This window comes from Microbulbifer sp. ABE4_465 (genome assembly GCF_056160765.1).
Genome location: NZ_JBSWXV010000014.1, coordinates 1 through 57,032, shown reverse-complemented (window position 1 = coordinate 57,032; position 57,032 = coordinate 1). Strand labels below are relative to the sequence as shown.

Annotated in this window: 54 protein-coding genes and 1 tRNA gene; 39 read left to right on the top strand and 16 right to left on the bottom strand. The window is 55.8% G+C overall.

Annotated features, from left to right (window positions below; all coding sequences use genetic code 11):
* Window positions 1–574 precede the first annotated feature (574 nt).
* A tRNA-Leu gene (locus ACXAG1_RS16755) sits at window positions 575–661 on the bottom strand.
* A 174-nt stretch (window positions 662–835) separates the two neighbouring features.
* Here ACXAG1_RS16755 and queA point away from each other — a divergent pair.
* The 4 genes from queA to secF all read left to right on the top strand — a co-directional run bounded on the left by queA (window position 836) and on the right by secF (window position 6,139).
* Window positions 836–1,891, top strand: coding sequence for a tRNA preQ1(34) S-adenosylmethionine ribosyltransferase-isomerase QueA (gene queA, locus ACXAG1_RS16750; RefSeq protein WP_475092316.1), 1,056 nt, complete (start codon window positions 836–838; stop codon window positions 1,889–1,891).
* Between the two features lie 74 nt (window positions 1,892–1,965).
* Window positions 1,966–3,081, top strand: a complete 1,116-nt coding sequence (gene tgt / locus ACXAG1_RS16745; protein WP_475093935.1) for a tRNA guanosine(34) transglycosylase Tgt — start codon at window positions 1,966–1,968, stop codon at window positions 3,079–3,081.
* 174 nt (window positions 3,082–3,255) lie between these two features.
* Window positions 3,256–5,124, top strand: a complete 1,869-nt coding sequence (gene secD, locus ACXAG1_RS16740; RefSeq protein ID WP_475092317.1) for a protein translocase subunit SecD — start codon at window positions 3,256–3,258, stop codon at window positions 5,122–5,124.
* Between the two features lie 10 nt (window positions 5,125–5,134).
* Complete coding sequence (secF, locus tag ACXAG1_RS16735) at window positions 5,135–6,139, top strand: protein translocase subunit SecF (RefSeq protein ID WP_475092318.1); 1,005 nt, start codon at window positions 5,135–5,137, stop codon at window positions 6,137–6,139.
* A gap of 190 nt (window positions 6,140–6,329) precedes the next feature.
* Here secF and ACXAG1_RS16730 read toward each other — a convergent pair whose 3' ends face one another.
* The 4 genes from ACXAG1_RS16730 to pyrC all read right to left on the bottom strand — a co-directional run bounded on the left by ACXAG1_RS16730 (window position 6,330) and on the right by pyrC (window position 10,553).
* Window positions 6,330–6,527 carry a hypothetical protein gene (locus ACXAG1_RS16730; protein WP_043321079.1) on the bottom strand — a complete coding sequence of 66 codons (198 nt, stop codon included), beginning with the start codon at window positions 6,525–6,527 and terminating at the stop codon, window positions 6,330–6,332.
* A 193-nt stretch (window positions 6,528–6,720) separates the two neighbouring features.
* A complete protein-coding gene (locus tag ACXAG1_RS16725; RefSeq protein ID WP_475092319.1) occupies window positions 6,721–8,685 on the bottom strand; it encodes an extracellular catalytic domain type 1 short-chain-length polyhydroxyalkanoate depolymerase in 1,965 nt (654 codons plus the stop codon).
* Between the two features lie 93 nt (window positions 8,686–8,778).
* Window positions 8,779–9,465, bottom strand: a complete 687-nt coding sequence (gene rnt / locus ACXAG1_RS16720) for a ribonuclease T (RefSeq protein ID WP_475092320.1) — start codon at window positions 9,463–9,465, stop codon at window positions 8,779–8,781.
* Between the two features lie 50 nt (window positions 9,466–9,515).
* A complete protein-coding gene (gene pyrC, locus ACXAG1_RS16715) occupies window positions 9,516–10,553 on the bottom strand; it encodes a dihydroorotase (RefSeq protein WP_475092321.1) in 1,038 nt (345 codons plus the stop codon).
* A gap of 354 nt (window positions 10,554–10,907) precedes the next feature.
* On the opposite strand from pyrC, the gene ACXAG1_RS16710 reads away from it, so the two are divergent.
* The 13 genes from ACXAG1_RS16710 to ACXAG1_RS16650 all read left to right on the top strand — a co-directional run bounded on the left by ACXAG1_RS16710 (window position 10,908) and on the right by ACXAG1_RS16650 (window position 24,839).
* Window positions 10,908–12,128 carry an argininosuccinate synthase gene (locus ACXAG1_RS16710; RefSeq protein WP_475092322.1) on the top strand — a complete coding sequence of 407 codons (1,221 nt, stop codon included), beginning with the start codon at window positions 10,908–10,910 and terminating at the stop codon, window positions 12,126–12,128.
* Between the two features lie 150 nt (window positions 12,129–12,278).
* Window positions 12,279–13,739, top strand: coding sequence for a cytochrome-c oxidase, cbb3-type subunit I (gene ccoN / locus ACXAG1_RS16705; protein WP_475092323.1), 1,461 nt, complete (start codon window positions 12,279–12,281; stop codon window positions 13,737–13,739).
* Window positions 13,740–13,751: 12 nt separating this feature from the next.
* Window positions 13,752–14,369: a cytochrome-c oxidase, cbb3-type subunit II gene (gene ccoO / locus ACXAG1_RS16700; RefSeq protein WP_475092325.1), complete on the top strand. Its 618-nt coding sequence runs from the start codon at window positions 13,752–13,754 to the stop codon at window positions 14,367–14,369.
* A gap of 12 nt (window positions 14,370–14,381) precedes the next feature.
* On the top strand, window positions 14,382–14,606 hold the full coding sequence (locus ACXAG1_RS16695; RefSeq protein WP_475092326.1) for a cbb3-type cytochrome oxidase subunit 3: 225 nt from the start codon (window positions 14,382–14,384) through the stop codon (window positions 14,604–14,606).
* Window positions 14,603–15,511, top strand: a complete 909-nt coding sequence (gene ccoP / locus ACXAG1_RS16690; RefSeq protein ID WP_475120320.1) for a cytochrome-c oxidase, cbb3-type subunit III — start codon at window positions 14,603–14,605, stop codon at window positions 15,509–15,511. Before ACXAG1_RS16695 ends, ccoP begins: the two co-directional genes overlap by 4 nt.
* 155 nt (window positions 15,512–15,666) lie before the next feature.
* Complete coding sequence (ccoG, locus tag ACXAG1_RS16685) at window positions 15,667–17,082, top strand: cytochrome c oxidase accessory protein CcoG (protein ID WP_475120319.1); 1,416 nt, start codon at window positions 15,667–15,669, stop codon at window positions 17,080–17,082.
* 79 nt (window positions 17,083–17,161) lie between these two features.
* Window positions 17,162–17,701 (top strand): FixH family protein, encoded by a 540-nt coding sequence (locus ACXAG1_RS16680; RefSeq protein WP_475092329.1) that lies wholly within the window; start codon window positions 17,162–17,164, stop codon window positions 17,699–17,701.
* Between the two features lie 4 nt (window positions 17,702–17,705).
* Window positions 17,706–20,237 (top strand): heavy metal translocating P-type ATPase, encoded by a 2,532-nt coding sequence (locus tag ACXAG1_RS16675; RefSeq protein ID WP_475092330.1) that lies wholly within the window; start codon window positions 17,706–17,708, stop codon window positions 20,235–20,237.
* A gap of 50 nt (window positions 20,238–20,287) precedes the next feature.
* The gene (gene ccoS, locus ACXAG1_RS16670; RefSeq protein WP_475120318.1) at window positions 20,288–20,497 is read left to right on the top strand and encodes a cbb3-type cytochrome oxidase assembly protein CcoS; all 210 of its coding nucleotides are present in this window, start codon (window positions 20,288–20,290) and stop codon (window positions 20,495–20,497) included.
* Window positions 20,497–21,345, top strand: coding sequence for a sulfite exporter TauE/SafE family protein (locus ACXAG1_RS16665; RefSeq protein WP_475120317.1), 849 nt, complete (start codon window positions 20,497–20,499; stop codon window positions 21,343–21,345). The genes ccoS and ACXAG1_RS16665 overlap by 1 nt, the downstream gene beginning before the upstream one ends.
* Before the next feature lie 159 nt (window positions 21,346–21,504).
* Window positions 21,505–22,938, top strand: a complete 1,434-nt coding sequence (locus tag ACXAG1_RS16660; protein ID WP_475092333.1) for an isoprenylcysteine carboxylmethyltransferase family protein — start codon at window positions 21,505–21,507, stop codon at window positions 22,936–22,938.
* Between the two features lie 19 nt (window positions 22,939–22,957).
* Window positions 22,958–24,406: a hypothetical protein gene (locus ACXAG1_RS16655; RefSeq protein WP_475092334.1), complete on the top strand. Its 1,449-nt coding sequence runs from the start codon at window positions 22,958–22,960 to the stop codon at window positions 24,404–24,406.
* Window positions 24,407–24,497: 91 nt separating this feature from the next.
* On the top strand, window positions 24,498–24,839 hold the full coding sequence (locus tag ACXAG1_RS16650; RefSeq protein WP_475092335.1) for a GtrA family protein: 342 nt from the start codon (window positions 24,498–24,500) through the stop codon (window positions 24,837–24,839).
* A 9-nt stretch (window positions 24,840–24,848) separates the two neighbouring features.
* On the opposite strand, the gene nadC is transcribed toward ACXAG1_RS16650, so the two are convergent.
* Window positions 24,849–25,727, bottom strand: coding sequence for a carboxylating nicotinate-nucleotide diphosphorylase (gene nadC, locus ACXAG1_RS16645; protein WP_475092336.1), 879 nt, complete (start codon window positions 25,725–25,727; stop codon window positions 24,849–24,851).
* A 413-nt stretch (window positions 25,728–26,140) separates the two neighbouring features.
* Between nadC and ACXAG1_RS16640 the strand changes: the two genes are divergently transcribed.
* The 7 genes from ACXAG1_RS16640 (at window position 26,141) to ACXAG1_RS16610 (ending at window position 36,257) form a co-directional block, all read left to right on the top strand.
* Complete coding sequence (locus tag ACXAG1_RS16640; RefSeq protein ID WP_475092337.1) at window positions 26,141–28,444, top strand: DUF1631 domain-containing protein; 2,304 nt, start codon at window positions 26,141–26,143, stop codon at window positions 28,442–28,444.
* A gap of 519 nt (window positions 28,445–28,963) precedes the next feature.
* On the top strand, window positions 28,964–31,492 hold the full coding sequence (locus tag ACXAG1_RS16635; RefSeq protein ID WP_475120316.1) for a DUF1631 domain-containing protein: 2,529 nt from the start codon (window positions 28,964–28,966) through the stop codon (window positions 31,490–31,492).
* Between the two features lie 126 nt (window positions 31,493–31,618).
* A complete protein-coding gene (gene ampD / locus ACXAG1_RS16630; RefSeq protein WP_475092339.1) occupies window positions 31,619–32,191 on the top strand; it encodes a 1,6-anhydro-N-acetylmuramyl-L-alanine amidase AmpD in 573 nt (190 codons plus the stop codon).
* Window positions 32,192–32,234: 43 nt separating this feature from the next.
* The gene (gene ampE / locus ACXAG1_RS16625) at window positions 32,235–33,155 is read left to right on the top strand and encodes a regulatory signaling modulator protein AmpE (RefSeq protein WP_475092340.1); all 921 of its coding nucleotides are present in this window, start codon (window positions 32,235–32,237) and stop codon (window positions 33,153–33,155) included.
* Between the two features lie 27 nt (window positions 33,156–33,182).
* Complete coding sequence (locus ACXAG1_RS16620) at window positions 33,183–34,187, top strand: threonine ammonia-lyase (protein WP_475120315.1); 1,005 nt, start codon at window positions 33,183–33,185, stop codon at window positions 34,185–34,187.
* A gap of 34 nt (window positions 34,188–34,221) precedes the next feature.
* Window positions 34,222–34,830 (top strand): YbhB/YbcL family Raf kinase inhibitor-like protein, encoded by a 609-nt coding sequence (locus ACXAG1_RS16615; RefSeq protein WP_475120314.1) that lies wholly within the window; start codon window positions 34,222–34,224, stop codon window positions 34,828–34,830.
* A 68-nt stretch (window positions 34,831–34,898) separates the two neighbouring features.
* A complete protein-coding gene (locus tag ACXAG1_RS16610) occupies window positions 34,899–36,257 on the top strand; it encodes an AmpG family muropeptide MFS transporter (protein WP_475092343.1) in 1,359 nt (452 codons plus the stop codon).
* Window positions 36,258–36,327: 70 nt separating this feature from the next.
* Here ACXAG1_RS16610 and ACXAG1_RS16605 read toward each other — a convergent pair whose 3' ends face one another.
* Window positions 36,328–36,663, bottom strand: coding sequence for an MGMT family protein (locus ACXAG1_RS16605; RefSeq protein WP_475092344.1), 336 nt, complete (start codon window positions 36,661–36,663; stop codon window positions 36,328–36,330).
* A 218-nt stretch (window positions 36,664–36,881) separates the two neighbouring features.
* Here ACXAG1_RS16605 and ACXAG1_RS16600 point away from each other — a divergent pair, with 218 nt between their 5' ends.
* The 5 genes from ACXAG1_RS16600 (at window position 36,882) to groL (ending at window position 41,547) form a co-directional block, all read left to right on the top strand.
* A complete protein-coding gene (locus tag ACXAG1_RS16600; protein ID WP_475092345.1) occupies window positions 36,882–37,835 on the top strand; it encodes a DUF481 domain-containing protein in 954 nt (317 codons plus the stop codon).
* Window positions 37,836–37,893: 58 nt separating this feature from the next.
* A complete protein-coding gene (locus ACXAG1_RS16595) occupies window positions 37,894–38,655 on the top strand; it encodes an SDR family oxidoreductase (RefSeq protein ID WP_475092346.1) in 762 nt (253 codons plus the stop codon).
* A gap of 76 nt (window positions 38,656–38,731) precedes the next feature.
* Window positions 38,732–39,244 (top strand): FxsA family protein, encoded by a 513-nt coding sequence (locus tag ACXAG1_RS16590; RefSeq protein ID WP_475092347.1) that lies wholly within the window; start codon window positions 38,732–38,734, stop codon window positions 39,242–39,244.
* 309 nt (window positions 39,245–39,553) lie between these two features.
* A complete protein-coding gene (locus ACXAG1_RS16585; protein ID WP_043321025.1) occupies window positions 39,554–39,847 on the top strand; it encodes a co-chaperone GroES in 294 nt (97 codons plus the stop codon).
* 59 nt (window positions 39,848–39,906) lie between these two features.
* Complete coding sequence (gene groL, locus ACXAG1_RS16580; RefSeq protein ID WP_475092348.1) at window positions 39,907–41,547, top strand: chaperonin GroEL; 1,641 nt, start codon at window positions 39,907–39,909, stop codon at window positions 41,545–41,547.
* A 95-nt stretch (window positions 41,548–41,642) separates the two neighbouring features.
* Here groL and ACXAG1_RS16575 read toward each other — a convergent pair whose 3' ends face one another.
* Complete coding sequence (locus tag ACXAG1_RS16575; protein ID WP_475120313.1) at window positions 41,643–42,938, bottom strand: integron integrase; 1,296 nt, start codon at window positions 42,936–42,938, stop codon at window positions 41,643–41,645.
* A gap of 135 nt (window positions 42,939–43,073) precedes the next feature.
* On the opposite strand from ACXAG1_RS16575, the gene ACXAG1_RS16570 reads away from it, so the two are divergent.
* From ACXAG1_RS16570 to ACXAG1_RS16530, 9 genes are all read left to right on the top strand, one after another.
* Window positions 43,074–43,616, top strand: a complete 543-nt coding sequence (locus ACXAG1_RS16570; protein ID WP_475120312.1) for a hypothetical protein — start codon at window positions 43,074–43,076, stop codon at window positions 43,614–43,616.
* 125 nt (window positions 43,617–43,741) lie between these two features.
* On the top strand, window positions 43,742–44,173 hold the full coding sequence (locus tag ACXAG1_RS16565) for a hypothetical protein (protein ID WP_475120128.1): 432 nt from the start codon (window positions 43,742–43,744) through the stop codon (window positions 44,171–44,173).
* 68 nt (window positions 44,174–44,241) lie between these two features.
* Window positions 44,242–44,682: a GNAT family N-acetyltransferase gene (locus ACXAG1_RS16560; protein ID WP_475120311.1), complete on the top strand. Its 441-nt coding sequence runs from the start codon at window positions 44,242–44,244 to the stop codon at window positions 44,680–44,682.
* A 148-nt stretch (window positions 44,683–44,830) separates the two neighbouring features.
* Entirely contained in the window at window positions 44,831–45,169 is a 339-nt protein-coding gene (locus tag ACXAG1_RS16555) for a hypothetical protein (RefSeq protein WP_475120310.1), read from the top strand.
* A gap of 123 nt (window positions 45,170–45,292) precedes the next feature.
* Window positions 45,293–45,661: a hypothetical protein gene (locus ACXAG1_RS16550; protein WP_475120309.1), complete on the top strand. Its 369-nt coding sequence runs from the start codon at window positions 45,293–45,295 to the stop codon at window positions 45,659–45,661.
* Window positions 45,662–46,287: 626 nt separating this feature from the next.
* Entirely contained in the window at window positions 46,288–46,662 is a 375-nt protein-coding gene (locus tag ACXAG1_RS16545; RefSeq protein WP_475120308.1) for a hypothetical protein, read from the top strand.
* Between the two features lie 537 nt (window positions 46,663–47,199).
* Window positions 47,200–47,646: a hypothetical protein gene (locus ACXAG1_RS16540; RefSeq protein ID WP_475120307.1), complete on the top strand. Its 447-nt coding sequence runs from the start codon at window positions 47,200–47,202 to the stop codon at window positions 47,644–47,646.
* Between the two features lie 183 nt (window positions 47,647–47,829).
* Complete coding sequence (locus tag ACXAG1_RS16535) at window positions 47,830–48,213, top strand: hypothetical protein (protein WP_475120306.1); 384 nt, start codon at window positions 47,830–47,832, stop codon at window positions 48,211–48,213.
* 160 nt (window positions 48,214–48,373) lie between these two features.
* A complete protein-coding gene (locus ACXAG1_RS16530) occupies window positions 48,374–48,817 on the top strand; it encodes a hypothetical protein (RefSeq protein ID WP_475120305.1) in 444 nt (147 codons plus the stop codon).
* A gap of 132 nt (window positions 48,818–48,949) precedes the next feature.
* On the opposite strand, the gene ACXAG1_RS16525 is transcribed toward ACXAG1_RS16530, so the two are convergent.
* From ACXAG1_RS16525 to ACXAG1_RS16510, 4 genes are all read right to left on the bottom strand, one after another.
* Window positions 48,950–49,252: a type II toxin-antitoxin system RelE/ParE family toxin gene (locus ACXAG1_RS16525; protein WP_475120304.1), complete on the bottom strand. Its 303-nt coding sequence runs from the start codon at window positions 49,250–49,252 to the stop codon at window positions 48,950–48,952.
* A complete protein-coding gene (locus ACXAG1_RS16520; protein WP_475092367.1) occupies window positions 49,249–49,491 on the bottom strand; it encodes a type II toxin-antitoxin system ParD family antitoxin in 243 nt (80 codons plus the stop codon). Before ACXAG1_RS16520 ends, ACXAG1_RS16525 begins: the two co-directional genes overlap by 4 nt.
* Before the next feature lie 196 nt (window positions 49,492–49,687).
* Window positions 49,688–51,076, bottom strand: coding sequence for a hypothetical protein (locus ACXAG1_RS16515; RefSeq protein ID WP_475120303.1), 1,389 nt, complete (start codon window positions 51,074–51,076; stop codon window positions 49,688–49,690).
* Between the two features lie 28 nt (window positions 51,077–51,104).
* Window positions 51,105–52,013, bottom strand: a complete 909-nt coding sequence (locus ACXAG1_RS16510; RefSeq protein ID WP_475120302.1) for a LysR family transcriptional regulator — start codon at window positions 52,011–52,013, stop codon at window positions 51,105–51,107.
* A 123-nt stretch (window positions 52,014–52,136) separates the two neighbouring features.
* Between ACXAG1_RS16510 and ACXAG1_RS16505 the strand changes: the two genes are divergently transcribed.
* Window positions 52,137–52,892 carry an SDR family NAD(P)-dependent oxidoreductase gene (locus ACXAG1_RS16505; RefSeq protein WP_475092370.1) on the top strand — a complete coding sequence of 252 codons (756 nt, stop codon included), beginning with the start codon at window positions 52,137–52,139 and terminating at the stop codon, window positions 52,890–52,892.
* A gap of 14 nt (window positions 52,893–52,906) precedes the next feature.
* On the opposite strand, the gene ACXAG1_RS16500 is transcribed toward ACXAG1_RS16505, so the two are convergent.
* The 4 genes from ACXAG1_RS16500 to ACXAG1_RS16485 all read right to left on the bottom strand — a co-directional run bounded on the left by ACXAG1_RS16500 (window position 52,907) and on the right by ACXAG1_RS16485 (window position 56,776).
* Window positions 52,907–54,022, bottom strand: a complete 1,116-nt coding sequence (locus ACXAG1_RS16500; RefSeq protein WP_475120301.1) for a linear amide C-N hydrolase — start codon at window positions 54,020–54,022, stop codon at window positions 52,907–52,909.
* Between the two features lie 61 nt (window positions 54,023–54,083).
* On the bottom strand, window positions 54,084–54,764 hold the full coding sequence (locus tag ACXAG1_RS16495; RefSeq protein WP_475092372.1) for a zinc metallopeptidase: 681 nt from the start codon (window positions 54,762–54,764) through the stop codon (window positions 54,084–54,086).
* A gap of 94 nt (window positions 54,765–54,858) precedes the next feature.
* Window positions 54,859–55,335 (bottom strand): YcxB family protein, encoded by a 477-nt coding sequence (locus tag ACXAG1_RS16490; protein ID WP_475120300.1) that lies wholly within the window; start codon window positions 55,333–55,335, stop codon window positions 54,859–54,861.
* Between the two features lie 151 nt (window positions 55,336–55,486).
* The gene (locus ACXAG1_RS16485) at window positions 55,487–56,776 is read right to left on the bottom strand and encodes a ribonucleotide-diphosphate reductase subunit beta (protein WP_475092405.1); all 1,290 of its coding nucleotides are present in this window, start codon (window positions 56,774–56,776) and stop codon (window positions 55,487–55,489) included.
* Window positions 56,777–57,032: the final 256 nt, after the last annotated feature.

Here is a 57,032-nt window from a genome sequence, read left to right as displayed (position 1 = left end):
AGTGAAACGCAACATCGCCGATGGTAGTGTGGGGATTCCCCATGTGAGAGTAGGTCATCGTCAGGCTTCTAAATACAAAAAAGGCCACCCCATTTGGGGTGGCCTTTTTTGTATTTAGGATACGATGAATTACTGCCACTACCTCGCAGCGCAAAGCGCTGCCATGTGACCGCCCATGCACCGAAGGTGCGAAGGCAGGGGCGCCCTACGGGCGTCGCGCAGCGATGGCGAGCGCAGCTCGACACCCAGTGTAGGTCATCGTTGCTCAGGTTCACTGCTCCACCTGACCGAACGCTACTGCCTACCGATGACCTGCTCTCTTATGTCGGAGCCTGTTTGATGTCGTGCAAGCATTTCGAAAATGTACGGGGATTGGAATGGCGGGTCTAACTAGCTCCGCTGCCACCTGCCCGAGGCCGGACTGATCACATCGGCTGCGCCGATGTGCCCCTGCGGGCGCCTGGCGGCGTCCCAACTGCTGGTGCAGTTGGTCGAACCGAGTGCCGTTTCTCAACCAGCCCCCAGTACCAAACAAAAAAGCCCTGATTGCGCGAGCAATCAGGGCTTTTTTGTTTGGTACCAGAGGCCGGACTCGAACCGGCACGCTTTTAAGGGCGGGGGATTTTGAATCCCCTGTGTCTACCAATTTCACCACTCTGGCAGATCCATCCACCGACGTCAGTGTCGGCTGGAAAGGACGATGATTATAGCGATGGGCGTTGTTGGGTCAACCAGATTTGGCTGCAGAATTGGCGGCAGGGCGCTTTCAGAAGTGCTTTCAGAAGTGCTTTCCGTTACTCTTCGCGACCGATTCATTAATGCCTAGACTGATGTGATGCAACGCCAGGACTTTTACTTTGATTTACCGGAATCGCTGATTGCCAAGGCACCCACCGCAGAGCGCCGTGGCAGCCGTTTGTTGTGCCTGGACGGGGTGACCGGCAACGTGGAGCACCGTCAATTTGTCGATATCCTGGACCTGATCGAGCCCGGTGATCTACTGGTGTTCAATGACACCCGGGTTATCCCTGCACGCCTGTTTGGGCGTAAAGCGAGTGGTGGGAAGCTGGAGATACTGATCGAGCGGGTGCTGGATGAGCGTCGCGCTCTGGCGCATATTCGTTCCAGTAAATCACCCAAGCCTGGCAGTGAAATCCTGCTGGAAGACGATACGGCCCTGTTGATGGTTGAGCGTCACGATGCGCTGTTTGAGCTTGAATTCCCGGCCGAGGGAGTGCTACCGGTACTGGAGCGGCAGGGTCATATGCCGTTGCCACCCTATATTGATCGTGCCGATACGGATGCAGATAAAGAGCGCTATCAGACCGTATATAACCGCAATGCAGGCGCCGTAGCCGCGCCCACCGCGGGCCTGCATTTTGACGATGAGATGATTCAGTCCCTGCGGGACAAGGGTGTGGAAACTGCGTTTGTTACGTTGCATGTGGGCGCCGGCACTTTCCAGCCAGTGCGTGTGGACGACATCAACACACACAAAATGCACAGCGAAATTCTCGATGTCTCTGGGGAAGTTTGCGATGCGGTAGCAGCCTGTCGCGCCCGCGGGGGCAGGGTCGTTGCGGTGGGAACGACCAGTGTTCGTGCGCTGGAAAGTGCCGCGGCAACAGGAACCCTGAAGCCAACCCAGGGTGAGACGGAAATTTTCATTTATCCGGGCTATGAGTACCGGGTAGTGGATCGCCTGATTACCAATTTCCACTTGCCGGAATCCACTCTACTGATGCTGGTAAGCGCATTTGCAGGGTATCGCAATGCCATGAACGCCTATGCAGAGGCTGTGCAACAGAAATACCGCTTTTTCAGCTACGGTGATGCGATGTTGATTGAGCGCAACCCTTCGGTAGATCCCGCAGAAGTTGGCAATCGATAAATAGCCACCCCAATTAGAGATAGAAAAGCGAATCCGTTTTGAGCGAGGAGAAGACCTTGAGCCGCGAATGTTTTATGAAGTTTGAGCTGGATACCACCGATGGCAAAGCCCGTCGTGGACGGCTGCATTTCCCTCGCGGCGTGGTGGAAACACCGGCGTTTATGCCCGTAGGTACATACGGGACGGTCAAAGGAATGCTGCCGCGCGATGTGGAGGGGATCGGTGCCCATATTATTCTCGGTAACACCTTCCATCTGATGTTGCGCCCGGGTACTGAAGTGATCAAGGCCCACGGCACGCTGCACGACTTCATGCAGTGGCAGGGGCCGATTCTCACGGATTCCGGCGGCTTTCAGGTGTTCAGCCTGGGGCAGATGCGAAAAATCAGCGAGGAGGGGGTTTCTTTCAAATCCCCGGTCGATGGTAGCCCCGTTTTTGTCGGCCCTGAGGAGTCGATGCAGGTACAGCGGGACCTGGGTTCCGACGTGGTGATGATTTTTGACGAGTGCACGCCTTATCCGGCGACGCCCGACGAAGCGCGGAAGTCCATGGAGCTCTCCCTTCGCTGGGCCAAGCGCTCGAAAGATGCGCACGGGGACAACCCCTCTGCGTTGTTTGGCATTGTGCAGGGCGGGATGTATCCCGAGTTGCGTGATGTATCCCTGGCCGGGCTTACCGACATTGGCTTTGACGGCTATGCAATTGGTGGTCTTTCTGTTGGTGAGCCGAAGGAGGAGATGATCAAGGTGCTGGATCATCTCGCGCACCAGATGCCAGCGGACAAGCCTCGCTACCTGATGGGTGTGGGTAAGCCGGAAGATCTGGTGGAAGGCGTGCGCCGTGGTGTGGATATGTTTGACTGTGTCATGCCTACCCGCAATGCCCGCAATGGCCACCTGTTTACGTTTGCCGGTGTGGTGAAAATTCGCAATGCCAAACACCGCCATGACACCGGACCTCTGGAAGAGGGGTGCGATTGTTACACCTGTGAGAACTTCTCCCGCAGTTACCTGCACCATCTGGACAAATGTGGGGAAATCCTCGGCTCACAGCTGAACACCATCCACAACCTGCGTCACTATCAGCGCTTGATGCAACGACTGCGGGACGCCATTGCCGAAGGGGCTCTGGAAGACTATGTGGCGACTTTTTACGAGGGTTTGGGACGTGAGGTTCCCCCACTGAGCTGAGCCGTCGGGTGGTGATTTGTGCCACCTGTCTATCCCCGTATAATCAGCTCCCAATTCTGATCGGTACGCCTCGCGGCTTGTAATCGGGCCGTGGCGTCCGCATATCGTCAGTTACCAAAAAAATGTGCCCGTACTGCGCCTGTACAAACGGGCCAGCCCAACAATGAGAACAGCATGAATCGCTTCCCTATCTGGAAATATCTCCTGATTCTGATCGTCGTCGGATTGGGGCTGTTGTATGCAGCGCCGAATTTGTATCCACCTGATCCTGCCGTACAGGTATCCGGCCAATCCAGCGCTCTGAAAATTGATCAAAATGTGCTCAATGAGGCGCAAAAGGCTCTGGATGAAGCGGGTATCGAATACTTCGGGGGCGAAGTACAGGACAAATCGATTCTGTTGCGCCTCAAATCGAATGAAGAACAGCTGCCCGCCAAGCGCGCGATTCAGGAAGCCCTCGGCCACAGCGAATACGTGGTAGCCCTGAACCTGGCGCCCACCACACCGGAGTGGCTGATGAATATGGGCGCAAGCCCGATGAAGCTCGGTCTCGACCTGGCGGGCGGTGTGCACTTTCTGATGGAAGTGGACACCAACTCCATCGTCAAAACCAATATGGAAGGCTACGTCTCCGACGTGAAGTCCAAACTGCGCGCGGCCAAGGCGCGCTACCGCAGTGTTGAGCTGGAAGACGATCGTGAAATCGTGGCCAAATTCCGCAGTGAAGACCTGCGCACCCTGGGCATGCGTACCCTGCGCAGTGAATTTCCGACATTGCAGCTGACCGAGAGCGGTGGCGGCAGCAATCTGGAAATTCGTGCAACCCTCGCTGACCAGGAAATCAAACAGCTGGAAGACTATGCGGTTACCCAGAACCTGACCACGCTGCGCAACCGGGTGAATGAGCTGGGTGTTGCCGAGCCCATCGTGCAGCGCCAGGGGCGCAATCGCATTGTGGTGGAGCTGCCGGGTGTTCAGGACACCGCGGAAGCCAAGCGGATCATCGGTAAAACCGCAAACCTGGAATACCGTATGGAAGCCAAGCAGGATGCTCTGGTGACCACTAAAGAGTATTTCGAGTACCGCAACGAGCAGGAGCGTGCCGCCTACGGCGGAGCCTGGCTGGAACGTAAAATCATCATTTCCGGTGAGCGCGTGACCGATGCGCGTGTCGGCTACGACGAGAGCGGTTTCCCGCAGGTAAACATCACCCTGGATTCCCGCGGTGGTGAACTGATGCACCGTGCGACCTGGAAAAATGTTGGTCGTCGTATGGGTACCCTATTTGTGGAGAGCCGGTTCACGCCGGAGACCCAGATTGACGCAGACGGCAACGAAATCGTTGTGCAAAAGCGCACCGATGACAAAAAGATCATTAGCCTGGCCACGGTTCAGAGCCCTCTCGGTCGCCAGTTCCGTACCACTGGTCTGGGCAGCCCGGCAGAAGCCCAGGAACTCGCGCTGCTGCTGCGCTCCGGTGCATTGGCGGCTCCCATGTATTTCGTGGAAGAGCGCGTGATCGGCCCGTCTTTGGGTGCGGATAACATCAAGGTGGGTCTGACCTCGGTACAGATCGGCCTGTTGGCGGTTGTTATCTGTATGCTGCTTTTCTACCGGGTGTTTGGCCTGGCGGCGAACATTGCGCTGGCGGCCAACCTGGTTCTGCTGGTTGCCGTCATGTCCATTCTCGGCGCGACACTTACCCTGCCGGGTATTGCGGGTATGGTATTGACCATCGGTATGGCGGTGGATGCGAACGTTCTGATCTTCTCGCGAATACGGGAGGAGTTGCGCAATGGCTTGCCGCCGCAATCTGCAATCAATGCGGGCTTCGACAACGCCTATAGTGCCATTGTCGACGCCAACATCACCACCCTGATTGTGGCGGTAATCCTGTACGCCATTGGCTCCGGCCCGGTACAGGGCTTCGCGGTCACCCTGTCTATCGGCATCCTGACGTCCATGTTCAGCGCCATCATGGGCACCCGTGCATTGATCAACCTGTTCTACGGCGGCCGCCGTGTTCAGAAACTCTGGATTTGAGGGAAGGGTGATGAGTAGTAATACCAAAGAAGAAAACGGCAAGATCACCGAATATATGGGCAAGCGTGTGTACGACTTTATGCGCTGGCGTAAAGTTGCCGCTGCATTCTCGCTCGCCCTGGTTGCCGCCTCGATTATCGCGCTGGCAATGAACGGCCTGAAACTGGGCCTGGATTTTACCGGTGGTACCCAGATCGAAGTGGGCTATGAAAAAGCTCCGAAAATTGAAGATGTGCGCAGCCAGCTGGAGCAGGCTGGTTTTGAGGGCGCCGCGGTTGTGAACTTCGGTTCCGACAGTGAACTGCTGATCAAGCTGCCGCCGGAAGTTGCGGAGCAGCAGGCTCAGCAGAACGCTCGCGACGCAGAAGCGACCAACTCCATTGGCGATAAGGTTGTCGGTGCATTGCGCCAGCACAGTGATGGCCGTATTGACCTGCGCCGGGTGGAAATGGTCGGCCCGCAGATCGGTGAGGAGCTGCGTGACGACGGTGGTCTGGGCATGCTGTTCGCCCTGGCCGTAGTGATGGGCTATGTAGCCCTGCGTTTTCAGTACAAGTTTGCCGTGGGTGCGGTAGTGGCCTTGATTCACGACGTGATCATCGTGCTGGGTTTCTTTGCCATCCTGCGCCTGGATTTCGATCTGACGGTGCTCGCCGCGGTGCTCGCGGTGATCGGTTATTCCATTAACGACACCATCGTGGTGTACGACCGGGTGCGGGAGAATTTCCGCAAGGTGCGCCAGGCGGATCCGGCGGAGGTGATTAATATCTCCATGAGCCAGACCCTGAGCCGTACCTTTATGACCTCTTTCACCACCTTGCTGGTGCTATGGGCACTGCAATTCTTCGGTGGCGAGCTGATTCACAACTTCTCCCTGGCGCTGATTGTGGGTGTGGTGATCGGTACCTTCTCTTCCGTATACGTGGCCGCCAATATCCTGATGGCGATGAATACCACCAAGGAAGACCTGATGCCGCCGGTGAAGGAAGGGGCAGAGCTGGACGAAATGCCCTGATCTATTGGGCAAATCTATTTGGTAAGTAGCCGTAGCCAAACGGCAGGCACAAAAAAGGCGGGAATTTCCCGCCTTTTTATATCTGGTCTTGCTGTGACTGAAGGGGTTTCAGGCTATCTCGATGAGGCTACCTGGCCGGCTTGTCAGTCACTATCTGTAGTACAGCAGTACTACAGCCGCGCTTGAGGAATCAGGCGCGGGGCTTTTTGCCCAGGGTGATGTGTTTGGGGCCAGATGTATTGGTTTGGCCGCTGACACCCTTGGGTACTTGCTCGATCTCTCCGCCACTGGCGAGGAACGCCTGAATCTGAGCTTCGATGGCTTCGCGCGATTCTGTAGAAACAGTTTCCTTACCGCGTTTGCTGGCGCTGGATGCTTTTTTAGCCACAATTCTGTCCACTTTTATGCATGAACGGCAGATAATACCGCATTTTGTGCAAAAAATCACCCGCCACGCTATGCGCGCACTTGCCTGGTGCCGGGGGGCAGTATTTCGACAGGGCAACTTTTACTGGCTGAAACGGAAAAGGCCTGATTTTTCAGGCCTTTTCCGTTTTTAAAGGTAGGAAATGCAGGGCGTGTCAGGGGCAGGCGCCAACAGACCAATTGCTGCCGTCATTGCTGTGAAGGGTATTCAGGCCCCAGGTAGAGCCTGTCATTGGCTCATCGGTCCCCTGGGCAAAGTAGTTCGGGGCCATGGGGTTGCCGGTACTGTAGGCGCGGCCGGCGGTCTTCTGGTAGTAGTTGTAAGTGGCGTGTTCGGTACAGGTCTCGCCGCCACCGCTGCTTCCGCCCGAGCTGCTGCCACCCGAGCTACTGCTCGAGCTGCTGGAGCTACTGCCACCGGAACTACCTCCGCTGGAGCTTCCGCCACCGGAACAGGCGACCTGTGGACCGGTACATGACGCATCGGTATCACGCCACTGGCACTGGCCGCCCCCGACTGAAAATTCGTCCAGACGGAAACTGGCAGTGCTGTACTCCAGGTAGCAATTGGCGTAGTTGGTGTAGTCGAGGCGACCTGCGGCAATGTGCTGGTCCAGAGTTGCTGTGACCCCGGCATCAGCAACGAAACTCACGCTGGCGCTACTGCTCAAACCTGTCATATCCGTCGCAGTGACAGACGCGGAGCCGGAGCCGCCCGGTAAATTACATTTCTCTCCGCTGAACTCGGTCCCGACAACAGTGGCGGTAACACTGCCATTGCTGAATGCAATGGTGACACTCTCCAGGTCCTGGTTCTGGTCTACCACGGTACCGCTTACGGAAACGCATTGGCCGGCCACCTCGGCGCTGAGGTTGCTGAGCTCCGGTGCGGTCGCTGGCGGTTCCGGTCCCACGCGCACGGTCGATACATAGGGCTCCCCGATGGCACCTTCATTGTCTGTAGCGGTTACGGTTATTTCGTAGAGACCGTCCGCCAGTGCCGGGCTGGTCAGCGAAAAAAAACCGCTGGCGTCGGTGCCTCCACTCACTGAACTGCTGGTGCCGCCAACAAAAGTGGCGTCAACGCTTTGCACGCTGCCTTCCGCATCGGTCGCGGTGCCACTGACCAGTACCTGGCCGCCACTGGTGCTGACATTGATGTCACTGATTACCGGGCCGCTGTTGCGGTCTACGCGCTTGTTATGGTCTGCGAAGTACTGACCCAGGTAGCTGGCGTAGTTAATGCCCGCACCGCTGATGTAGCTGCCGCTCGCGCCCTGGCCGCCGGACCAGGAGTGGTCCACGCCGTTCAGCCACAGCATGGACACGCGTCCATCCTGCCAAAGAGTCTCGGTCGCGCTTCGATTGCCTTCACTGTAGGTATTGGTACCCGGGAGCTGACCCACCTCGTAGACGCCAGCCATGCCCTCGGCGTTTTGTGTGTTGTAGCAGTCGTCCACGGTCGTGTCGTTGGTACCGTGAGCGATAGACGCGATCTGTGTGCCGAAATGGCTGGCATAGCTACCGGCGTAGGAATTACAACGGCTGGTCACGTTGGCGGTTTCACAGCTGCCAATGGCGCCGCTGGAGCTGGTGCCTATGCTTGGCCCGGCACTGATCCCCATGCCTGCAAACACGTCCGGTGCGATACACGCGGTGGTGTTGGCAAACGCTGCGCCGGAGGAGAGGCCGGCGATATACACCTGATTGGGGTCGATATTGCGGTTGGCGTCGCCACTCATGGTATTTGCCAGGTTGACCAGGTTTTTGTAGTCACCGGCGGTACGTGAGCGGGTGCCCTGCCAGTAGGACCAGCAGCTGAAACCGGCCTTGTTCATGGCATCGGGTACCGCCACTACCATGCCGTATTCTTCTGCGGCCTGTTCCAGATTTGCACTCAGGTAGGCATCGATGGATTGGGTACACCCGTGCAGTACCACCAGTAACGACTTGCCATCGCCAATGGGGGAGGTGGAATCCGGGGTGTAAATATGGACCTTGTTGAAGCCGCCGATGGCGACGTTCTGTTGCCAGCTGCCGGCGTCTGCCGCTGCCGCACCCAGCAATATAGATAGACCCAGGCCTGCGCCCAGGAGCTTGCGCTGCTCGAAAAGTTTCATCGCTTTCACCGTTATTTTTATTGGAAGCAACCCCAGCCTAGCGAGGGGCCGAAACGGTGAATATGCGACCTAAGTCGTATGCAGGGAGGTAGGTTATTCCGCGTCTTCGTCTTCTGCCTGCGAGTCGTCCGCAGCGGATGCCAGCGGCCAGCCGCCCAGGTCACGCCAGCGATTGACGATGCCGCAGAACAGCTCGGCGGTTTTCTCCGCATCGTATTCGGCGGAGTGGGCCGCGCTGTTATCAAAGGCCATGCCGGCGGTCTGGCAGGCTTTGGCCAGGACGGTCTGACCGTAGGCCAGCCCCGCCAGGGTGGCGGTGTCCATACAGGAGAAGGGGTGAAATGGGTTTCGCTTCAGGCCGCAGCGGGCCACGGCGGCATTGATGAAGCCCAGGTCAAAATGCGCATTGTGCGCCACCATAATGGCGCGGGTACAGCTGTGATTTTTGATGGCGCGGCGGATCTGGCGAAACAGCTCCGGCAGGGCTATCTCCTCTGGCCAGGCATCGCGATCCGGGGAGTCCAGGTCCACGCCGATAAAATCCAGGGCGGACTGCTCAATATTGGCCCCTTCAAACGGTTCGATATGAAAGCTGTGGGTTTCCTCGGGGTAGAGGGTGCCCTCCTCATCCATATTCAGGATCACCGCCGACACTTCCAGCAGGGCGTCGGTGCGGGCGTTGAAGCCCGCGGTTTCCAGATCCAGCACCACCGGCAGAAAGCCGCGGAAGCGCTGGGCCAGAAGACTTTTGGGGCCGTTCGGCGTTTCTGCTGGGGTCACGGGAATCCTGAAATCTCAATCAATTCAAAGGCGGCTGGCCGATGCGGGGATTATACCCGACGCCAGTTCAAAGTTTCGCCGGCGGCCAGCGGGATCAGGGCGTCGTCGCCCATCTGCAATCCGGTCGGCAGGGTCCAGGGCTCGCGCACCAGGGTAATGGTATCGGTATTGCGCGGCAGGCCGTAGAAGTCCGGGCCGAAGTCACTGGCGAAGCCCTCGAGCTTGTCCAGTTTACCCGCGCGCTCGAAGGCTTCCGCGTAGAGCTCGATGGCGCTGAAGGCGGTATAGCAACCGGCGCAGCCACAGGACGTCTCCTTCTTCCCCTGGATATGTGGGGCGGAATCTGTGCCGAGGAAAAACTTGGGGTCGCCGCTGGTGGCCGCCTCAATCAGCGCTGTCTGATGTGAGTTGCGCTTGAGAATGGGCAGGCAGTAGTAATGAGGGCGAATGCCACCCACCAGCATATGGTTGCGATTGTACAGCAGGTGGTGCGCGGTAATCGTCGCGGCGATCCCTTCGCGGGCCTGGCTGACAAACTCGACGGCGTGGGATGTGGTGATATGTTCGAGTACGATTTTCAGGGTAGGGAAGTCGTCGACAACCGGGCCCAGAATATTCTCGATAAACACTCGCTCGCGGTCGAAAATATCGATGTCACTGGTGGTGACTTCTCCGTGCAGCAGCAATTTCATGCCGCAGGACTGCATGGCTTCCAGTGCCGGGTAGATATTGGCGATATCGGTGACGCCGGAATCGGAGTTGGTAGTGGCGCCGGCCGGGTAGAGCTTGGCGGCAACTACGCCTGCTGCATGGGCCTGCTGCACCACTTCCGGGGTCGTGTTGTCCGTCAGGTAGATCACCATCAGCGGGGTAAACGGATTGCCTTCCGGGATGGCAGCTTCGATGCGCCCTTTATACGCGAGGGCATCATCGGCGGTGATGACTGGCGGTACCAGGTTGGGCATGATGATTGCCCGTTGAAACTGGTCTGCGGCATCGCCCACCGTGCGTGTCAGTGCTGCGCCATCGCGCAAATGGATGTGCCAGTCGTCTGGTTTACGCAGCGTAATTTGTGGTTTGGGCTCCACCGAATATCTCCTCCCGGATTGATCGCGGCGCCGATGCTACCCGAAGCGCCAAAAAATTGCGAAAACTGCCGCGAATGTCTCATTTCTCACCAGATTGAATGTAAAGTAGACAGGTTGGCGGGCTGCTTTTTGCGCAATCATTCGGCTGGCCGTCTGGTGCTAGTCGTATGCCGTTCTAGGCGCTACAATCGCGCCCCGAAAAAAGGCGGCCTACCCGCAGTTCCTGGGCACACATCCAAAAATAATCCCCCCCAGTTTGAAACAATTCACAGGTGCAACGCCCCGGTAAGGCGGCGGTGTACCTGTAGTGAAGGCACAGCCCGAAAGCACGGGCCCACTATACAGAGGATAGTAATGAGCAAGATCGATAAGGTGGTATTGGCATATTCCGGCGGGCTCGATACTTCAGTGATCGTACGCTGGTTGCAGGATACCTATGGGTGTGAGGTTGTGACCTTTACCGCCGATATCGGTCAGGGTGAGGAAGTGGAGCCTGCACGCGCCAAAGCGGAGGCCCTGGGCGTAAAAGAGATCTACATCGACGATCTGCGCGAAGAGTTCGTGCGCGATTTTGTCTTCCCCATGTTCCGCGCCAACACCATATACGAAGGTGAGTACCTGCTGGGTACTTCTATCGCGCGTCCTCTGATTGCCAAACGCCTGATCGAAATCGCCAATGAAACCGGGGCGGATGCCATCTCGCACGGTGCCACCGGCAAGGGTAATGACCAGGTGCGTTTCGAGCTGGGCGCCTACGCGCTGAAACCGGGTATCCAGGTCATCGCCCCCTGGCGAGAGTGGGACCTGAACTCCCGCGAAAAACTGATGGAATACTGCGAACAGCACAAGATTCCTGTGGACTTTTCCAACAAGAAGAAAAAGTCACCGTACTCCATGGATGCCAACCTGCTGCATATCTCCTATGAAGGCGGTGTGCTCGAGGAGCCCTGGGCGGAAGCGGAAGAAGATATGTGGCGCTGGAGTGTCAGCCCGGAGTCCGCACCGGACAAGCCCACTTATATCACCCTGCAATACGAGAATGGCGACCCGGTTGCCATCGACGGCGAGCGCATGAGCCCGGCAACCCTGCTGGAGAAACTCAACAAGCTCGGTGGCGCCAACGGTATCGGCCGTCTGGATATCGTGGAAAACCGCTATGTGGGCATGAAGTCCCGCGGCTGCTACGAAACGCCCGGCGGCACCATCATGATGAAGGCACACCGCGCCATCGAATCCATTACTCTGGATCGCGAAGTCGCGCACCTGAAAGACGAGCTGATGCCGCGCTACGCAAAGCTGATTTACAACGGTTACTGGTGGTCCCCCGAGCGCGAAATGCTGCAGGCGGCAATCGACCAGTCCCAGTCAGTGGTGAACGGTGAAGTACGCCTGAAACTGTACAAAGGCAGTGTGTCGGCGGTGGGCCGCCGCTCCGAAGACAGCCTGTTCGACGAGAAAATTGCCACCTTCGAAGACGATGCTGGCGCCTACGATCAGAAAGATGCCGAGGGCTTCATCAAATTGAACGCCCTGCGACTGCGAATTGCGGCAGGTAAAGGCAGAGACTTGATCTAAATCAGCCGGGAGCGGCGATTACAGCGTTTAAATCGTCGTTCCTGTGCCCATCCGGTCTACCGTGAAGGGTGTACCGCCCCTTGTTGGCGAAGTTGGCGTATGCCCCGCGTTTGACGGAAACGAATCTCTAAAAGCAACGGAAGTAACACAATGACGACTACAGTGGCAGAGGCCGGCAAGCTGCCGGACTATGACTACAACATTGTGCGCCAGTTCACCATCATGTCGGTGGTCTGGGGTATTTTTGGTATGGGCGTGGGCGTCCTGATCGCCGCTCAGCTGGCCTGGCCCGCGCTGAATGACCTGTGGCAGCCCTTCACCCACTTTGGTCGTCTGCGTCCGCTGCACACCAATGCGGTGATTTTCGCGTTTGGCGGCAGTGTGCTGTTTGCGACTTCCTACTATGTGGTTCAGCGCACCTGTCAGACCCGCCTGTGGGGTGGCTGGCTGATTCCATTTACCTTCTGGGGCTGGCAGGTGGTCATCATTGCCGCCGCGATTACCCTGCCGCTGGGTTACACCTCCAGTAAGGAGTACGCGGAGCTGGAGTGGCCGATTGATATTCTGATCGCGCTGGTGTGGATTGCCTATGCCATCGTGTTCTTTGGCACCATCGTCAAGCGCCGTACCTCCCACATTTACGTTGCCAACTGGTTCTTTGGTGCCTACATCATCACCATTGCCGCGTTGCACATCGTCAACAACCTGGAAGTTCCGGTTGCGCCGTTCAAGTCCTACTCCATCTATTCTGGAACCAAGGATGCGATGATTCAGTGGTGGTATGGCCACAACGCAGTTGGTTTCTTCCTGACCGCGGCCTTCCTCGGCATCATGTACTACTTCGTGCCCAAGCAGGCGGGTCGCCCGGTATATTCTTACCAGCTGTCCATCGTGCATTTCTGGGCGTTGATCTCCATTTACGTGTGGGCCGGTGGCCACCACCTGCACTACTCCGCACTGCCGGACTGGACCCAGAGCCTGGCGATGATCATGTCCGTAATCCTGCTGGCGCCTTCCTGGGGTGGCATGATCAACGGCATCATGACCTTGTCCGGTGCCTGGCACAAACTGCGTACCGATCCGACCCTGCGCTTCCTGGTGGTTTCCCTGTCGTTCTACGGCATGTCCACGTTCGAAGGCCCGATGATGTCCATCAAGACCGTGAATGCGCTGTCGCACAATACCGACTGGACCATTGGTCACGTGCACTCTGGCGCGCTCGGTTGGGTTGCCATGATCTCCATCGGCGCCCTGTATCACCTGGTGCCGGTCCTCTGGGGTCGCAAGGAAATGTACAGCGTCAAGCTGATCAATGCGCATTTCTGGCTCGCTACCGTGGGCACCGTTCTGTACATCGCGGCGATGTGGGTGAACGGTATTACCCAGGGTTTGATGTGGCGCGCCTTCAACGCCGACGGCACTCTGACCTACAGCTTTGTGGAGAGCGTGATCGCCAGCCACCCGGGCTACATCGTTCGCTGGTTGGGCGGTGCCTTCTTCCTCACCGGTATGTTCCTGATGGCGTACAACGTATTCCGCACCGTCACCGACGAGCCGAAGGAAGGCGAAGTGCGTCACGATGAAAACCTGCCGATCGCGAAGAATGCTTAAGGGGAAACGATCGTGAAAAATCATGACATCGTAGAAAAGAACATCGGCCTGATGATGGTGCTGATCGTTGTAGCGATCAGCTTCGGTGCCCTGGTGGAAATCGTTCCCCAGTTCTTCACCACCAATAACAATGAGCCTATTGCCGGTCTGAAACCGCTGGGCGCGGTTGAGCTGGAAGGGCGCGATATCTATATCCGCGAAGGCTGCCACGTGTGTCACACCCAGATGGTGCGTCCGCTGCGCGCGGAAGTGGAGCGTTACGGTCACTACTCCATGGCGCAAGAGTTCGTGTACGAGCACCCCTTCCTGTGGGGCTCCAAACGAACCGGCCCGGATCTCGCTCGCGTAGGTGGCCGCTACTCTGACGAATGGCACCGCGCGCACCTGTACGATCCGCGCAATGTGGTACCGGAATCCATCATGCCGTCTTACCCCTGGTTGTTTGACAATATCGTCACCGGGGAACACACGGCGAGAAAGATGAGAGCACTGCGCTCTGTCGGAGTGCCCTACACCGATGAAGATATCGCCAACGCCAGCAAGCCCTTTGTGGGCGGGCGCGTTACCGAGATTGATGCGCTGGTTGCCTACCTGCAGCAGCTGGGCACCCTGGTACAGCAGAAGCGCTAAGCGAGGTAATCGGTGACTATCGATATTCTGCGGCAGATCGCCGTTGTTCTCGGCGCACTGGCATTCCTCGCGGTGTGCTGGTGGGCTTTCTCCCCCAAACGTAAAGAGCGTTTTGAGGAAGATGCAAAGCTGCCGTTCGCCGATGAGCAGGAAACTCTAGACAAGTCCGCTCGCGAGAGCGAAAGCACCACTGGCGACGAGGCCGGTATGAAACAGGAACAGGGGCAGGACAAATGAGTACATTTTGGAGTGTTTGGGTAATTGTGCTCACCCTCGCCAATCTTGCATTGGTAACTTGGGTTCTTTTTGCAAACCGCAAAGTGGCGGTAGACGATCAGGACGACCCGGAAAACCGCACCACCGGCCATGTGTACGATGGTATTGAGGAATACGACAACCCGCTGCCGAAATGGTGGTTCCTGTTGTTCATTTTCACTCTGATATTTTCTGCGGCCTACCTGGTTATCTATCCGGGAATGGGTAATTTCAAAGGGCTCGGCGGCTGGACGTCCGTGGGTGCCCTGAAAGCCGATCAGGCCAAAGCGCAGGCGGAGTTCAAGGAGAACTTTGGTCAGTACGTGGATATGCCCATCGAGAAAATTGCCGAAAATCGCGAAGCACTGAAAATGGGTGCACGGATTTTTGCCAACAACTGCGCGGTTTGTCACGGTGCTGACGGTGGCGGCAACTACGGTTTCCCGAACCTCACCGACAGCGACTGGCTTTATGGCGGCACCCCGGAGAAGATATTGGAAACTCTGCACAATGGTCGTCAGGGGCTGATGCCACCACAGGGGCCGATCATCGGCGAAGATGGTGTTGAAAATGTGACCGAATATGTTCTGGCCATGAATGGACTGGAACATGACGCCGCACTGGCCGAGCAGGGCAAGCAGGTGTTTGGAACCGTGTGTTTGGCGTGTCACGGTGCAGATGGCAAGGGCAACCAGGCGCTCGGTGCGCCGAACCTGACCGATGATATCTGGCTTTACGGCGGCACCCGCGAAGAGATTCAGCACACCGTACGCGGTGGCCGAAGCAACAATATGCCGTCTCAGAAAGACAAGCTGCGTGAAGACAAGATTCGTCTGGTCGCCGCTTATGTTTACAGCCTGTCTCGTCAGGAAGACGTGCAGCAGTAACTGAACGCTCCGGCGCAACTCCGTTTGCGCCGCGCCAGATAAGGGGGCTTCCGGCCCCCTTTATCCACAGGGACGGGCACTGCAGGGAAGAACAACAAGCCTCATTGCAATGATTGCAGTTTCCATCCCGAGTCCCTTCGGGCAAGCGAGGTTTTGTGAGCGATAGAATTCCTACCCGGGAAGAGCAGGAAGGTGGTGGCGAAGTCCGCTATCGCATGCTCTACGAGTCAGACGACAAGGTCTATATCCGGCATATCCGCGGCGTTTATACCCGCATCCGAAAATACACCGGTCTTCCACTGTTACTCGCGTTTTTCTTTATCCCCTGGCTCAATATCGATGGGCGCCAGGCGGTACATTTCGATTTGCCTGCGCGGCAGTTTCATATTCTCTGGGCGACCTTTGGCCCACAGGACGGCATCCTGCTCGCTGCTCTGCTGATTATTTCGGCGTTTGCCCTGTTTGCCGTGACTACCTGGCTGGGGCGGGTGTGGTGCGGGTTTACCTGCCCGCAAACGGTCTGGACCCTGATGTTCATCTGGGCCGAACGGGTGTGTGAGGGTGACCGTGCGAAACGCATGAAACTGGATGCCGCTCCCTGGAGCACTGAGAAAGTGTTGCGCAAGGGCGGTACTCACGCGATCTGGCTGCTGATATCCCTCGCCACGGCGCTGGCGTTCGTCGGATACTTTTATGGTATCCGCGATCTGGTGGTCGATCTTGCGACCTTTACCGCACACCCACAGGGAGCCTTCTGGGTTGCTTTCTTTATGTTTGCCACCTACTTCAATGCCGGCTTTATGCGCGAGCAGGTGTGCAAATACATGTGTCCCTACGCGCGCTTCCAATCGGTCATGTACGACAAGGACACACTGGCGGTGTATTACGATGCCCGTCGGGGGGAAGCCCGTGGGCCACGCAAGAAGGGTGTGGACTACAAGGCCCAGGGCCTGGGCGACTGTATTGATTGCTACTGGTGTGTGCAGGTGTGCCCGGTGGATATCGATATCCGCGATGGCATGCAGTACGAGTGCATCAACTGCGGCCTCTGCGTCGACGCCTGCAACAGTGTGATGGACAAAATGCAATATCCCCGGGGGTTGATCCGTTTTACCTCGGAAGACGAGCTGGAAACCGGCAAAACCCAGTACGCTCGCCCGCGGCTTCTCGGGTATGGATTGATTTTATTACTGCTTGTCGGGGCCTTTTCCTATCAGGTTGTTACCCGGTCGCCGGTACAGGCGGAGGTGCTGCGCGATCGCGGCGCGCGGATGTATCGCGTGTCCCAGGGCATGGTACAGAATGTCTATACGGTCAAGATCAATAATATGGATCAGCGTCCGCACGAGTTCACGATACGGGTAACCGGTAAACCCGGGTACGATTACTCCTTGCGAATGCAGCGGAATCCACTGGTCAACCCCGGGGAGTTATACTCTGTGCCCATTCGGGTGAGCGTGCCGAAGAAGCAACTGCAGGATACCAAACACGATATTTATATTGAGATTGAGGCGAAGGATGCACCGGAGCTTAAAGATCGCCATAAAACGGTGTTTATTGGTCCCAAATAGACCGACGGCAGGGAAGGGCTGGGCGGCCAAGTGCAGCCTTGCTCTATGTAGTTTTATCTGATTTTGGTGAATTGATTCAGTGTCTCAAAAAACGAATTCCAGTAAGTCTGCGCCCTGGTTCCGGGAGCCCTGGTTCTGGCTGGTGATGTCGCCATTGATTCTGGTGGTGATTGTTTCTTTCATTATGGTATCGATTGCCGTGCGCCACGGCGACGATGTGGTCAGTGATACCTATTACAAAGACAGTCGGCTGTACCACTACAGTGCGGAGCAGGACCAGCAGGCAAAGGCGATGAACCTGGCGGGAATGATTCTCTTCTCCCCGCAAGACAGCACGGTGTCACTGGACCTGCGCGGTAATCTGACTTCTTACCCCGAGTCACTGAATCTGGTGCTGAGCCACCCAGTGGAGGCGGATCTGGATGAGCGCATTGTGCTGGATGAGATTTCCACTGGCCGTTATCGGGGCAAGGTGGCAGCTCCAATGCAGCACCGCTGGTATTTGCAGGTGACGCCAGTGGCGAACCCGGAAGGCGAGCAAGCGCCAGAGTGGCGCCTGAAGGGCGAAATCAATTTCAACATCGGCAACGGAGTGCCCCTGAAGCCCGCCGAGCAGTGACTCAATGAATGAATCGCTCGTAACCCACGCCGATCCGTCTTCGACGACCGCTTCGACCTCTTCCCCGCAAACACCGGCCAGTGAGAGCGATTGCTTTCACTGTGGCCTGCCTGTGGCTGAAGGTAGCCAGTATGCAGTAACCATCGATGGCATCGCTCGCCCCATGTGCTGCCCCGGTTGCGAGGCGGTGGCGGGCGCCATTGTCGCTGGAGGTCTGGATAATTTTTATCGTTATCGAGAGCAAAGCAGTGAGCGCCCGGATAGCGCCCCGGAGCAGCAGCGTTGGCAGGCCTATGATTTGCCGCAGGTGCAGGGTGAGTTTGTGCGCGATTTCACCGGCGCGCTGCCCGGCATCAGTGACACCGAATCTCTACAGGTGGCCAGTTTGCTGGTGGGTGGTATTACCTGTGCCGCCTGTGTATGGCTGATTGAGAAGCAGCTGATGTCTTTGCCCGGCGTGGCCAGAGTGTCGGTCAACGCCAGTACGCACCGCGCGCAAATCGTTTTTGACCCGAGCAGGGTTGTAGTCAGTGTGCTCTTCTCGGCACTTGCGTCCATCGGTTATCGCCCGTCTCCCGCCACCGCTGCCAATAGTGAACAGATGTTGCAGCAGGAGCGCCGTGCAGCGATTCGTCGGCTCGGCGTTGCCGGACTCGGCACCATGCAGGTAATGATGTTCGCTATCGCGCTGTACTTTGGTGGCAGCAAGGGTATCGATGTTCAGTTTGAACAGTTCTTCCGTTGGGTGTCGCTGATCGTCGCTACCCCGGTGGTCTGTTATGCCGCTCAGCCGTTTTTTGGCGCCGCCTGGCGTGCATTGCGCAGCGGGCACCTGGTGATGGATGTGCCGGTGTCACTGGCTATTGGCCTGGCCTATGGTGCCAGTGTGTACGCCACGGTGTTCGATACCGGTGAGGTGTATTTTGAATCGGTCTCCATGTTCACCTTTTTCCTGTTGCTGGGGCGCTTTGTGGAAATGCGGGCGCGGCACAAGGCGGGCCTGGCCAGTGGCGGCCTCGCCCAATTGCTGCCACTGGCGGCGCTGCGCCTGGGAAGTGACGGCCAGGTGGAATCGGTGCCTGTTGCCGCCCTGGCGGAGGGCGAGCGGATCCTGTTGCGGCCCGGGGATACGATACCGGTAGACGGGGAGGTCACCGATGGCGCCAGTGGCGTGGACGAATCCGTGTTAACCGGGGAGTCTGCCCTTCAACAGAAGCGGGTGGGGAGCGCGGTATTCGCCGGCAGCGTCAATGGCGACTCCTCTCTGACCGTGCGGATTACCGCCGCCGGAAGCGGCACGCGTTTGTCCGCGATCGAAAAGCTGGTGGAGCAGGCACAGCTGGATAAACCGGCCCAGGCCGCGCTGGCGGACCGGATTGCCGGGCGGTTTATTGCCGCAGTCCTGATTATTTCTGCGGCAGCTTTTGTATTCTGGTGGTATCAGGAACCCGACCGGGCCTTCTGGGTTGCGCTGTCGGTACTTGTGGTCACCTGTCCCTGTGCGCTGTCCCTGGCTACGCCCGCGGCGCTGGCTGCCGCGACGTTGCGTCTGCAGCAGCTCGGGTTACTGGTGGCGCGCGGGCACGTGCTCGAATCGCTTCCACGCGTCACCCGGGTGATTTTCGACAAGACTGGTACATTGACGGAGGGGGCACCTCAGCTCCGAGCCGTAAAGCCGTTGCGCGACGGTATGAGTGAAGACGCGGCTCGAGATATTGCCGCGGCATTGGAATCCCAGAACAACCACCCGCTGGCGCGGGCATTTAGGCCCTGGTTTGGAAACCGTGCTGCCAGCAAGCTGCGCTCTGTCACCGGTTGCGGTGTAGAAGGTGTATGCGATGCGGTGACGTATCGCCTCGGTTTACCCGAGTTTGTACTGGAGCTTGCAGGGTCGGAAGTATCTGCGCTCGCCACAGGTTCACAAGTGCCTTCCGCACAGGGGCAGTGGCTGATGCTGGGAGACCGGCAAGGTCCTGTTGCCTGGCTGGGACTGGGAGATGAATTGCGCCCCAGCGCGCCGGATGCGGTGTCACTGCTGGCCGCCACGGGCGTGACCGCCGAATTGCTCAGCGGCGACCAGTCTGCCGAAGTTCCGCGGATCGCGGGGCGGACAGGAATTGACGACTACCGGGCCGGGGCTTCGCCGGAGGACAAACTCAGTCGGTTGAAGGCGCTGCAGGCCGAGGGCGAGCGGGTGCTAATGATTGGCGATGGCATCAACGACGTACCGGTATTGTCCGGAGCCGACGTTTCGGTGGCGATGATGTCCGCGGCGGATCTCGCCCAGTCCCGTGCAGACGCGATCCTGCTGAAGGGAGACCTGCGCGCGCTGCCGCGGGCCTTTGCATTGGCGGGCAATTGCCGCACAATTATTCGCCAGAATCTGGGCTGGGCAATCCTGTACAACGCGCTGGCTTTGCCTCTGGCATTTCTGGGGCTGGTTCCGCCCTGGGCCGCGGCCATTGGCATGTCCCTGAGCTCCCTGATTGTTGTGGTTAACGCTTTGCGTTTATCCCGTTGGCAGCCGGTGCGCTAGAGCCGCCGGCGCTCCTGCTTTCTCTATTTTTCGTCCAGCCTGAGGTGTAAGTGGACAGTATCTTCTTATTGGTCCCCATTGTGATCCTGTTTGTCGCCGGTGCGGTGAAGCTGTTCTTCTGGGCGGTAAATAGCGGCCAGTATGACGACCTGGAAACCGAAGGGCGCCGTATTCTGTTTGACGATGACGTGGCGCAGTGCCAGGGGTCGCCTGAATCCGATCGCGCGCGCGCGGACAATGAAGACCGGAAAGCAGACTGATGCCTGAGTGGAGTGTTTTGGCCGCGGCGCTCGCAATCGGTTTTTTGGGTGGTAGCCACTGTATTGGCATGTGCGGCGGTATCTCCGCTGCGCTGGGGCTTGCGGTCCCGGGCGAGAAGCCACAGTGGCCGAAATTACTCGGCTATTCCGCCGGGCGAATTGCCAGCTATGCGGCAATGGGGTTGATCGTTGGTGCCGTGGGCGCCTATCTGGCAGTGGATCTTGCCGCTGGTCTGGCCCCATTGCGGATTATTGCCGGGCTGATGTTGATTGCGATGGCGCTGTACCTGGCGAACTGGTGGCGGGGCCTGGTGTGGCTTGAGCGGGGCGGTGCCGTGCTGTGGCGCGGTGTACAGCCGCTTTCGCGTCGCCTGTTGCCTGTCCACACCACTTCCCAGGCGGTAGCGCTGGGTGCACTGTGGGGGTGGTTGCCCTGTGGGCTGGTGTACAGCGCACTTACCTACGCGCTGGCTCAGGGAAGTGCAATGCAGGCAGCGCTGACCATGCTTGCCTTTGGTCTGGGTACTGCACCGGCCGTGCTGGCGACGGGCGTCGCCGCGACAGGATTGCGCCGCCTCGTGCAGAGACCGGGAGTGCGTCTTTCCATGGCCTCCCTGGTATTTTTGTTTGGTCTCTGGACCCTGTGGGGTGGTCTGGGTCATGGCGACCACGGTGGTCACGGCGGCCATGGGGGCCATCAGGGTGCACTCCAGCAGTCCCCCCGCAAGTCTCACGAGCACCCGCATCACACCACGCCGGAACAGGGCGAACCTTTGGCGCCCCCGGTGCACGAGCATCATCACCATCACCCTATGGACGAGGAGTCAGGCGACCGAACTGCTGACTGATTCTCCCCATCAGGTTCGGCCGCAGCGGGATTCTGGCGATGGCTCGGGGTTAGGGGTAAACTGGCGCAATTATGACCTGTGGTCTGGCCGCCCTGGTTGGCCGTTGTGACCAGAATTGATGCCGTCAGCATGTTGCTGGTAGTTCCCGTTGGACCGAATATGAAAAAAATAAAAAACAAAAAGGCCGCAGGTAAATCGGCCAGTACCGATTCCGGGCGTCAACAACGCCAGTCCACTTTGCCCGATACCGTCCCTTCCTGTCCCGAAGCGCCGACCAGTATCTGGATCAATCTGTTAGCCTTGGGGATGTCCCTGGCTGCGGTGATCTGGCTGAGGGCCTACGGCCAGGACCTCCATATCAAGACGCAATCCCTGGTGGTCGTGGCGGCAGCGCTGGCGTTGCCGATCATTTTACTGGAGTGGCTGATTCTCAAACCCTGGCGCAACCCGTCTGCGGGGCTCGATTTTCGTCGTGCCAATTACAGTCTTGGACGCACCGCGCTGAAGCTGCTCGGCTTCTATCTCAGTGTCGGTTCCGTGGCGTTTGTGTACTGGCTGTTTCCCGAGTACCACGGTTCCTTTTACGACAATTATTTCACCGTGGTGAAGGCTGCGCTTCCCTGGTGGATGTTGCTGGCGATTCCGTATTTTTATCTGGTAGACGGGGCCATGCAGTCCCCGAAAGACAGCTACTGGCAGCTGGGCAGCTTTGTAATGGGCAACCGTAAAGGCGTGTCAGGCAAAGCGATTGGCCAGCTGTATCTGGGATGGTTGGTGAAATTGTTTTTCCTGCCGTTGATGTTCGTCTATCTCGGCAATAATCTGACCAATCTGTTGAACTTTGATTTCTCACGCCTGCTGGTCAGTTTCAAGTCGGTTTTTGATTTCACTTTCAACTTCCTGTTCTACATCGACCTGCTGTTCGTCACAGTGGGTTATGTGTGCACCCTGCGACTGTTTGACTCCCATATCCGTACCGCGGAGCCCAGCTTCCTCGGTTGGGGGGTGGCACTGATTGGCTACCAGCCATTCTGGAGTCTGTTCTCCGGTACCTATCTCAAATACGACGACGCGCCTGCGTGGGGCTACTGGTTCTGGGATACCCCCTGGGCTTACACCCTGTGGGGATCGATCATCCTGCTGCTGATCGCGATTTATGTGTGGGCCAGTATTCCGTTCGGCATCCGCTTTTCCAACCTGACTCATCGCGGTATTTTGACCAACGGACCCTACCGGTTTACCAAACACCCCGCGTACATCAGCAAGAATCTGTCCTGGTGGATGATCTCCATGCCCTTTATGGTCAGTGCCACTGGCCCTGAGGCTCTTCGGCAGTCCCTGCTGCTGCTGATGGTCAACTTCATTTATTTCATGCGCGCGCGCACCGAGGAGCGACACCTGTCCTGGGATCCGACCTATGTGGCCTACGCTGAGTACATTGGCGAGAGAGGTATCTTTGCGTTCCTCGGACGCCGCTTCCCGGTGCTGCGTTTTGGCCATGGCCGCCTGTTCTATCGCGGCAAAGACGCCCCGTCGGTTGAGCCTCTGGTGAGCGGTTCCGCCGGCCAGTCTGCACCGGCGAAACCCGCCTGACCGACACCTGAGGACACCGATGAACTGGAACCTGAGTGGTGTGATCACACAGTTGCCCCCACGCCTGCTGCGTGTTGACCGGCGCTGGTGGATTTATGCGGGTCTGTATCTGTTGATCGCGCTGGGTATCTGGCTGCGTATCGAACACGTATTTACTTATAACCCTGTCGATCACATCTGGAGCGACCCGCAGCGACACTGGGAGCAGGGCACCGAAACCCTGCGCACCGATCCGATGACCCTCACCGATCCAGTGATGTACCAGCTGTACATTGGTGTCCTGGCCAAGCTCACACTGAAAGAGCCGCTGTTGATCGCGTTTTATACGGCGTTGCTCGCTTGCTTGACCCCCTGGATCTGGTATCGCTTTGCCCGCGAGCTGTTGCCAACGCGTGTGCAGGCCACTGCAGTCTGGGCTGCCATTTCATTGCTGCCTTCCTGGATTGGCATTTACGGCTATTTCATGCAGGAAACACTGCTGTTGCCGTTGTTGGGTGCCGCGTTGTACGCCAGCTGGCGCTGTCGACGCAAGCAGACTCTGGCGAGTTTTCTTTTAATGGTTGGGTTGTGGACCGCGGCCGGTCTGACCCGCGGTATCGCTATTCCATTTGCCGCGGTCGCTACTACCTGGCTATGGCTGGTTCAGCCGCAAAAAGTTGCCAAGGCGGCGTACAGTCTGCTGCTTCTGGGCCTGGTGATGGGGCCTCTGGCGTACCGCAGTTACACCGCCATGCATTTAATTGCGCCCCATGGTGTCGGTAACCTGAATGCGCTGTATACCCAGTCTGGCAAGCGGGACATCCACATCAGTTACGACCGCGATGGCGCGCGCTGGACCTACTGGTTTGCCTCGCCGGCCATGGGGGCAAAGCCATTGGCGCCGCTGAGTGACTGGACCTCGAGCCGGGAAGGGAAGGTCTATGCGCACATTGATATCACCAGGGGTGGCGAGGACTGGCGTGCGGCGATGGCACGTTATCCGATGACCGCCGAGCGATACCTGACCCTGGCCGGCGAAAATATGGTGTATCTGTTTTTCGGTTCATCCTGGCCCGACAACAATCGCGCGCGCTGGCTGGAGGCGCTCAACCACCACGGGCGTTGGGGCTGGGCTCCGGTCACGCTTCTTGTGCTGTTGGGAACGGTGATTCTCTGGCGTCGCCTCGGCAACACGCGGCTATTGGCGGTGCTCCTGTTTACCTGGGTACTGGTGCAGGGGCTGCTTCCCATTTCGGTGAATGAGGGGCGGTACCGCAAGCCCGCAGAGGGGCTGTTAATTGTGCAGGCATTGGTGCTGATCGGTGCGATGCGTCGCCGGCGCGCTTCTGGAGATACGCTTGCGAGCGAAGACGGCGATGAAGTTGCGCAAATATCATCGACAGGTGTGCCTGGGGAAGTGGGGGCGCTGCCGGCTTCCCGGCCTCCCGCTGCACCCGTACCAAACCCGAAAGAACATGTCACGGCCTGAGTCTGTCGCGAGTGGTCGGCCACCTGCCGGGGGGGGGTACTGGTTGCGGCCTATCCTGGGCCTGTGCCGCCGGCTCGGGAGCTTTGTTCTGGTGGGAGGCGTCGCAACCGGGGTCCAGTACCTGCTACTGATGGCGCTGGTTGAGCTTATCGGCGTCTTTGCTGTAACCGCCTCGGCGGTAGCCTATGGGATTGCGGCGGCGGTCAGTTACCTGCTGAATTTCTATTTGACCTTTGAAGGTCGGGCAGGGCACCGGCAGGCATTGCCCCGGTTTGTGGTGGTTGTCGCCATTGGCATGGGTGTGAATACCCTGAGCTTTGCATTGATTCTGGCTTTTCTTCCTTATTTGTTGGCTCAAGTAGGTGCGACACTGGTGACACTGGTCAGCAATTACTTACTGCACCAACACTGGATTTACCGCGCCCCTGCCTGAGCCGCATTTTCAGGCACGGTCTCCGGTTGCCGGGTGATCGATCAGGCGCAGGGAGAGGTCGATAGCGCGCAGGTGCTTGGTGAGACTGCCGGACGAGATGTAATCCACTTCGAGACCGGCGAGCTGTTGCAGACGCGCTTCGTTCACGCTGCCGGAAATTTCGATTTTGGCGCGGCCCCTGGCAAGGTTCAGCGCTTCCGCGGTCATGGCATCGGTGAATTCGTCCAGCATGATCACATCCGCACCGGCGTCCAGTGCCTGCTGTAATTCGTCGATACTCTCTACCTCCACCTCGACCAGTGCGCCGGGTTTGATCTGGTGCGCCTGCGCCACAGCATTGTGAATGCCACCCGCGGCAGCGATATGGTTTTCCTTGATCAGGAATGCATCGTACAGGCCAATGCGGTGGTTCTCGCAGCCGCCGCACAACACGGCGTATTTCTGGGCTGTGCGCAGGCCGGGGATTGTTTTGCGGGTATCGAGGATCTTGATTTCGGTACCGGTTGCCAGTGCTGCATAGCTGGCGGCGGTGGTGGCTGTGCCGGAAAGCGTCTGTACGAAATTGAGGGCACAGCGTTCACCAGTGAGTATGCTGCGCGCATTGCCGTCGAGTTCAAACAGGACACTGTCGGCTATTACCTTCTCGCCATCCTCGACGTGCCAGATAATCTGGAGGTCGGGATCCAGTTGGTGAAACACCTCATCCACCCACGCGCGGCCACAGAAAACACAGTCTTCCCGGGTTATTACCCGGGCGCGGGCGGCGCGATCCGCCGGAATCAATTGCGCGGTTATATCGCCATCGCCCACATCTTCTGCCAGTGCGTCTCTCACCGCGCGCTGGATGTCCGGCACGAGATTGGGAATCTTGGTGGTGGCAGGTGTCATATTTGGACCTCGATAGTGCGGTGCCCACCAGGCGAGTTGCGAAGGCGGTGGGTGCTTGGTGGGCGCAATATTAACAAATCTGTCAGGCCTGGGAGCAGTCTGCGGTTGCGAATCGGTCACCTGGTGCCGCCGATGCCTGTGAATAGGGTCGCAAAAACGATAGTGCCAGTTACCCGAAGGTTGTGCTTTGGGGGTGCCTGTACTTAGAATCAACGGTCGACCAAGATAGGTCGCTCCGTTCTTTTGTGTTCAATTTCATCTGGCCAGTACCGGCGTGGGGAATTTGAGCGTAGAGGTAAGCAGGCAAGGGACCGGAAACTCAATAAACCATGCACAGTGTGCTTCCCAGGGCAGCTGTGTCGCATCACCACCCGGCCGCTTCATAGATGAAGGCACTGGCCGGCCGAGGCTAGATGGCAATGAAAGAAACCGATAGTGCAGCTACTAACGTCGCGACCAATGTGGTTTCCATGCGAGGTGCCCAGGGAGAACAGGGGCAGAGCCGTCGCAGTGGTACAGTTTCCCTCCCGCCTCCGGTTGCGGCCGTCCGCGACAAGGCCCAGACACTGCTGATTGATCATGCCAAGCAGGTGTTCGCCAAGGTGGACGACTCCCTGTTTGCCATGGCGGAGAAAGCCCACGGGCAGGAAGAGCAGGATGGGCTTTTTCAGGCGCTACGGTTGCTGCGCGTAGAGCGCCGCCGGGTGGTCGAGCTGTTCGGCGACAAGCTGGTGCAGGGCTTTCAGGTCCGTGAAATCAGCGCCGACGAAGAGGATCCCTATTCGGCCGACAACCTGTCCCTGGTGCACAACGACGATCTCGAGCAGCTTGTTGCTGTGGATACCATGGTCGCCAACGCCAAGCGGGATTTTGCCGAGCCGCTTACCGAAATTTCCCTGCGCCTCAACACGCTGCTTTCCGTCAAGATTTACGACAAGAACAATCCCTTGGGCCCCGATGCTATTTGCGATGCATTTGTCGAGGCCTCCCGTGCCCTCGACCTGCATATTCGCGCCCGTCTGACTCTGCTGAAGAAGTTCGAGCAGCTGGTCATGCTCAATCTGGGCAAGATCTACGATCAGTGCAATGAGCTGTTTATTGAGCAGGGTGTTCTGCCGTCCCTGAAGCAGCAGCGCCGGGCCGCGCGTCAACAGCGTCCGTCCCCGCGCCCTCAGCAACCTGCAGGCGCCGGTGCGCTTCAGGGAGCGTACAACGGTGGGCAGCCGGGCTATGCCGGACACGGCTTGATGCCGCTTGGCAGCGGTGCAGCACCTATGCCTCCGCAAGACCTGCTTTCCCACCTCGGGGCGCTGCAAACGCATCTGCCCCAGAGCTATGGTGAGGGCGAGGTCCAGCTGCTGAACGTGAACAGCATGCTGCAGGAGCGCCTGGTAGAAGTGCGTCAATCCGCAGCGCTTGCGAAGATGGACAGCGACATCATTAAACTGGTGGAAATGCTGTTCTCCTTCATTCTGGAAGACCGCAACCTGGCAGAGCCGATAAAGTCTCAGTTGGGGCGTCTGCAACTGCCATTGCTGAAAGTCGCCATTGCCGACAAGTCCTTCTTCAGTAAAGGCGGTCACCCGGCGCGCAAACTGCTGAACGAGCTGGCAGACGCCTGCACCGGCTGGCAGGCAAAGGACAATTACGAAAAAGATCCGCTGTTTAAGAAAATCAGCGAAGTGGTTGCCCGCGTGCTGGCGGAGTTTGACCAGGACATCAATATTTTCTCCACGCTGCTGGAGTCATTCCGTGATTTTATCCAGCGCGAGCGCAAGCGTGCCGAGCGCCTGGAGCAGCGCATTGTTGACGAGGCTGACGGCAAGGCCAAGACCCAGGCAGCCCGCGCGCGGGTGGCTGCAGTGATGGACGCGCTTATGGCAGAGCGTGACCTGCCTCCGGTGGTTTCCGAATGGTTGGAAAAAGTCTGGGCCAACATGTTGTTCCTGACCTGCATCAAAGAGGGTACCGAAAGCGAAAGCTGGAGCCGCGACGTGCGCACCGCCCGTGATCTGGTGTGGAGTGTGCACGCCCCCATGCCGGAAAGCCGCAAACAATTGCTGGGTCTCTTGCCCGCGCTGCAGGGGCGCCTGAAAGCCGGTGTCGAAGCCGTTTCCCTGAACACGTTTGATGCTCGCAGGATGTTTGCGGGCCTAAAAGATATTTATCGCGAGCGCTTTGCATTGGCGCAGCGCCTTCTGGAAGAGCGCAGCCGCCAGGTGGAGCAGGAGGCTCGCGCCATGGCGGCGGAAGCTGCTGGGGAGGCGCAGCAGGTACCGGCAACCGCCGAAGTTGTGGAGGCGGTAGCAGAGAGCAATATCAAGTCTGAGCCCGTAGTCGAGCTGCCGCAAATGGAAGAGCTTGAACAGGCCGTGGCCGAAGTGGTATTGCAGACAGAAGCTCAGGCCAGCGATGAAATCAGTGAGTCTGATTCCCACTGGCAGCAGACCTTCCGTCTCGCGCAGGGCAGCTGGTTTGAACTGAAACGCGGTGAAGAAGAACAGTTCCGATGCCGTCTGGCTGCGGTGATCAAGGATATCGACCAGTTTATCTTTGTTAACCGCAACGGTGCCAAAGTGGCGGAGTTTACCCGGGCCGAGCTGGCTATTGCTCTGCGCAAAGGTGAGTTGATGTCGATGGACGACGGCATGCTGTTCGAGCGAGCCCTGCAATCAGTGATAGGCACCGTGCGCCAGTCCCGGGGTGAAATGCGCTGATTTCAGTCGTGTTTATTGTACCGCAGGGAGCATTCGGTACTGACGGAAACCCTCTGCGGGGCAGGTCGGTGTTGCTGATGGTCGGTAGTCGGAGCCGTGGATTATTGGGCGTCATCAAAGTGTAACAATCTGTCCCGGCTTATTTGTCGCTCCCAGATTTCTCCTGCCTATCCTGTCGTGTCGCGATTTCGGCACAATTTTCAAAGAAATTCACGAAAAATGGCCCTTTTTGGCACTTGCGTGTCGATTAGGATTGCTGGATATTGTGATCTCAGTTTCAATTCTTCGGGAAATAGCTCCCGTTGAAGTCAAAAATTCTAAATCTATACGTATTAGTCTGCCGCGGTTCAGCATTGAATGGTAATTCGGTGTCGAAATCCCGCGGTGGTAGCCAGTTGCAATTTCTGTTGCGTGACAATTACGAGGTTGTTTTATAGCGGGGTTTCCCGCAACAGCTTTTCATGATGGAAGCGGGCGCAACCGATGCCAGGAGGGCGTGCTGGGGTGAGCAAGGACGAAATGGAAAGAAATAAAAACGAACTATTTGTAATCACCGGTGGTGCAAAAGACGGGGCTACCAATGTTACCCAGTCTAGCGCATCGGCGGCCACCCATGCCAGACAGTTGTCCAAAAACGTGAGTCTCGTAAATCAGAAAACAATCCAGTGGATCCAGTCTCGCGCGGAAGAGGTATTTGCGCAGGTCGACGATTCCCTGTTCATGATGGCGGAAAAAGCCCATCAGCAGGACGAGCAGGATCAGCTCTTTCAGGCGATTCGGGCGATTCGCGTCGAACACAGCAATCTGATTGATGGGTTTTGCGATGGAGTTGAGGATCGCTTTCACAATCCTCGCAATGATTCGCCGGGCGAAGAGGCCGGCGCGGATCTGAGCACCTCGCTGAAAAGTCTTTCTCTGGTCAATAACGATGATCTGGAGCAGCAGGTGGCTATTCGTTCCATGGTGTCGAATATTCGTCGCGATCACGCCGAGGCCATCGCCGCACTTTCCCTGCGCCTCGATACCTTGCTGCCCAGCAAAATTTACGATGAAAACCTGCCACTCGGTCCGGCCGCGATCTGTACCGCGTTTGCGGATTCGCTGGACGAAGTTGAAGTATCGTTGCGCGCGCGTATGACCGTGCTGAAGAAATTTGAGCTGCAACTGGTAAATCGGCTGGGCGAGCTATACGAAGCCTGCAATCAGTTGCTGATCGAGCAGGGCGTATTGCCGGCAATTGAAGATCCCCTGCGCCACCGCAATCGCGCGGGCGCGCCGACCGAGAACGTGCCGCGGCAGGAAGCCGTAGTCTCCTCAGACCCCGCTGCTGCGACTCCGTCTTCACCGGGCGCGCACAGTGGATTGCCTGGCGCACAGCCAGGTATGCCCCCCGGGTATCCCGAGGTTGGCCAGCCGGGCTCCGGGATGGTGGCCGGCGGCGCTACCGGTGCTTCTTATTCTGCGGCGGGAACACCGGCCGGCGTTGACGGCGGTACGATTTCCGGAGGCACATACTCCGGTGCGCCGGGACTCGTTCCCGCAGGTGCCGGCGCGCCGGCCATGGCAACGCCGACATTGTTGCAGCACCTCGGTCAATTCCAGATGGCATTGCCTGCGCAAGCCGGTGCCACGGGCCAGCTGGTAAATGTTACGGACTTGTTGCAGCAGCGCCTGGTTGAGTCCAAGCAGAGTGCTTCTCTCCACGAGTTGGACAGCGAAGTCATCCGATTGGTGGATATGCTGTTCTCGTTCATGCTGGAGGATCGCAATCTGGCTGAGCCCATTAAGGTTCAGCTGATTCGCCTGCAGCTGCCAATGTTGAAGCTGGCGGTGAATGACAAAGCGTTTTTCAGCAAGGGGGGGCACCCGGCTCGCCGCCTGTTAAACGAGCTTGCCGATGCGGCAATCGGCTGGCAACCCGGTGAGAATTATCTGAACGACCCGCTGTATCGCGAGGTCTGCACGATTGTTGAGGAGGTCCTGGCGGAGTACGACCAGGACGACCGGGTTTTCCTGCGCCTGCTGGAGTCGTTTCGCGAATTTTCGCAACGAGAGCGCAAGCGCGCTCAGGTGATGGAGCGCCGCACCATTGATGAAGCGCAGGGCACTGCGCGGGTCGAGGCTGCCAAAGCGCGGGTTGCCGCTGTCTACGATACGCTAACCGCCGAACGCAAACTGCCGAAAATCGTTCACGAATGGTTGAACCGTGTGTGGAGTAGTGTGCTGTTTCGCGCGTGCCTGAAAGAGGGGACAGACAGTGGTGTCTGGCGTCAGCATGTACTTACTGCGCGCGACCTGATCTGGAGTGTGGTTGCTCCGATGCCGGAGAGCAGCGTAAAAATGCAGCGTCTTCTTCCTGGTCTGAAAAAGCGCCTGGAGGACGGTGCGCAGTCTCTTTCCATGAGCACTGGTGACCGCCAGCGGCTAATGGGCGGGCTTGACGTGTTGTATCGTGAGCGCCAGACATTGGGCGAGCGGGTGGAGTCTGAGCGCGAGCGTCGTACTCGCGAGCGTCTGGTGCAGGAGCTGCGCCGGGAGGCGGACAGTGTGCTGGCTATTCCCGTCGCCGAGGAAGCTGCCGGCGAATGTGACAGTGGGCTACTTGATATGGGTGGTGCAGGGTCACAGCCCGAGGTGCTGGACGAGGCGCGGGAATTACCTGCAGACCAGAAAGCACTGCCGGATGTGGAAGAAATTCAGCAAGTTGTGACCGAGGCCGGGGTCACAGAATCTGCCAACCTCACACCGTTGCCCAGCGACGATAGTCACTGGCAGCAGACCTATCACCTCAAGGACAGCTGGTTTTTGCTGCGCCACCCGGAAAAACTGCCTGTGCGCTGCCGACTGGCGGCCATAATTCGCGAGCTTGATCAGTTTATGTTCGTCAATCGCCAGGGCGCCAAAGTGGGTGTTTACTCTCGCCTGGAGCTGGCCCATGCGTTGCGCGATGAAGAGTTGCTGCCGCTTGAGCAGGGGCCCCTGTTTGAGCGGGCGCTGCAGTATGTGGTGGGCAACTGTGGCGAGAGCAAGATCGCCATTCGTGTGTAACCGCCCCTCTACTGCCTGCGACCCACAGGATTGGTATATGATTGGCCATAAATGTGGGCCGCTATTGGCAGATACTTCTTCGCTTCCATAAAATAGCTCCCTGCTCAGTTCCAGTGGAGTTACGTTTTGAAATATCAGGTCCAGTCAGGGTGGCTGTCCGGCGTTCGTCGCGTGGCAAGTCCGCATTGCAATGCCCGCCCGGACGATACTGAAGTGGATCTGTTGGTTATCCACAGTATTAGCCTGCCACCGGGCCAGTACGGTGGCGCCTACATCGACGAGTTCTTCCTCGGCCATCTGGATATCGACGCCCACCCCTATTTTTCCGAAATAGCCACGCTGCGGGTTTCCGCGCACCTGGTGATCGACCGCAACGGCCGGGTCACCCAGTATGTGCCTTTTGATGCCCGCGCCTGGCACGCAGGGCAATCGACTTTTTGTGGGCGTGAGAACTGCAATGACTTCTCAATAGGGATCGAGCTGGAAGGTCTGGAAACCGATACCTACACCCCGGCGCAATACGAGGCGCTGGCGGAAGTTTCGGTAGCAATTCTGGAGGCCTATCCGGCCATTGACCGGTCACGGATTACCGGGCACTCGGACATTGCGCCGGGGCGCAAGCTGGACCCAGGTCCGGGATTTGACTGGGACCTTTATTTTAATAAATTGGATCGACTCACCGGAGCGGTTGACAGCTAGCTCTATCGGTAGACAGCGAACCAAATTTGATAGCGGGGGAGCTATGGCACTTCTGATTGTGCTGTTGGCATTGGGGCTTGTTCAGGTTTGGGGGTCCGGCGGACCCTTGCATCGCGATGCGTGGTTTGGGCATTGGCAGGCGTATGTGTTCCGCCAGCCGGCATTGCGTGCCAGGTCGGGTATCGGCTTTGGTATTCTGGTGCTGCTACCGGTAGTGGTGGTGGCCATTGCGCTGGCGCTGGCGGAGTCGATACTCGGGTGGCTCGGAGTCATTCTGATCAGTGTGCCGGCGCTTTTGTACAGTTTCGGGCGTGGCAATTTTAACGATACGCTGGCGACTTATCTTCGCGCCTGGTACCAGGGGGATCTGGAGGCTGCAAAGTCTGCTGCGGCACCTTTGATGACGCCCGACGATACAGATGCCGCGGAGAGAGCGCCGGACGCGCAAACACTGCATCGGGTTGTGTTTCGTGCCGCGGTGTATCGCGCGTTTGAGCGCCTGTTTGCGGTGCTGTTCTGGTTCCTTTTGCTAGGCGTACCCGGCGCACTGCTGTACCGGGTGAGTCAGATGGCAGTGGAGGCATTCTCCGGCGACCCTCAAGATGCTGCTGATCGTGATGTCCTGGCGCAAAATAAATCGCTGGCGGCGCGTTGGCTGTGGCTGGTCGAATGGCTGCCGGTGCGCGCATTGGGATTCACGCTGGCGATAGTGGGCAATTTTGCTGGCTGCTACCGCGTCTGGCGCGAGCGGTTGACCTGCAAGGAAACTACCACCGCTGACGTCCTCGAGCACTATTTGGAGGGGGCGCTAGGTGGCATCGATAGCAGTGAATGCAGTGCCGGCGTCGCGGTCAACGAGGGGCAGCGTTTATGTGGCGCTGAAGTTGAAGCCATGCAGGCGCTGCTTTCACGAGCGCTGTTGATGTGGATTACACTGATGGCACTGTACGTGCTGTTTTGGTAGCTAGTGGCCCACTGAAAGCGAAAATTTGTGTCTGAATTGTACTCCAGCTCACCTGTTCTTCCTCTGGATTTCCCTGTGGCGGCGGATGTTTTCAGCGCCGCCGAGCGTTTATCCGGGCTTGTCCATCGCACTCCGCTCATATATTCCTCCACGCTTAGTGAACGGCTGGGTGCGGATATCTATTTCAAATGTGAGCACCTGCAGAAGGTCGGGGCGTTTAAGGCGCGCGGCGCGGCGAATGCATTGTTTGCCTTGCCCCCAGGCACTGCCATTGTTGCGACGCATTCTTCAGGAAATCACGGGGCCGCTTTGGCCTGGGCTGCGGCACAGCGGGGGCTCCGTTGTATGGTGGTAATGCCGGAAAACGCGCCGCAAGCGAAAAAATCGGCTGTCGCCGCGTATGGTGCGGATATCGTTCAGTGTGTACCCACGCTGGCGGCTCGCGAGTCGACCCTGGCACAGGTGGTTGAGGATACGGGTGCGCATGTCGTGCCCCCGTTTGATGACTCGCGCATTATTGCCGGGCAGGGCACTGTCGCGCAGGAGGTGCTCGGGCAGTGTCGGGAAATGGGATTTGAGCCAGATCTGCTGGTGGCCCCGGTGGGGGGCGGCGGTCTGTTGGCTGGTGTGGGGCTGGCCGTTTCTGCGCTGGCGCCGCAGGTCAAGGTGTTGGGCGCCGAGCCCGCCGGAGCGGATGATGCCCACCGCTCCTTCCGCAGCGGTGTACGTGTGACCGAGCAAACCCCGACTACCATCGCCGACGGCCTGCGTACCACGTTGGGTGAGCGCAACTTTACGATTATCCGAGAAACCGTCAATGACATAGTGACCGTTTCCGAGGCCGGTATCCTGGAGGCCCTGTCCCTGTTGTGGGTGCGCACCAAACAGCTGGTGGAGCCTTCGGCGGCAACGGGGCTGGCTGCTGTGCTTGAGCACCCGGCACGCTTCCGCGGTAAACGCGCGGTGGTGGTCCTGACCGGAGGCAATATGGATCTGGCCGCAATGTCGGCGCTGCTTTCGAAAGGGGATTAAGCGCCCGTTGAAAGCGCCGTGCAGGAGGGTTGGTATGAAATTTCTGGTGTTCGGGCTCTTGCGAGGCCACTGCGTGAGTACTGCTACACTGGGGGGAATAATGTTCCCGGTGGTAGCGATGCTTGTACTCGCGCTCCCGGTGGCTAGCCAGGCCGAATCATTTGCTCTGACGTCACCGGATTACGCCGAGGGCGACACGATGCGCGCCGCGCACCTGTATTACGGCTTCGGCTGTAATGGCGAGAATGTTTCACCGCCCCTGAAGTGGTCAGGGGCCCCGGAAGGAACCCGCAGTTTTGCCCTGGTGATGCATGACCCGGATGCGCCCACCGGCAGTGGCTGGTGGCACTGGGTGGTATTCAATATTCCCGCGCAGGTGACAAGCCTGCCGGAAGGCTCGGGTGATCTCAAAAATGGACTGATCCCGGAAGCGATTCAAAGTCGCACGGATTTTGGTAGCCCCGGTTACGGCGGTGCCTGCCCGCCGCAAGGGCAAGGGGAGCACCGTTACCAGTTTCGAGTGTACGCGCTCAAAGTGGAGCAGTTGCCGCTGGATGAAAACAGCCCCGCGGCGATGGTGGCGTCCCAGATCAATGCCAATAAACTGGCAGAGGCGCAACTCGAACTAAAATTTGGACGCTAGCGGCCGTTTGAGAACAGGCTGCAGTACCGAACATCAGGCAAGCCGATAAAAGGAAACAGAGCCTGCCCATGCAAAAGCAAAACATGACCTGGGGTGAAGCACTTAGGATCTACCTCAAGCCCAAAGTGCTGGCGATGTTTTTTCTCGGCTTTTCTGCTGGCCTGCCGCTATTGCTTGTGTTTTCTACTCTGACTGCCTGGCTGCGAGATTATGGCGTTAGCCGTACGGCAATCGGCTTCTTTGCCTGGGTCGGTATTACTTTTTCCATCAAGGTGCTTTGGGCGCCGGTCATCGATCATCTGAAGATCCCCGTTTTGACACGTGTGATGGGCAAACGTCGTAGCTGGATGATTGCCGCGCAGATTGGCGTGGCCCTGGGACTGCTGGGGATGGCAAGTGTCAATCCTCAGCTCGCCCTGACTCAAGTGGCGGTGCTGGCGGTTATCGTGGCGTTTTGCTCCGCATCCCAGGATGTGGTTATCGACGCGTATCGCATTGAGTCTGTGGATCGAGATTTGCAGGGGGCGATGGCCGCGAACTACGTTTTTGGTTATCGCATCGCCTTGCTGGTGGCGGGTGCCGGTGCTCTGTATGTAGCGGAGCTGGCAAACTGGTCTGTCGCCTATGCCACCATGGCCGCTCTGATGGGGGTGGGTGTCATCACCACATTGCTGATCTCTGAGCCAGACCATGAAAAAGTCAAAGCCATGGCAGAAGACTTTCAGCATGCGTGGGTGGACCGGATGCTCGGCAGCGGTCAGCACAGCAGGATCTGGGAGTGGTTTGTACGCGCAGTTGCCTGCCCGTTTATTGAATTTTTCCAGCGCAATGGCCGCTTCGCCCTGGTGCTTCTGTTGTTTATTGGCGTTTATCGGCTAAGTGATATTGCCATGGGCGTAATGGCAAACCCTTTCTATCTGGACCTGGGTTTCAGCAAAAGTGACATTGCCCAGATCACCAAAGTATTCGGCTTCTTTTTCACCATTTTCGGATCTTTTCTCGGCGGCTTGCTGGTGGTGCGTTTTGGTATCATGCGCCCGCTGATTCTCGGCGCGGTGATGGTTGCGGCAACCAACCTTTTGTTCGCGCATCTGGCCAATATCGGTCCGGACAAAACATGGCTGGCACTGGTAATCAGTGCTGACAACGTTAGTGCCGGATTATCCAATGCGGTTTTTATTGCGTATTTGTCCAGCCTTGCGAACCAGGCCTACACGGCGACCCAATATGCGCTGTTCAGCTCATTGATGACTTTGCCGGGAAAATTTATCAGTGGCTTCTCGGGTATCGTGGTAGATGCACAGGGGTACAATCTTTTCTTCACCTATGCCGCGATCATTGGATTGCCGGCCATTCTGTTGTCCATTTATCTATGGTGGCGCAAGCGGCGGGAAGAAGCTCTGGCAGAAGATGCCGCGCCACGCTAATCGCATAGAGCTCTGTGTCGGCGAGTCGGTGGTGGGATACGGCTAGCGCGAACTTCTTTCGTCAAAGCATCTACAGGTCTCCCTTCTTCGGCCACCGATAATGTGTCAGGTCCACCTTCCCCCTTACCAAGGTAATTCCCTCTGCCTCCAGGCGCTTCTTCTGTCGCTGAAAACCGGGCTCCGGGAGAGAGATCTTCCCCTGCGCATTGAGCACGCGGTGCCAGGGCAGGGTGGTGTCTTTCGGGAGTTTTTTAAGGGTGTGGCCGACGAGCCTTGCGGCCCGAGGAAGGCCGGCCAGCTCCGCCAGCCCGCCATAAGTGACCACTCGTCCCGCAGGTACCCGCGCGAGTGCAAGGAAGATGCGAGTTGTGGCATCATTGGTAGGTGATGTAGGTTTCTGCACCATTTCCGATCCTGAAGTTTTATGAACTTCTGCGCTATGTCGAACTATTAGGTTATTAGTTTTAAGAAGCTAATAATATAAAGCTATCGAAAGGTTGTTTCGTGCTCTCTGTTGTTCCCCGATTTTCCCCGAATCCTTCGTTTATTTCTGCACTTTTCTCCTGCAAAAGAGTCATTACCCTGCTCCTCTGTCTTGCGACTGCCCTGCAGGCGCATGCCGGCGTGCTCAGTCTTGCCAATGGCGACCGGATCTACGGCGAGCTGGTGCTGGTGGAAAAAGACAATGTGGTCTGGAACTCAGAGACTTTTGGTGAAATCACCGTCGAAAAAGGGAAGATCCTGTCGCTGGAAACCGACAAGGATCTCAAGATTGCCGGGCGTGATGAACCGTGTGCTCTGGCCGGTCATCGCCAGGAGCAGTGGGAACTCTATTGTGACGAAGGCTCCGGCTGGGTGATGGACTTTCCGGCCATTGACCGCGCTGAACCCTACGTCAACTTCGTCGGTAATCCGATTATATTTCACGGTAACGTGGCCGCCTCCGGGGTATTTGAGGAAGGTAACCGCGAGCGGGAAGACTGGGACATCAATGCCAACTTCGACGTGCGCAATGGCGATTTCCACCACATCATCGGCACCCAGTACCAGAACCAGAACAACCCGGAAATTGATGACCTGGAAAAGTACCGCCTGAGCTACGATCTGCGCTGGATCTTTGCGGAGAAGTGGTTCGCCGCGGGTAACAGCTCCCTGGTACATGAAGAGGCGCGCAATATTGACCTGACCACAACCCTCGGTCTCGGTCTCGGTTACCTGTTTTTCGATACGGACAAGTCCGCGCTCTCCATCCAGGGCGGTGTCAGTAGTCTGAAAGATGAATATATTGACCCTAGCCTCAATGCAACCGGCGACAAGCGCTACGCCGCAGGCCGTTCCGCCTGGAACTACCGCTACAAGTTCGATATGGGCCCTGAGGTCTATTACAACCAGGAATTACTGCAGTCTTTTGAGTCCAGCGATGACTACCAGAGTACCGCCGAAATCGGTGTGCGCACGCCTCTGGTCAAAGGTATCCTGATGGAAGTGAAGTACGCCTGGCAGTATGACAACACACCGTCCATCGACAGTGAAAAACAAGACACCAAAATGACGGTAGGTGTGGGCTATTCCTGGTAACCCAAGTCCTAGTCCTGGTAATGCCGCGTCCTGTAGCCCCGCGCAGTAGAGATTATTTATGAACGTAAAAAACAGTGTTATTGCCATCACCGGAGCCGGGCAGGGTCTGGGGCGATCCATGGCCGTGTATCTTGCCCAGCGCGGTGCTCGACTGGCGTTGCTCGATGTCAACCAAGAGCGCCTGGATGAAAGTGTCGCGGCCTGCGAGGCGGCCGGCGCTGAAGCGAAAAGCTATGTGGTGGATGTTTCCAGCGAAGAAGCCGTGGACCGCTGTTTTGAGGCGGTCACAGCGGATTTCGGTGCGCTGGATGTACTTGTGAACAACGCCGGTATCATGCGCGACGGCATGTTGCTGAAGGTGAAGGACGGCAAGGTCACCGAGCGGATGTCGCTGGCTCAATGGCAATCGGTGATTGATGTAAACCTGACCGGCGTATTCCTGTGTACCCGCGCGGCTGCGGGCGTTATGGCGGAGAAGGGTAACGGTGGCGTGATCGTCAATATCTCCAGTGTGTCCCGTGCGGGGAACATGGGGCAGACCAACTACTCCGCTTCCAAGGCCGGTGTCGCCACCATGACCGTCACCTGGGCGCGGGAACTGGCCCGCTACGGCGTTCGCGTAGCAGCCATTGCACCGGGCTTTATCGGCACCGAGATGGTGGCGCAGATGCGCCCCGAGATTCTTGAAGGGCTGGTGAAACAGGTCCCGCTACGCCGTATTGGCGAGCCGGATGAGATTGCCAGTACCGTCTCTTTTATTATCGAAAACGACTATCTCACCGGGCGAGTGGTGGAAATTGACGGCGGCGCCCGCATGTAACTGATCTGGCGGGCACGCTTATTCCTGATTGATAGTGTTGCCCGGCCCTCTACCATTCCTTCTGGAGCCCGGGCCCATGCGTCCATTACTGCTGTTGTTCATTATTCTGCCCATCCTGGAAATGTGGGTATTGATTAGCGTTGGAGAGGAAATCGGCGCGCTTCCCACGATTGGCCTGGTGCTGCTGACGGCGGTGGTTGGCCTGGCGCTGCTCAAGCGGCAGGGTATCTCCACCGTTATGCGGGCACAGCAGAAGATGCAGATGGGTGAGTTGCCCGCCAAAGAAATGGCCGAAGGTATCTTCCTCGCAGTGGGCGGTGCTCTACTGCTTACCCCGGGCTTTATTACCGACACTATCGGCTTTGCCTGCCTGATTCCCGGTATCCGCCAGCTGGTGCTTGGGCGGTTACTGAGCCACATTGTGGTAGTGCGCGGCCCGGGCCCCGGATACCAGAACCCCCACGGAACCCATGGGCAGGGACCTGGTGCGCAATCCGGTGGCCCTGCACGCGAAGACCGAGGTCCGCGCAACGTGATCGAGGGCGATTACGAGCGAGATGACTCGGATTCCAGCCGCAAGTCTGATTGATGGTCGTTTTTTGAGCGCTTAGCCCGCTCTTCAACGTAAATCGTGCGAATTTTCTCGGCACCAATTCCTGCTTCCTTCTTGCCTCCCTCCTGTCTTTCCCAAGTCGAGCGCCAACAGGTGCTCGGCTGACAAAAATTCCCCAGTTTTTTTCTTCGCCGCTGTTGAAATTGCAGTATGGCCCCCGCATATAGGCTCCACTCAAGATTTTTCCCAGCGCCGGGTACCGGAACTGGGGCAGGTCGGACCCTCGAGGTGAGGGGCGGCCCCTTGTTATTGCAACCCTAAAACGACGCATTGGAGAGCCAATCCATGAAAATTCGTCCTTTACACGACCGTGTAGTCGTACGCCGTAAGGAAGAAGAACAGAAAACCGCGGGCGGCATTGTTCTGCCTGGCGCAGCGAAAGAAAAGCCGAACCAGGGCGAAGTGGTTGCCGTGGGCGAAGGCAAGCAACTGGAGAACGGCGACGTTCGCGCACTGTCTGTAAAAGTCGGTGACACCGTAGTATTCGGCCGCTATGCCGACAGCAACACCCTCAAGGTGGACGGCGAAGAGCTGATCATCATGAGCGAAGGCGACATCTACGGTGTACTGGAAGGCTAAGGCTCGGGCCATTAGCTCCGGTATCAGATAACGACGAACAGAATTGAGGAATTAAGACCATGGCAGCAAAAGACGTTAAATTTGGTGATGACGCTCGCCAAAAAATGCTGAACGGCGTAAACATCCTGGCAGACGCCGTAAAAACCACCCTGGGCCCGAAAGGCCGTAACGTGGTTCTGGACAAAGCCTTCGGCGCGCCGACCGTAACCAAAGACGGCGTATCCGTAGCCAAAGAAATCGAACTGAAAGACAAGTTCGAAAACATGGGCGCGCAGATGGTGAAGGAAGTGGCTTCCAAGGCCTCCGACACCGCCGGTGACGGCACCACCACCGCTACCGTACTGGCCCAGGCCATCGTAACCGAAGGCCTCAAATCAGTGGCCGCCGGCTTCAACCCCATGGACCTGAAACGCGGTATCGACAAAGCCGTAGCCGCTGCCGTTGAGCACATCGCCAGCCTGTCCACTCCTTGTGAAGACAGCAAGTCTATCGCCCAGGTAGGTACCATCTCCGCGAACAGCGACGAGCACGTTGGCACCATCATCGCCGAAGCGATGGAAAAAGTTGGTAAAGAAGGCGTTATCACCGTGGAAGAAGGTTCCGGCCTGGAAAACGAGCTGGACGTCGTAGAAGGCATGCAGTTCGATCGCGGCTACCTGTCACCTTACTTTATCACCAACCAGGAGAACATGACTGCCGAGCTGGACAGCCCGTTCATCCTGCTGGTTGACAAGAAAATCTCCAACATCCGTGACCTGCTGCCCCTGCTGGAGCAAGTAGCCAAGGCTTCCAAGCCGCTGCTGATCATCGCCGAAGACGTAGAAGGCGAAGCGCTGGCCACTCTGGTAGTGAACAGCATGCGCGGTATCGTGAAAGTAGCTGCGGTGAAAGCGCCGGGCTTCGGCGACCGTCGTAAGGCTATGCTGCAGGACATCGCTATCCTGACCGGCGGCACCGTGATTTCCGAAGAAGTTGGTCTGGAGCTGGAATCTACCACTCTGGAGCACCTGGGTACCGCCAAGCGCGTCACTCTGTCCAAAGAGAACACCGTGATCGTTGACGGTGCTGGCGACGTTGCGGACATCGAAGCGCGTGTTAAGCAGATCCGCGCCCAGATCGAAGAATCTTCTTCCGACTACGACAAAGAAAAGCTGCAAGAGCGTGTTGCCAAGTTGGCTGGCGGTGTTGCGGTGATCAAGGTTGGCGCTGCCACCGAAGTCGAAATGAAAGAGAAGAAAGCCCGCGTAGAAGACGCCCTGCACGCGACCCGCGCTGCGGTAGAAGAGGGTGTGGTTCCTGGCGGTGGTACCGCTCTGGTTCGCGCTACCCAGGCGATCAACGTGACCGGTGACAACGAAGATCAGAACCACGGTATTGCTGCCGCACTGCGCGCCATGGAAATGCCGCTGCGCCAGATCGTAGCCAACGCCGGTGACGAAGCCTCTGTGGTTGTCGACAAAGTGAAGCAGGGCGAGGGCAACTTCGGCTACAACGCCGGTACCGGTGAGTACGGTGACATGCTGGAAATGGGTATTCTCGACCCAGCCAAGGTAACCCGCTCTGCGCTGCAGGCTGCAGCTTCTATTGCTGGCCTGATGATTACCACCGAAGCCATGGTTGCAGAAATCCCGGAAGATAAGCCGGCTGCACCTGATATGGGTGGCATGGGCGGAATGGGTGGCATGGGCGGCATGATGTAAGCCGGCCTCCAGCCAAGCCATAAAAAAACCCCGCTTTGCGGGGTTTTTTTATGGCTGAACAATTTGCTTTCGCACTCGGGTATCCCGCCCACTTGTCAGCAAGCAATCTGATACAGCGGCGCGGGCTCTTTCACCTTGTTGCCTGGACCGCCACCGTTACCACTCTCATTCCCGCTTCCATACCCGTTACCAATCCCATTACCAGAGCCGTGACCAAGGCAATCCATAGGGCTTAGAACACCCTTGCTGCCGCGATTGACCACGTGGGTGTAGATCTCAGTGATGCTGATATCGGAATGCCCCAATAGTTCTTGGATCGTCCGCAGGTCATACCCCGATTCAAGCAAGTGCGTGGCAAAACTGTGCCGGAACGCGTGTGCTCGTGCCGGCTTGTGGATCCCGGCGGCCTTTACCGCTCGGCGGATCTGCTTGGCCAATGCGGTTGGGTGCAGGTGATGCCGGCGTACCTCGCCCGTGCGCGGGCAGGGCCCGGTCTGAGATGCCGGAAACAGATATTGCCAACCAAGCTCGCTGGCCGCCTTGGGGTACTTCCGCGCAAGCGCATCAGGGAGATGAACATTGCCGACACCATCGGCCATGTCCTGTTCATGCAGAATACGTACACGCTCAATTTGGCGACGCAGATCCGCGACAAGCCCCTGTGGCAATATCGTCGTACGGTCCTTATTTCCTTTACCGCTGCGCACATAAATATTATTGCTGCCAAAGTCGATATCTTTTACTCGTAGTGAGAGCATCTCAGCCGAGCGCAAGCCTGATCCATACAGCAACTGCACGCGCAATCGCCCAGGTCCAGAAAGATGCGATAAGATCGAGGCTACTTCTGCGCGGCTGTAAACCACTGGAAGGCGGCGAGGGCGTTTCGCCTGAGTGAACGAAAGATCCTTAAGTTCGATCTCCAGAAATCGGGTGTACAGATACACCAGCGCGTTCAAAACAATTCGCTGAGTACCTACGGAGCAGTCCCGCTCCTCCGACAAATGGGTAAGAAACAGCTCCACTTCTGGAACGCTCATATCCTGGGGGTGCCGTTTGTTGTGAAACAGTATGAATCTCTTAATCCAATGGATGTATGTACGTTCAGTCGTATAGGCAAGACCGGCTTCACGCATGTGCAACCGAAGAGTGTCTAAAAATCGAACGGGGCGCACCGGTACACGTTTGCGAATGTTGTCCATATAATAACCGCCATTACTGTTTTTATATACAGTATAGCTGTAAATAAACCGCGTCAACGCCAGATTCAGAAGCCTATGGCTTGTGTGCAGCGAATGAGATAGGCTAAACCGTTGATATACAAAGGGTTTGGATATCTCAAACAAGCCATTTGGAAAACAAGAACAAAAGCCATGGGCTTCTTCTGCTCGCATGAATGTGACGGCCTGCTTCTATAGGTTGTTGATTCTTGGTTATTTTTGTTGGGGTGTTGATTTTTGCGCCGAGGAACAATTGCTTCTGCAACAAAAGCCTATGGCGTATGAATAAAACTGTTATACGGAAAAATAGTGAAAAAAATTTATCTATCGCTTCTAGTTTTTGTGGTTTCAGGTACTTGTTTTGCAAATGAGCTGGTTATTTCATACGGACCGGCAGCCACCATTAAAGCTGATACAGATGAAAATGAATTTAATGGAAAGCCATATTCGTATTTGAACTTGGATTCTGATGGGGCAAAGGGCGTACGTTGGGTAAGTCGGTCTAAATTCTATTACGTTGATCTTACTCTACTTGATCCAAAGAAAGATATTCTTAGCGAGTACGGGAGCGACTATAAGTCACTTTCGGCTGGGATTCGTTTCTTTCAAGATTACGCTATAGACGAAAACTTAGGTGCGTACTTGGGTTGCTCGACTGGAGTTGGTGCTGCTGATTTCAGTATTGAGGGAAATAAGGTTAGATCTATGGCTGAGGCGTCTTTTAAGGGTGGTTTGATTTTTAACGACAAGTTTACCGTTGGTCCTGAAGTAAAGTTTCAGTTTGTTGGCAGCCCCGGTGAAACTGTAGCCCGTGTTTTCTTGTTCAATCTCAACGCGGGCGTCAGGTTCTGACGTATAACAATCAGCGGCAGAGCGACAACCAACGCTACGCACCTTTTGTGTTACTCGCTGTCGCTCAAACATTAACACAAAAGGCGCTCCGCGCTGGCTGCGCCTGCGCTGGGCGTTAAGTACCTATGAAGAATATCGAAGCATTTAATATCGCCGTAGCAGAAATTTTCGGCCGTTGCTACAGCGAATTTCCTTTAAAAGTTTCCATTTCAAAAATGGAAATAGGTGTTGCCATAAAGAAATCTCTCGGGGACGATCCTGAGGGATACTTTAATCTTGCTGAACTTGAGTATCAGATTGCTGATGAAGCAATTGATTGGTTGATAAAGGCAGGGTACCTATGGTGCTCAAATCCCGATAAAGCAATTTCCTATGAAGGCGTTACGTTGACTCCCAAGGGGTTAGAAGTATTAAATTCAGTTCCAGAGGGGCTGCAATCCAAGATGTCAATTGGTGAGCGGCTAAGCAAAGGTATACAGACTTTAGGTAAAGAATCTGCGCTAACGACAGTGAAGTTAGGCCTGACTTACGGAGCCAAATTGGCGCTCGGTACTTAACAATCACAGGCAGCAAGGCTCCGGCCCTTTGGGCCTCCGCGGGGCGTTAAGTGTCACAAGGAATTAACGTGATTGAGCAAGTTTCAGAAGAAAATTTGGAAGAAGTCTTGCCGCTTATACGGGCATATCAGGAGTTCTATAAAGTTCAGGGCGTTTGTGATGAAAAGAATTTTAAGTTCTTTTCAAGATTCACTGGATCTTCAGAGCTTGGCCGCCAGTTTCTATTTCGCGAAGAAAAAAAAGTGGTTAGTTTTGCTACCGTATATTTCACGTATACCTCAACAATAACGTCAAAGATCGCTATATTGAATGATCTGTATACGTCGCCAGGTAGTCGAGGTAATGGTATTGGCCGGAAGCTCATTGAGCATTGTCGAGATTTCGCAAAAGAAAACGGTGCGGCAAGGCTGCAATGGGTGACATCTCCAGATAATGAGGTGGCTCAAAAACTCTATGATTCAATCGACACCGGCAAAAGCACGTGGCACTTCTACACGTACAACACTTAACAAACGCAAGCAGGATGCTCCGGCCCTACGGGCCTCCGCGGGACGCCCAACGCTATGCACGTTTTGTGCGGGTCGCTGCGCTCCCAGTTTCGCACAAAACGTGCATAGCATTGGTCGCCCCTGTTGCGGGCGTTAAGCATCGGAACGCATGGCTAGATCAAGTTACTTGAAATTGTGGTTGCTGCTATTTATTGGGGTTCTAGGATTTAGGCTCTACTACGTACACATAGCAGAAGCTGCGCTAAAACATTTTTCTATTTTGGTGGTGTTGGTAGTTGGTGCTTTCTTGTATATTTTTGGTGTTGTTGCTAACACTCGAAAGAAGCAGAGAGCAACCTCAAACACGCTAGGCCCGGCATCATTGGCTTCCGCAACAATTTCTACTGGTTTTGCTACGTATGCGCTGTATCCAGAACTAACTGCTACTGTGGCAATGGGAGCGTGGTTGCTAGCCTTGCTCCCTGCTTCGGAGTCCGGCAATGCTTAACAAACAGCGGCAGAGCGACAGCCAACGCTACGCACCTTTTGTGTTACTCGCTGTCGCTCAAACATTAACACAAAAGGCGCTCCGCGTTGGCTGCGCCTGCGCTGGGCGTTAGGTGAGGAAACAATGAAGGCACCAAGATTCTACCGGCGAATAGTTTCGGTTCCGCTTTACCGGTTAAGGAAAATAACACCTCCTATTGTTTGGTTTATTGGTTTGGTAGTTTCTTTTTTTGCGATGCCTTATTCACGAGGTTTGCGAATGAATCATCCCGGCTTCTTTGAATCATTTGCTCTGGCCTGGCAGTACTCTCAAACAAGCTTTTTTAACGGATTTTTGGTTTTAGTTATTTTGCTCGTGCTTTTTGGATATTTTATGTTTCTTATAGATGGAGCATTTGTCTTCATAAGAGCACTGGCTGGCTACAATACGAGAAAGAACAGTACAGTTTTGGGGTGGTGCTACAACAAACTTAAGAAAAAATGGGGTAGCTGAGCGGATCCACCTAACAAGCAGCGGCAGAGCGACAGCCAACGCTACGCACTTTTTGTGTTACTCGCTGGCGCTCAAACATTAACACAAAAAGCACTCCGCGCTGGCTGCGCCTGCGCTGGGCGTTAAGTGTCAATACTCACGAGATAGGTGCAGGCATGCAGAAGCTGAGAACAATAATTTTTCTATTGTTTGCACTAATTTACGCAACCCCCGGATCGATCATTGCGTACCATCAATATGTTAGGAATCTACATACTTATGAGTGTAAATCTGAAAGTGCGCCTCATGGCTATATCACTATTTGGAAACGCGGCGGGGGAAATCCAGATCCAAAAATTTGCAAATCAGATGGTTTAACGCTTCGCGCATTCATGGAAATTCCAGTTAATGTGCTATTGGGGCCTTTTATACTTGTTATGCAATATCTACGAAGCTACGCAGCTAAACAATGAACTACTGTCATATACGAGTTCCGGAGCAGGGTACACTTAACAAGCAGCGGCAGAGCGACAGCCAACGCTACGCACTTTTTGTGTTACTCGCTGGCGCTCAAACATTAACACAAAAAGTGCTCCGCGCTGGCTGCGCCTGCGCTGGACGTTAAGCCTACAGAGGAATCGCAATCGTTGAGTAAGTATGTCAGCTGTATTTTGAATGAACTCGACGAGTCAGAATTAATCGGCGATGATTTTGAGTTATTCGTGATTTTATTGAATATGGATGATTCTGGTGAAATTACTTCAACTGAATCAATTGAACCGATCGGCAAAGTTGGCTTTGATATCGAGAATGAGGAATGTCTTTTTTATATGACGCCTGGAAAAAAGGCGGCAAAGGTTTCCGATGTATACTCGGAAATAGAGTCGATAGATTCTAGTTTCACACTTGTCTCTGCACTGGAGAAAAAACTTCACGGCTCCTGGATAAGAATAGATAATCCAGTAATAGGCTTCGGGGAAAATATCGAGGAAAAGCGGTTCTTCATAGCCTGCAGGGCTTAACAATCAGCGGCAGAGCGACAGCCAACGCTACGCACCTTTTGTGTTACTCGCTGGCGCTCAAACATTAACACAAAATGCGCTCCGCGCTGGCTGCGCCTGCGCTGGGCGTTATATGTCTGAGCTAATTTTGTAATTTTTAGGATCATTTGAATAGCAATGAATATGAGTTTGGCATTCTTTCCATACATCTTTCTGTTTGCATCTGTGCTCCCCGCGTTACTTGCATTTTGGGTGGCGCGTAAGCAAGGTCGTTCATCAGTAGCGTGCGCATTGGTGGCGCTTGTACTTGGCCTAAGTTGGGCTGGCGGCTGGCTGTACCTGGCGGTTCTCACCCTTTTGTCACCGAAGTCGGTTGAAACCTAAGGCCATATAACAAACACGGGCAGTGAAGCTCCGGCCCTTCGGGCCTCCGCGGGACGGCTTACCTTATGCACGTTTTCCGCGGTCGCTTCGCGCCCATTATTGCGCAAAACGCGCATAAGGTAATCCGCCCCTGCCGTGGGCGTTAAGGCAATATGTAGATCGTGGAGTGAATCTATGAATCAACGTATTTTGCGAGAAAAAGTTCGCTCTATCTTGAATGACATTGCTCAAACGGAAGAGAAAAGAATGACAAAAATTTTCGATGAGCAAAAGTCTATAGAAGTCGATAAGTCAAGGAAAATGGCTCCCATTATAGAAGTTATTTCTTTATTGGGAGATGAAATAGGTGATAATCCTGAAATCTCCATAATTGCAGAAAAGGGTTCTACTTTTTCTAGGATTTCATTTTCTGAAAGTAGAACAACAGATGTATACGATTTTTCTATGAGCTTTAATCGGGAATACTTCGAAGTTAGACATGATAGCACCTACGATTTCATGGATTACGAAAGGAAATCCAGGACAATAAAATTTAAAACAGCCGATGAAGTTGTAACTTTCGCTTTAAAAATTGTGGGTGAAAAAATTGGTAGGGATAAAGCATCATCTAAACGTAAATGAGAAAGGTGGGAATGCGGTACGCGCTAAGTTGTGTGCCAAATAGCCTTAACAATCAGCGGCAGAGCGACAGCCAACGCTACGCACCTTTTGTGTTACTCGCTGCGCTCAAACATTAACACAAAATGCGCTCCGCGCTGGCTGCGCCTGCGCTGGGCGTTAAGAGCTCGAGTAGTTGAGAAAATCATGATATCTAGAAAGTTGGGTTGGTTTTTTGCATCGTTCTATGTGATGAGTATTCTTTCTTGCTCTCAAGTAATAAAAATACCTGAAGAATTTCTTGAAGGGTCCAGTAGTAGAAGTAAAGATCTAGGAAAAGTATACGGATTTCACGGCGCATCAGGACTCGTTGTTCCAACTAGAATCGTGAAGGTCAACGGTTACGTCATCAAAGAACCTTCAGTGATTGCCTTGCCGCATGGTAGCTATACATTCTTACTTGAGTGTATTTCAGAAAGTGGTCCTAGGGTCGTCGAACGAGAGCTATTTATTAATGGCTCACGTAAAAATTATATTCAAGGATTTAATAATAAGATTGGTGGGTGTTTTTTTGCGGTCACGTACGTTTGAAACGCTCTTAACAAAGCGAGGCAATTCGTTCCGGCCCTACGGGCCTCCACCGGACAGCTTACTTTGTCCACTTTATTGCGCGGTCGCTTCGCTCCCATTTTCGCGCAATAAAGCGCACAAAGTAAGCTGCCGCTGCTCGCGGCGTTATGAGTCACAAAGAATGAAGCTTCTGCTACTTGTATCATTGCTGGTTTCCTCCAATCTTTTTGCGGAGGAATCTTTCGAAGAGTTCTATGGCGAATGGTGCGTAGCAGAGATAGAAACTTTTCGCGGCGGAATCACTCCAGAAGCTGAGGCAAGAAAGTGGCTGAAAAGTACTGTGTTGATCTCAGAAACAAAATTCAGTTCATTGTCAAACGAAATTGAAAACCCAGTCTATAAATTATCTGTAGAGAATCTTGGAAAACAAGAAGAAGGAAATATAAGGCAAAAAGATTCTGTATTTTATGGTGTCTATCCAGATCGTAAAATTATTAAAAAAATTGAAGTTTACGAAAATGAAAAAGAAGAGTATCCATATACATATATTGAAATCGTAAATTCAGAAATAATTTTCGAGCTTTATGATGGCTACGTATTTACCTACGAGCGTAATTGCTCATAACAATCGCAGGCAGTTTGCTTCAGCCCTTCGGGCTTCCGCGGGACGCCCAACGCTATGCACATTTTGTGCTGGTCGCTTCGCTCCCATTTTCGCACAAAACGTGCATAGCATTGGTCGCCCCTGTTGCGGGCGTTAAGTGCTCAGGAGCTTCGATTTTACATCCATACTTTGGTGCAGAATTCTTATGATCTCAACGCAATCATTCTCACCAATTTTGTAGAAAATAATATGAGCGCCGTGCGGAATTTTTCGATAGGCGGATTTTATATTTTCACTGCTCACACCAGATAGTGGAGCAGCGGCGAGGTCATGAAATGCGTCGTCAAACTTTTTGATGTAAACGTTTCGCTGGGCTACTCCCCAGCGCCGCTCAGTAAAATTGGCAATACCTTTCAGGTCACTTTTTGCTTTACGGCTTATCTTAAATGAACTCATGAAGTTTTCTTTTCATCAAGCTCAGCAATAAATGATTCATAGGTATAATCGGTGAAACCGCTTTCCTCGCCTTCCTGCAACAGTGAGCGAAGTGTTTCAAGCTTGGTTTCGGTGTCTTCGAGTAACCGCAAACCCGCACGAACCACCTCACTTGCGGAGCCATAGCGGCCGCTGGCGACTTCTTTGGCTATAAATTCATCAAAGTGTGACCCGAGGGTCATGCTGGTGTTCTTGGCCATAGTGCCTCCTTGTACCAATAAGTACCTAAATATGGTATTGAGTGGGCGGGTTGTCAAGTACTCCGTACGTGCACTCAACAAGGTGCTTCAGCCGACGTCTTACTTTGCGCAATTTTTGAGCGGTCGCTGTGCTCCCAGTTTCGCGCAAAAAACACCCAAAGTAAGCCGCCCCTGCCGTGGCGTTCAGGTGACAGTGTTACCACCTATCGTTGACGTATTTGATATCCTTAAATACCGCGTCAATGACGAGGTCTTTCCCTGATAAATATGAGGCCCAGGTGTTCTCAGCGTGAATGTCAATTTCGAGTTCACCTATTCCGCTAAGTAATATTTTGTTTGGTGGCCAGCAATCATCGAACCAACCACATCCGTCTGCCAAATCAGTCCAGCCTTTGGTTAGATACAGTTGAATTCCCGAAGCGGGCAATTTGGGGTAGAAACCTTCCGCACGGAATCGTAGCTTATCGCCGATTTCGCTCCCTACAACTACAAGGTTTTGTGGGGTGAGGTGTTTGAATTGACTTGCCGCGATAATTCCTGCAGAAAAGGTGTTGGGCCCTACGATCAGGTATATGCGGCCATTATCCGGTGTGGCATCGGCTATGGTTTGGACAATCGGGAGGGCTTTCGTGTAGTCACCTCCACGGTTAAAGCGGAAATCGACGATGTAGTTTTGAGCTTGTGATCTTGTACCAAGTTCTAAAATCCGCTGTTCAAATTGATCGAGTGTTTCTGTTTTGTCGGCGAAGCTCGCATTCATTCGAATATAGATTGCATCGTGTTCAGGCAGCTCGCGTAGCAGATGCAGTTTGTCGGTTTCCTGGAGAAATAAGGGGAGGTGATCGCCCTTGCGTAGCACTGATGTCCAGCCCTTGGTGGCGAAGCTTTCGTCTTCGGGAAATGCGTTACGGAATTCCCAGAAGGGGTCGCCGGGCTTGGTTTCGTTCTCAGCTGTGAGTAGTACACTCGATTCGACGTTCTCGAGGCTCAATGTGCGTATTTCAACGGATCCTTTGGCTACTGTGGCGCCGAGGAATGACAGTGCGCTGGGTGCGGAATAGAGAAATTCACTGCGATACTTGTGCCAGCTCTCGGTGCCACCACCGGTGAGAAGCGCGGTGCTGGGTAATAGCTCTTCCGGGGTTTTTCCGCCTAGGGAAAGCACGCGTTGCCCGAGTAACGTGCTGTGGTCCGTGCGTGCTTTTACGATGATGAGACCGTCGGCGGTCCAGTGAAAGCGGACCGGGAATCGGTGCATTTTCGTGGTCAGTGCGGTGGTGTGGGCGTTTTCGAAGACCGAGAGTGCCTGTAATACGAGTAGGGTGAGGTCATCTTCGGACTGCGGCGCGGGAGCGGACTCTACGATTTGATTGAACTCCGCAGCCTGCTCTGGGGTGATGTCTTTTTCGTTGGCGAGGACGACTTGCTTGAAGTATTCGAGGTCTGAGGCCAGTGACCCAGGGGAGTCAATTTGCGGAATTTCTGGCTTTTCGAGCATCTGAAGTCCGCCAGCGGAAAAGAAAACTCCGGCGAGTAAGAGGTTGAAGAATACATAGCCGATTGCGATTTTTTTAAGGGTGGGCATAGTTTTCCATTTCCTTCGGCGCTGGTGGTCAGACACTCTGCTGTTCAACTTTTTTAACTGTTGACTCCAGCCATTCCATAAACAGCGAGAGTCGTTTCGGTAGCTGACGACGGGACGGGTAGAGCAGTGATACTGGCATCGGTTCAGCAGTAAATTCGGTGAGGACAGGTATCAGCGCTCCGCTGTTTAGGTGTCCCCCAATACCGATCTTTGGTAGCTGTGCAATACCCAGGCCAGCCAGGCAGGCGGCGAGATACCCGTCTGTGCTATTGACTGCAAGCGCACTGGGCATGGGTTGCTGGTGGACCTCTCCACATTTCAGGTATTCGAATGTTGCCGGTCGATTACCAATTTTTTGCGAATAATCAACGAGTTGATGCTGCTGGAGGTCATTGAGGGTTCGTGGAATACCATGGCGGCGAATATAACCCTTGCTCACGCAATTCAGTAACGGGTAGCTGGTTAATGGGCGGCAAATCAGTGCGCTGTCCTTTAGGGTACCTACTCGAACCAGACAATCTACGCCTTCGGAAACGGGGTCGATGTTGTGATCGGTACAGCTGATCTGAACTTTGACATTGGGGTAGGTATCCAGCCACTCCTGTAAGCGCGGGAGCACCACCGTGGAGGCGAAGCGGCTCGGCATATCCACACGCACGATTCCATGAACATCGGCTCCCTGATGTTGAAACTGGCTCTCCAGGGCCTCGAGCTCGGCGAGAATTGCCTGGCATTGGGGGAGGTAGCTTTCGCCATCGCGAGTGAGTGTGATACGGCGGGTACTGCGGTGGAGCAGCCGTGTTCCCAGTTGTTGTTCCAGAGTTTGTACGGCGCTGGAGATGCTGGACTTCGGCAGCCCGAGAATCTCGGCTGCGCGAGTGAAATTGCCGGTCTGCGCGACCTTCACGAACCGCTGCATCATCTCAAACTTGTCCATCGCTCTCATCTTCGTCTAGCTATTGTTCGCTAACTGCGAACAATGATATCGGAATTGGTGGGTTTTTGGGCGACAGTCTGCTGGTTAAGCTGGTTTTCGTGTTAACGCAATGAGGAGGAAGGCATGCGTAAACTGGCACTGATTACCGGCGGAAGCCGTGGTCTCGGGCGCGCCAGCGCACTGGCGCTCGCAGGGCGCGGCATCGATAGCATCATTACCTACCAGAACAACCGCACCGCGGCAGAAGCCGTACTTGAGGAGGTGGCGCGTTGTGGCCAGAAAGCGGAGGCGTTGCAACTGGACGTGGGGGAGAGCGGGAGCTTTGCGGAATTCGGACAAGCGCTACGTCGCACTCTCGCAGATGCATTTGGAGGTCGCCGTATCGATTATCTGATTAATAACGCCGGTATGGGCGTTCATGCATCATTCGCGGAAACGACCATGGGGCAGTTCGATGCGCTAATGAACGTTCATCTCAAGGGCTCCTTCTTTCTCACCCAGTCACTGCTGCCGCTAATGGCTGACGGTGGATGTATTATCAATGTCTCTACGGGCCTGACGCGCTTCAGTCTGCCGGGGCACTGCGCCTATGCAATGATGAAGGGCGGCATCGAGGTCATGACCCGTTATTTGGCCAGCGAGTTGGGAGCGCGGCGGATCCGCGTAAATACCCTGGCGCCGGGAGCGATAGAGACGGACTTTGGTGGCGGTGCGGTGCGCGACAATGCACAGCTGAACCAGTTTATTGCCAGCCAGACCGCATTGGAGCGCGCCGGTTTACCCGAGGATATCGGCAATGCCGTGGCCATGCTGGTCAGTGACGATGCCGGCTGGGTAACCGGGCAGCGCGTCGAAGTGTCGGGGGGGATGTTCCTGTAGCCCGCTCGGTATTCTCAAAACGGTGCTTTGCTGGCCGCGTGAAATTTGTCGCAGACATCACCTGACAGGGCTATGTTGTCCGGGTCTAGCAGCATTACCGGGGAGCCGGGGGCAAGCTTGAAGCTGTCGAGATCCGCCCAGATAACATTCGGACTGGTGGTGAGTTCGAAAAAGTACCGCCGGTCGGTCAGATTGATTGCCGTGCGGTACTCGGTGTTATAAATACCGAACCCCTTGTAGGGGGCCCCGAAGGGAACCGACACATTGCGTGCGATGGCGAGGATTGCGGCAATAGCCTCTCGTTCGTTGGCTGGCTTTGGCAATATTGCGGAATAGTAGCTGGCGCGTTGGAAACGATCGACGGGATTCACATTTCCCGGCAGCGGCGTATCACTGGTGGGGTTGGAGTAGTCCTGTTTTTTCAGCAGTGCCAGTTGTTCGTCATAGGTCGGGTCATTGGTCATCACCCGATACTGCTTGCCGTGATGCACCACCAGTTTGCCGTCGATATATTCCAGCACCGCGGAGTCGCCACTGGCATCTTCAATCGCCAGATGCACCGTGGCTGTGTGCCCCTGTGCTTCCGTCATCACGATCTGGATCTGCTTCATCAGCGCCAGCGCTTCTTTGACGTTGGCCGCGTTATCGAGCAAGTACTGCAGCCAGAGTCCGGCCTGTACGCCCGGGCGTTTGGAGTCCCGCGGCCCGAAATTGGCCGCATTGAGGTACAGCATGTGACCGCTCAGGCCTTTTTCATTCAGGCCGTCCGCGGTGCCAATGCCATAGATCGTCGTCACCAAACTGCCGTATTTGGAGGTCCACTGGGCCGGGTTGTCTCTTACCGTTACGGTTTCTCCGGTGCGGCCACCATCTCGCGCCATTCCCCGAGGGAACACCGTCAAAACCGGCTCGGTGGACTCTGGCCAGTCCATTGTGCGGCCAACAACCACGGCCAGGCCATTGTCATTCCAAAGCACCCGGGTACAGGCTTCGGTGGGCTGTGCCAGGGCCGCGAAGACCAGGGTCGAGAACAGCAGGCTGTAACATACAGGTAGGAGTTTCAGATTCAGCATCGACGGTACCTCTTTCGGAGAAGTGTAGTAAACGTCGATACTGTTATCTGCGTTCATGCGGTTAATTGAGCAGGAACAAATGCGAAAGTCGGTCGCCAGCAACGAATCCCCAGCCTGGCTAGCGAATAAATCGTACCCAGCGCCAAAGGCGCAAAACGTCCAGCAGAGCTCCCGCCACATAGGTGAGGGCGCAGGCTTTCAGTACACTGTGGGCTTTGTCCATCAGGTGCGCTGGCAGGTAGCCTTCCCGCAATATGGGCAGGGCCTTGTTGAAGCTCGCATCGTACTCTTCCGGCAAAATCGCCACGTACATCAGTACAGAAGCCAGCATGGTGATCACCGCGATCACACCTATCCATAGAAAGACGACCGGTGATTTGATCAGCAGTGTGAGAATAGGGGCGGCGATCAGAATGGTGCCGCCGATCTTCTGGATCTGCCCGGCCCGACCCAGATATTTGTCCCGCAGCCTGGAGATGGGCTCTTCGCGGCAGAACTGCATCGCATGGCCGACTTCATGAGCGGCCACCGCCACAGCCGTTACCGATTTGCCGTGGTACACATCCGGGCTGAGCGCCACAACCTTCTCCGACGGCGAGTAGTAGTTCTGATCCTTGCCGGCCTTAATGACCTTTACTCCCTCGAGTTGAAATCGCTCGATCAGGTGTTCGGCCAGTTCCGCGCCGGACCCCGGCATATCGCCGACCTCGGTGGAGTGTCGCCACAGCACATAGCGTACCCACAGTTGCGGGCCTACGATCAGGGCGATGATGGCCAGAGTGGCGAGTATGTATGGCATTTGAGGCGATTCAGTAGATGGTGAGCCTGGTCGTCTGAAGGTAGCTCCAACACGACTGTTTTTGCAATGCTTTTAACACAGGAGCGAATGCGCACTAACCCCTGGATCTGGCGACAATCTCACTGACCAGATCTTCAGTAAACAAGGATTTGGACAAGTAGTGCCTGCCACCGGATTTCGCCACAATGATCAACCCCAACTCTGTCTCAATAACACCCTCGATATCTGACCATAACAGTGCGGTCTGTGTGTGCTCGCTCTGAGTCGTAATCCCACGTTCATCGACAATGACGGTCACTTCACTACCTGCGCTTTTACCCCACATCTGCCGAGCCAGCCACCAGGCGCGTCGGAAGCGGATATGTAGAAGCTCCAGAATCGCAAAAGCGATGAGCATGTAGCCCAGCACTCTGGGCTGATCGGTAAAAATCAGTGACCCTGCACCTGCAGCGAGCATCACGGCTGGGAACAGGTAATTGGGTTTGGCACCTTTTCCATGGGGTAGGGACTGATCAAAACATTCGGCCAGGTAATCCCTGGATAGGGTGAATTGTTTTTTGAAAGGCTGCATCAAAACCACTTATTGCTGAATTTGGTTCATTGAATGTACTGGGTTTCATAAATAAAAAAAGCGGGCTTTCGCCCGCTTCAATACCTCTCATCCTGTGAGCGACTCTTTCTTGTAGGTATTCCTTATCTACAGTCGATGTGTTCTCAGTGCGTTACCACTGCAGTGCACCACCGGTTTGATATTCGATGACGCGCGTTTCGAAGAAGTTTTTCTCCTTGCGCAGGTCCATGATCTCGGACATCCACGGGAAGGGGTTCTGGGCACCCGGGAACTGTTCTTTCAGGCCCAGCTGGCTCAGGCGACGGTTGGCGATGAAGTGGAGGTATTCCTCCATCATCGCTGCGTTCATGCCGAGTACGCCGCGGGGCATGGTGTCGCGGGCGTAGGCCACTTCCAGTTCCATACCTTCCAGGATCATCTGGGTGACTTCCTGCTGGAACTGTTCGGTCCACAGGTGTGGGTTTTCCAGTTTGATCTGGTTGATGACGTCGATGCCGAAGTTGAGGTGCATGGACTCGTCGCGCAGGATGTACTGGAACTGCTCGGCAACGCCGGTCATCTTGTTGCGGCGGCCCATGGACAGGATCTGGGTGAAGCCGCAGTAGAAGAAGATACCTTCGGTAACCGCGTAGAAGGCGATCAGGTTGCGCAGCAGTTCCTGGTCGGTTTCCGGGGTGCCGGTCTTGAAGTTGGGATCGCTGATGGAGCCGGTGTGCGCGAGGCTCCAGGCAGCTTTCTTGGCGACGCTGGGTACTTCGCGGTACATGTTGAAGACTTCGCCTTCGTCCATGCCCAGAGACTCTACACAGTACTGGTAGGCGTGGGTGTGGATGGCTTCTTCAAAGGACTGACGCAGGATGTACTGGCGGCATTCCGGGTTGGTGATGTGGCGGTAGATGGCCAGCACCAGGTTGTTGGCTACCAGGGAGTCGGCGGTGGAGAAGTAACCCAGGGAGTATTCCACGATGCGACGCTCGTCTTCGGTCAGACCATTGGGGTCTTTCCACATGGACACGTCTTTGTTCATGTTCACTTCCTGCGGCATCCAGTGGTTGGCACAGCCGTCGAGGTATTTCTGCCAGGCCCAGTCGTACTTGAACGGTACCAGCTGGTTCAGGTCGGCGCGGCAGTTGATGATGCGCTTTTCGTCGACTTCGATACGGGCAGCGCCCATTTCCAGTTCTTCCAGGCCCGGGGCCGGATCCAGATCGTTTACGGCGGCGCGCGCGGCTTCCACGGCGGAAGAGGGCGCAGCGGTGGACTTGGTTTCGGCTTGGGCCGCGGTCGATGCCGGGGCACTGCTGGCGCTCTCTACCTGGTAGTTAGCGCTGGGTTCGGTGACTGCCTGCTGCTCGGATTGCAGTGCACCCGGCACCGGTTGCGGTTCGGCTTTCTTGGGCTCTGGCTTGGCTTGTGTGTCGATATCGTCCCAGCTCAGCATGACTTCCCCTTATCTTTTTCCGTGCGATGTCCCATTGGTAATGGGGCATCCAAAGTATGTTTCGTGTGCGACCTGCACCCGGCCCGGGTTTGACGCTTTTGCGGCGTTCTGGCCCGATGCCGGGGCGGCGCTTATGGTCTTGGTTGCGTGGAGACGCCGCTTCCCGCAGCCCCCCCCAACGCCCCCCCCCAAAAAGATTTTTCTCTTTTCACACCCACCTTTCACAAAAACCTCCCGGCAAACTTCGCAGCCTTGG

Bases quoted from the DNA above. Each gene is read 5' to 3' on its own strand.
- queA (WP_475092316.1), top strand. From the start codon at position 836: ATGCAACGCCAGGACTTTTACTTTGATTTACCGGAATCGCTGATTGCC.
- tgt (WP_475093935.1), top strand. From the start codon at position 1,966: ATGAAGTTTGAGCTGGATACCACCGATGGCAAAGCCCGTCGTGGACGG.
- secD (WP_475092317.1), top strand. From the start codon at position 3,256: ATGAATCGCTTCCCTATCTGGAAATATCTCCTGATTCTGATCGTCGTC.
- secF (WP_475092318.1), top strand. From the start codon at position 5,135: ATGAGTAGTAATACCAAAGAAGAAAACGGCAAGATCACCGAATATATG.
- ACXAG1_RS16725 (WP_475092319.1), bottom strand. From the start codon at position 8,685: ATGAAACTTTTCGAGCAGCGCAAGCTCCTGGGCGCAGGCCTGGGTCTA.
- ACXAG1_RS16710 (WP_475092322.1), top strand. From the start codon at position 10,908: ATGAGCAAGATCGATAAGGTGGTATTGGCATATTCCGGCGGGCTCGAT.
- ccoN (WP_475092323.1), top strand. From the start codon at position 12,279: ATGACGACTACAGTGGCAGAGGCCGGCAAGCTGCCGGACTATGACTAC.
- ccoP (WP_475120320.1), top strand. From the start codon at position 14,603: ATGAGTACATTTTGGAGTGTTTGGGTAATTGTGCTCACCCTCGCCAAT.
- ACXAG1_RS16675 (WP_475092330.1), top strand. From the start codon at position 17,706: ATGAATGAATCGCTCGTAACCCACGCCGATCCGTCTTCGACGACCGCT.
- ACXAG1_RS16665 (WP_475120317.1), top strand. From the start codon at position 20,497: ATGCCTGAGTGGAGTGTTTTGGCCGCGGCGCTCGCAATCGGTTTTTTG.
- ACXAG1_RS16660 (WP_475092333.1), top strand. From the start codon at position 21,505: ATGAAAAAAATAAAAAACAAAAAGGCCGCAGGTAAATCGGCCAGTACC.
- ACXAG1_RS16655 (WP_475092334.1), top strand. From the start codon at position 22,958: ATGAACTGGAACCTGAGTGGTGTGATCACACAGTTGCCCCCACGCCTG.
- nadC (WP_475092336.1), bottom strand. From the start codon at position 25,727: ATGACACCTGCCACCACCAAGATTCCCAATCTCGTGCCGGACATCCAG.
- ACXAG1_RS16640 (WP_475092337.1), top strand. From the start codon at position 26,141: ATGGCAATGAAAGAAACCGATAGTGCAGCTACTAACGTCGCGACCAAT.
- ACXAG1_RS16635 (WP_475120316.1), top strand. From the start codon at position 28,964: ATGGAAAGAAATAAAAACGAACTATTTGTAATCACCGGTGGTGCAAAA.
- ampE (WP_475092340.1), top strand. From the start codon at position 32,235: ATGGCACTTCTGATTGTGCTGTTGGCATTGGGGCTTGTTCAGGTTTGG.
- ACXAG1_RS16615 (WP_475120314.1), top strand. From the start codon at position 34,222: ATGAAATTTCTGGTGTTCGGGCTCTTGCGAGGCCACTGCGTGAGTACT.
- ACXAG1_RS16610 (WP_475092343.1), top strand. From the start codon at position 34,899: ATGCAAAAGCAAAACATGACCTGGGGTGAAGCACTTAGGATCTACCTC.
- ACXAG1_RS16605 (WP_475092344.1), bottom strand. From the start codon at position 36,663: ATGGTGCAGAAACCTACATCACCTACCAATGATGCCACAACTCGCATC.
- ACXAG1_RS16595 (WP_475092346.1), top strand. From the start codon at position 37,894: ATGAACGTAAAAAACAGTGTTATTGCCATCACCGGAGCCGGGCAGGGT.
- ACXAG1_RS16590 (WP_475092347.1), top strand. From the start codon at position 38,732: ATGCGTCCATTACTGCTGTTGTTCATTATTCTGCCCATCCTGGAAATG.
- ACXAG1_RS16585 (WP_043321025.1), top strand. From the start codon at position 39,554: ATGAAAATTCGTCCTTTACACGACCGTGTAGTCGTACGCCGTAAGGAA.
- groL (WP_475092348.1), top strand. From the start codon at position 39,907: ATGGCAGCAAAAGACGTTAAATTTGGTGATGACGCTCGCCAAAAAATG.
- ACXAG1_RS16575 (WP_475120313.1), bottom strand. From the start codon at position 42,938: ATGCGAGCAGAAGAAGCCCATGGCTTTTGTTCTTGTTTTCCAAATGGC.
- ACXAG1_RS16565 (WP_475120128.1), top strand. From the start codon at position 43,742: ATGAAGAATATCGAAGCATTTAATATCGCCGTAGCAGAAATTTTCGGC.
- ACXAG1_RS16555 (WP_475120310.1), top strand. From the start codon at position 44,831: ATGGCTAGATCAAGTTACTTGAAATTGTGGTTGCTGCTATTTATTGGG.
- ACXAG1_RS16550 (WP_475120309.1), top strand. From the start codon at position 45,293: ATGAAGGCACCAAGATTCTACCGGCGAATAGTTTCGGTTCCGCTTTAC.
- ACXAG1_RS16540 (WP_475120307.1), top strand. From the start codon at position 47,200: ATGAATCAACGTATTTTGCGAGAAAAAGTTCGCTCTATCTTGAATGAC.
- ACXAG1_RS16535 (WP_475120306.1), top strand. From the start codon at position 47,830: ATGATATCTAGAAAGTTGGGTTGGTTTTTTGCATCGTTCTATGTGATG.
- ACXAG1_RS16530 (WP_475120305.1), top strand. From the start codon at position 48,374: ATGAAGCTTCTGCTACTTGTATCATTGCTGGTTTCCTCCAATCTTTTT.
- ACXAG1_RS16525 (WP_475120304.1), bottom strand. From the start codon at position 49,252: ATGAGTTCATTTAAGATAAGCCGTAAAGCAAAAAGTGACCTGAAAGGT.
- ACXAG1_RS16520 (WP_475092367.1), bottom strand. From the start codon at position 49,491: ATGGCCAAGAACACCAGCATGACCCTCGGGTCACACTTTGATGAATTT.
- ACXAG1_RS16515 (WP_475120303.1), bottom strand. From the start codon at position 51,076: ATGCCCACCCTTAAAAAAATCGCAATCGGCTATGTATTCTTCAACCTC.
- ACXAG1_RS16510 (WP_475120302.1), bottom strand. From the start codon at position 52,013: ATGGACAAGTTTGAGATGATGCAGCGGTTCGTGAAGGTCGCGCAGACC.
- ACXAG1_RS16505 (WP_475092370.1), top strand. From the start codon at position 52,137: ATGCGTAAACTGGCACTGATTACCGGCGGAAGCCGTGGTCTCGGGCGC.
- ACXAG1_RS16500 (WP_475120301.1), bottom strand. From the start codon at position 54,022: ATGAACGCAGATAACAGTATCGACGTTTACTACACTTCTCCGAAAGAG.
- ACXAG1_RS16495 (WP_475092372.1), bottom strand. From the start codon at position 54,764: ATGCCATACATACTCGCCACTCTGGCCATCATCGCCCTGATCGTAGGC.
- ACXAG1_RS16490 (WP_475120300.1), bottom strand. From the start codon at position 55,335: ATGCAGCCTTTCAAAAAACAATTCACCCTATCCAGGGATTACCTGGCC.
- ACXAG1_RS16485 (WP_475092405.1), bottom strand. From the start codon at position 56,776: ATGCTGAGCTGGGACGATATCGACACACAAGCCAAGCCAGAGCCCAAG.